Annotated in this window: 55 protein-coding genes (1 of these 55 cut by a window edge); 29 read left to right on the forward strand and 26 right to left on the reverse strand. The window is 59.9% G+C overall.

The annotated features are described in order from the left end of the window. Positions 1–448 precede the first annotated feature (448 nt). The 10 genes from ACKVY0_RS02475 to ACKVY0_RS02520 all read left to right on the forward strand — a co-directional run bounded on the left by ACKVY0_RS02475 (position 449) and on the right by ACKVY0_RS02520 (position 9,013). Positions 449–1,126 (forward strand): DUF1080 domain-containing protein, encoded by a 678-nt coding sequence (locus tag ACKVY0_RS02475; protein WP_409213203.1) that lies wholly within the window; start codon positions 449–451, stop codon positions 1,124–1,126. Positions 1,127–1,639: 513 nt separating this feature from the next. Then, positions 1,640–2,431 (forward strand): dienelactone hydrolase family protein, encoded by a 792-nt coding sequence (locus ACKVY0_RS02480; protein ID WP_409213204.1) that lies wholly within the window; start codon positions 1,640–1,642, stop codon positions 2,429–2,431. A 21-nt stretch (positions 2,432–2,452) separates the two neighbouring features. Further along, complete coding sequence (locus tag ACKVY0_RS02485; protein ID WP_409213205.1) at positions 2,453–3,307, forward strand: hypothetical protein; 855 nt, start codon at positions 2,453–2,455, stop codon at positions 3,305–3,307. A gap of 157 nt (positions 3,308–3,464) precedes the next feature. Further along, complete coding sequence (locus ACKVY0_RS02490; protein ID WP_409213206.1) at positions 3,465–4,316, forward strand: MotA/TolQ/ExbB proton channel family protein; 852 nt, start codon at positions 3,465–3,467, stop codon at positions 4,314–4,316. Further along, complete coding sequence (locus tag ACKVY0_RS02495; RefSeq protein ID WP_409213207.1) at positions 4,313–4,732, forward strand: ExbD/TolR family protein; 420 nt, start codon at positions 4,313–4,315, stop codon at positions 4,730–4,732. The genes ACKVY0_RS02490 and ACKVY0_RS02495 overlap by 4 nt, the downstream gene beginning before the upstream one ends. A gap of 6 nt (positions 4,733–4,738) precedes the next feature. Beyond that, positions 4,739–5,596, forward strand: a complete 858-nt coding sequence (locus ACKVY0_RS02500) for a TonB C-terminal domain-containing protein (RefSeq protein WP_409213208.1) — start codon at positions 4,739–4,741, stop codon at positions 5,594–5,596. Positions 5,597–5,604: 8 nt separating this feature from the next. Next, a complete protein-coding gene (locus ACKVY0_RS02505; RefSeq protein WP_409213209.1) occupies positions 5,605–6,822 on the forward strand; it encodes a hypothetical protein in 1,218 nt (405 codons plus the stop codon). 140 nt (positions 6,823–6,962) lie between these two features. Next, positions 6,963–7,367: an OmpA family protein gene (locus ACKVY0_RS02510; RefSeq protein WP_409213210.1), complete on the forward strand. Its 405-nt coding sequence runs from the start codon at positions 6,963–6,965 to the stop codon at positions 7,365–7,367. A 33-nt stretch (positions 7,368–7,400) separates the two neighbouring features. After that, a complete protein-coding gene (locus ACKVY0_RS02515; RefSeq protein WP_409213211.1) occupies positions 7,401–8,249 on the forward strand; it encodes an SMP-30/gluconolactonase/LRE family protein in 849 nt (282 codons plus the stop codon). Between the two features lie 11 nt (positions 8,250–8,260). Beyond that, positions 8,261–9,013 carry an ABC transporter ATP-binding protein gene (locus tag ACKVY0_RS02520; RefSeq protein WP_409213212.1) on the forward strand — a complete coding sequence of 251 codons (753 nt, stop codon included), beginning with the start codon at positions 8,261–8,263 and terminating at the stop codon, positions 9,011–9,013. Positions 9,014–9,137: 124 nt separating this feature from the next. On the opposite strand, the gene ACKVY0_RS02525 is transcribed toward ACKVY0_RS02520, so the two are convergent. Beyond that, complete coding sequence (locus tag ACKVY0_RS02525; RefSeq protein WP_409213213.1) at positions 9,138–9,758, reverse strand: L,D-transpeptidase; 621 nt, start codon at positions 9,756–9,758, stop codon at positions 9,138–9,140. A gap of 464 nt (positions 9,759–10,222) precedes the next feature. Here ACKVY0_RS02525 and ACKVY0_RS02530 point away from each other — a divergent pair, with 464 nt between their 5' ends. Further along, complete coding sequence (locus ACKVY0_RS02530; protein WP_409213214.1) at positions 10,223–11,680, forward strand: hypothetical protein; 1,458 nt, start codon at positions 10,223–10,225, stop codon at positions 11,678–11,680. Positions 11,681–11,914: 234 nt separating this feature from the next. Here ACKVY0_RS02530 and ACKVY0_RS02535 read toward each other — a convergent pair whose 3' ends face one another. The 6 genes from ACKVY0_RS02535 to ACKVY0_RS02560 all read right to left on the reverse strand — a co-directional run bounded on the left by ACKVY0_RS02535 (position 11,915) and on the right by ACKVY0_RS02560 (position 14,979). Then, entirely contained in the window at positions 11,915–12,601 is a 687-nt protein-coding gene (locus ACKVY0_RS02535) for an NYN domain-containing protein (RefSeq protein ID WP_409213215.1), read from the reverse strand. A 160-nt stretch (positions 12,602–12,761) separates the two neighbouring features. Beyond that, positions 12,762–12,959 (reverse strand): hypothetical protein, encoded by a 198-nt coding sequence (locus ACKVY0_RS02540; protein WP_409213216.1) that lies wholly within the window; start codon positions 12,957–12,959, stop codon positions 12,762–12,764. A gap of 42 nt (positions 12,960–13,001) precedes the next feature. Beyond that, a complete protein-coding gene (locus ACKVY0_RS02545) occupies positions 13,002–13,196 on the reverse strand; it encodes a hypothetical protein (RefSeq protein ID WP_409213217.1) in 195 nt (64 codons plus the stop codon). Positions 13,197–13,265: 69 nt separating this feature from the next. After that, positions 13,266–13,904, reverse strand: a complete 639-nt coding sequence (locus tag ACKVY0_RS02550) for a hypothetical protein (RefSeq protein ID WP_409213218.1) — start codon at positions 13,902–13,904, stop codon at positions 13,266–13,268. A 476-nt stretch (positions 13,905–14,380) separates the two neighbouring features. After that, a complete protein-coding gene (locus ACKVY0_RS02555; RefSeq protein WP_409213219.1) occupies positions 14,381–14,716 on the reverse strand; it encodes a helix-turn-helix domain-containing protein in 336 nt (111 codons plus the stop codon). After that, a complete protein-coding gene (locus ACKVY0_RS02560) occupies positions 14,713–14,979 on the reverse strand; it encodes an addiction module toxin RelE (RefSeq protein ID WP_409213220.1) in 267 nt (88 codons plus the stop codon). The genes ACKVY0_RS02555 and ACKVY0_RS02560 overlap by 4 nt, the downstream gene beginning before the upstream one ends. A gap of 299 nt (positions 14,980–15,278) precedes the next feature. On the opposite strand from ACKVY0_RS02560, the gene ACKVY0_RS02565 reads away from it, so the two are divergent. Then, entirely contained in the window at positions 15,279–16,196 is a 918-nt protein-coding gene (locus tag ACKVY0_RS02565) for a hypothetical protein (protein WP_409213221.1), read from the forward strand. A gap of 106 nt (positions 16,197–16,302) precedes the next feature. After that, positions 16,303–16,854, forward strand: coding sequence for a hypothetical protein (locus ACKVY0_RS02570; protein WP_409213222.1), 552 nt, complete (start codon positions 16,303–16,305; stop codon positions 16,852–16,854). A gap of 94 nt (positions 16,855–16,948) precedes the next feature. Here the strand turns inward: ACKVY0_RS02570 and ACKVY0_RS02575 are convergent, their stop codons facing one another. The 7 genes from ACKVY0_RS02575 to ACKVY0_RS02605 form a co-directional block, all read right to left on the reverse strand. Continuing rightward, positions 16,949–17,560, reverse strand: a complete 612-nt coding sequence (locus ACKVY0_RS02575; RefSeq protein ID WP_409213223.1) for a DUF4145 domain-containing protein — start codon at positions 17,558–17,560, stop codon at positions 16,949–16,951. Between the two features lie 103 nt (positions 17,561–17,663). Beyond that, positions 17,664–18,299: a hypothetical protein gene (locus tag ACKVY0_RS02580; protein WP_409213224.1), complete on the reverse strand. Its 636-nt coding sequence runs from the start codon at positions 18,297–18,299 to the stop codon at positions 17,664–17,666. Between the two features lie 19 nt (positions 18,300–18,318). After that, a complete protein-coding gene (locus ACKVY0_RS02585) occupies positions 18,319–19,332 on the reverse strand; it encodes a hypothetical protein (protein ID WP_409213225.1) in 1,014 nt (337 codons plus the stop codon). Between the two features lie 124 nt (positions 19,333–19,456). Beyond that, a complete protein-coding gene (locus ACKVY0_RS02590; RefSeq protein WP_409213226.1) occupies positions 19,457–19,693 on the reverse strand; it encodes a hypothetical protein in 237 nt (78 codons plus the stop codon). Positions 19,694–19,839: 146 nt separating this feature from the next. Next, complete coding sequence (locus ACKVY0_RS02595) at positions 19,840–20,415, reverse strand: hypothetical protein (RefSeq protein WP_409213227.1); 576 nt, start codon at positions 20,413–20,415, stop codon at positions 19,840–19,842. A 113-nt stretch (positions 20,416–20,528) separates the two neighbouring features. Beyond that, positions 20,529–23,828, reverse strand: coding sequence for a ribonucleoside-diphosphate reductase subunit alpha (locus tag ACKVY0_RS02600; protein ID WP_409213228.1), 3,300 nt, complete (start codon positions 23,826–23,828; stop codon positions 20,529–20,531). Between the two features lie 102 nt (positions 23,829–23,930). Then, positions 23,931–25,013 (reverse strand): ribonucleotide-diphosphate reductase subunit beta, encoded by a 1,083-nt coding sequence (locus ACKVY0_RS02605; protein WP_409213229.1) that lies wholly within the window; start codon positions 25,011–25,013, stop codon positions 23,931–23,933. 367 nt (positions 25,014–25,380) lie between these two features. Here ACKVY0_RS02605 and ACKVY0_RS02610 point away from each other — a divergent pair, with 367 nt between their 5' ends. Then, the gene (locus tag ACKVY0_RS02610) at positions 25,381–26,019 is read left to right on the forward strand and encodes an N-acetylmuramoyl-L-alanine amidase family protein (RefSeq protein WP_409213230.1); all 639 of its coding nucleotides are present in this window, start codon (positions 25,381–25,383) and stop codon (positions 26,017–26,019) included. A gap of 15 nt (positions 26,020–26,034) precedes the next feature. On the opposite strand, the gene ACKVY0_RS02615 is transcribed toward ACKVY0_RS02610, so the two are convergent. Then, complete coding sequence (locus ACKVY0_RS02615) at positions 26,035–27,105, reverse strand: hypothetical protein (protein ID WP_409213231.1); 1,071 nt, start codon at positions 27,103–27,105, stop codon at positions 26,035–26,037. 119 nt (positions 27,106–27,224) lie between these two features. Here ACKVY0_RS02615 and ACKVY0_RS02620 point away from each other — a divergent pair, with 119 nt between their 5' ends. The 4 genes from ACKVY0_RS02620 to ACKVY0_RS02635 are packed head-to-tail and all read left to right on the forward strand — an operon-like array spanning position 27,225 to position 30,477. After that, positions 27,225–28,631 (forward strand): AAA family ATPase, encoded by a 1,407-nt coding sequence (locus tag ACKVY0_RS02620; RefSeq protein WP_409213232.1) that lies wholly within the window; start codon positions 27,225–27,227, stop codon positions 28,629–28,631. 3 nt (positions 28,632–28,634) lie between these two features. Beyond that, complete coding sequence (locus tag ACKVY0_RS02625) at positions 28,635–29,927, forward strand: tetratricopeptide repeat protein (protein ID WP_409213233.1); 1,293 nt, start codon at positions 28,635–28,637, stop codon at positions 29,925–29,927. A 60-nt stretch (positions 29,928–29,987) separates the two neighbouring features. Next, entirely contained in the window at positions 29,988–30,224 is a 237-nt protein-coding gene (locus ACKVY0_RS02630) for a hypothetical protein (RefSeq protein ID WP_409213234.1), read from the forward strand. Further along, complete coding sequence (locus ACKVY0_RS02635) at positions 30,205–30,477, forward strand: hypothetical protein (protein WP_409213235.1); 273 nt, start codon at positions 30,205–30,207, stop codon at positions 30,475–30,477. Before ACKVY0_RS02630 ends, ACKVY0_RS02635 begins: the two co-directional genes overlap by 20 nt. A gap of 1 nt (position 30,478) precedes the next feature. Here ACKVY0_RS02635 and ACKVY0_RS02640 read toward each other — a convergent pair whose 3' ends face one another. Continuing rightward, entirely contained in the window at positions 30,479–33,598 is a 3,120-nt protein-coding gene (locus tag ACKVY0_RS02640) for a c-type cytochrome (protein ID WP_409213236.1), read from the reverse strand. A gap of 134 nt (positions 33,599–33,732) precedes the next feature. Between ACKVY0_RS02640 and ACKVY0_RS02645 the strand changes: the two genes are divergently transcribed. Both ACKVY0_RS02645 and ACKVY0_RS02650 read left to right on the forward strand, forming a co-directional pair. Further along, complete coding sequence (locus ACKVY0_RS02645; protein WP_409213237.1) at positions 33,733–34,899, forward strand: TMEM43 family protein; 1,167 nt, start codon at positions 33,733–33,735, stop codon at positions 34,897–34,899. A gap of 91 nt (positions 34,900–34,990) precedes the next feature. After that, positions 34,991–36,307, forward strand: coding sequence for a protein kinase domain-containing protein (locus ACKVY0_RS02650; protein WP_409213238.1), 1,317 nt, complete (start codon positions 34,991–34,993; stop codon positions 36,305–36,307). Positions 36,308–36,498: 191 nt separating this feature from the next. Here the strand turns inward: ACKVY0_RS02650 and ACKVY0_RS02655 are convergent, their stop codons facing one another. Continuing rightward, positions 36,499–37,530, reverse strand: coding sequence for a Gfo/Idh/MocA family protein (locus tag ACKVY0_RS02655; RefSeq protein WP_409213239.1), 1,032 nt, complete (start codon positions 37,528–37,530; stop codon positions 36,499–36,501). A gap of 45 nt (positions 37,531–37,575) precedes the next feature. Here ACKVY0_RS02655 and ACKVY0_RS02660 point away from each other — a divergent pair, with 45 nt between their 5' ends. After that, positions 37,576–38,163: an MOSC domain-containing protein gene (locus ACKVY0_RS02660; RefSeq protein ID WP_409213240.1), complete on the forward strand. Its 588-nt coding sequence runs from the start codon at positions 37,576–37,578 to the stop codon at positions 38,161–38,163. A 24-nt stretch (positions 38,164–38,187) separates the two neighbouring features. Further along, entirely contained in the window at positions 38,188–38,760 is a 573-nt protein-coding gene (locus ACKVY0_RS02665) for a molybdenum cofactor guanylyltransferase (RefSeq protein ID WP_409213241.1), read from the forward strand. Between the two features lie 165 nt (positions 38,761–38,925). Here ACKVY0_RS02665 and ACKVY0_RS02670 read toward each other — a convergent pair whose 3' ends face one another. Together ACKVY0_RS02670 and ACKVY0_RS02675 are read right to left on the reverse strand one after the other, a co-directional pair. Then, on the reverse strand, positions 38,926–39,651 hold the full coding sequence (locus ACKVY0_RS02670; RefSeq protein WP_409213242.1) for a 16S rRNA (uracil(1498)-N(3))-methyltransferase: 726 nt from the start codon (positions 39,649–39,651) through the stop codon (positions 38,926–38,928). Position 39,652: 1 nt separating this feature from the next. Next, positions 39,653–40,942: an aminopeptidase P N-terminal domain-containing protein gene (locus ACKVY0_RS02675; protein ID WP_409213243.1), complete on the reverse strand. Its 1,290-nt coding sequence runs from the start codon at positions 40,940–40,942 to the stop codon at positions 39,653–39,655. A gap of 71 nt (positions 40,943–41,013) precedes the next feature. Between ACKVY0_RS02675 and ACKVY0_RS02680 the strand changes: the two genes are divergently transcribed. Beyond that, positions 41,014–41,268 carry a UPF0175 family protein gene (locus ACKVY0_RS02680; RefSeq protein ID WP_409213244.1) on the forward strand — a complete coding sequence of 85 codons (255 nt, stop codon included), beginning with the start codon at positions 41,014–41,016 and terminating at the stop codon, positions 41,266–41,268. Next, on the forward strand, positions 41,252–41,743 hold the full coding sequence (locus tag ACKVY0_RS02685; RefSeq protein ID WP_409213245.1) for a DUF3368 domain-containing protein: 492 nt from the start codon (positions 41,252–41,254) through the stop codon (positions 41,741–41,743). The genes ACKVY0_RS02680 and ACKVY0_RS02685 overlap by 17 nt, the downstream gene beginning before the upstream one ends. A 6-nt stretch (positions 41,744–41,749) precedes the next feature. Here the strand turns inward: ACKVY0_RS02685 and ACKVY0_RS02690 are convergent, their stop codons facing one another. The 4 genes from ACKVY0_RS02690 to ACKVY0_RS02705 all read right to left on the reverse strand — a co-directional run bounded on the left by ACKVY0_RS02690 (position 41,750) and on the right by ACKVY0_RS02705 (position 44,739). Continuing rightward, positions 41,750–42,709, reverse strand: coding sequence for a PDZ domain-containing protein (locus tag ACKVY0_RS02690; RefSeq protein WP_409213246.1), 960 nt, complete (start codon positions 42,707–42,709; stop codon positions 41,750–41,752). Between the two features lie 194 nt (positions 42,710–42,903). Beyond that, the gene (locus ACKVY0_RS02695) at positions 42,904–43,893 is read right to left on the reverse strand and encodes a S1C family serine protease (RefSeq protein ID WP_409213247.1); all 990 of its coding nucleotides are present in this window, start codon (positions 43,891–43,893) and stop codon (positions 42,904–42,906) included. 73 nt (positions 43,894–43,966) lie between these two features. Then, positions 43,967–44,536: a hypothetical protein gene (locus tag ACKVY0_RS02700; RefSeq protein ID WP_409213248.1), complete on the reverse strand. Its 570-nt coding sequence runs from the start codon at positions 44,534–44,536 to the stop codon at positions 43,967–43,969. A 53-nt stretch (positions 44,537–44,589) separates the two neighbouring features. Next, positions 44,590–44,739, reverse strand: a complete 150-nt coding sequence (locus ACKVY0_RS02705) for a hypothetical protein (protein ID WP_409213249.1) — start codon at positions 44,737–44,739, stop codon at positions 44,590–44,592. 125 nt (positions 44,740–44,864) lie between these two features. Here ACKVY0_RS02705 and lpdA point away from each other — a divergent pair, with 125 nt between their 5' ends. The 3 genes from lpdA to ACKVY0_RS02720 all read left to right on the forward strand — a co-directional run bounded on the left by lpdA (position 44,865) and on the right by ACKVY0_RS02720 (position 47,458). Further along, positions 44,865–46,241 carry a dihydrolipoyl dehydrogenase gene (gene lpdA, locus ACKVY0_RS02710; protein WP_409213250.1) on the forward strand — a complete coding sequence of 459 codons (1,377 nt, stop codon included), beginning with the start codon at positions 44,865–44,867 and terminating at the stop codon, positions 46,239–46,241. After that, a complete protein-coding gene (locus ACKVY0_RS02715; RefSeq protein WP_409213251.1) occupies positions 46,241–46,624 on the forward strand; it encodes a hypothetical protein in 384 nt (127 codons plus the stop codon). Before lpdA ends, ACKVY0_RS02715 begins: the two co-directional genes overlap by 1 nt. A 360-nt stretch (positions 46,625–46,984) precedes the next feature. Then, positions 46,985–47,458: a hypothetical protein gene (locus tag ACKVY0_RS02720; protein WP_409213252.1), complete on the forward strand. Its 474-nt coding sequence runs from the start codon at positions 46,985–46,987 to the stop codon at positions 47,456–47,458. A gap of 593 nt (positions 47,459–48,051) precedes the next feature. On the opposite strand, the gene abc-f is transcribed toward ACKVY0_RS02720, so the two are convergent. Next, entirely contained in the window at positions 48,052–49,911 is a 1,860-nt protein-coding gene (gene abc-f, locus ACKVY0_RS02725; protein ID WP_409213253.1) for a ribosomal protection-like ABC-F family protein, read from the reverse strand. A 139-nt stretch (positions 49,912–50,050) separates the two neighbouring features. Here abc-f and ACKVY0_RS02730 point away from each other — a divergent pair, with 139 nt between their 5' ends. Beyond that, entirely contained in the window at positions 50,051–50,230 is a 180-nt protein-coding gene (locus ACKVY0_RS02730) for a hypothetical protein (RefSeq protein WP_409213254.1), read from the forward strand. Positions 50,231–50,325: 95 nt separating this feature from the next. Beyond that, positions 50,326–53,565 carry a tetratricopeptide repeat protein gene (locus tag ACKVY0_RS02735; RefSeq protein ID WP_409213255.1) on the forward strand — a complete coding sequence of 1,080 codons (3,240 nt, stop codon included), beginning with the start codon at positions 50,326–50,328 and terminating at the stop codon, positions 53,563–53,565. A gap of 82 nt (positions 53,566–53,647) precedes the next feature. Here ACKVY0_RS02735 and ACKVY0_RS02740 read toward each other — a convergent pair whose 3' ends face one another. Together ACKVY0_RS02740 and ACKVY0_RS02745 are read right to left on the reverse strand one after the other, a co-directional pair. Then, positions 53,648–54,757, reverse strand: coding sequence for a COX15/CtaA family protein (locus ACKVY0_RS02740; RefSeq protein WP_409213256.1), 1,110 nt, complete (start codon positions 54,755–54,757; stop codon positions 53,648–53,650). Between the two features lie 117 nt (positions 54,758–54,874). Further along, on the reverse strand, positions 54,875–55,579 hold the 3' portion of the coding sequence (locus tag ACKVY0_RS02745; RefSeq protein ID WP_409213257.1) for a cytochrome c oxidase subunit II. The gene runs 93 nt beyond the window's last position; the window shows 705 of its 798 coding nt (coding positions 94–798); its start codon lies off the right edge, out of view — the gene reads right to left on this strand; the stop codon is at positions 54,875–54,877.

Below are 55,579 nucleotides of genomic sequence, written 5' to 3' on the forward strand. Positions count from 1 at the left end.
GTGGGGATGCTCGTATGAGGATAGACTCCCGTCAGCGGCGCATGAGCGGTGTTTCTGCTCCGGCGGAGCTTTGGTGGTCTTCGGGGTCTTATGGCCTCACGAGAGCGGCGTCGCCGATGCCAGGTGCTCCTGGCATCTCTGCCGCCGCACTCCGGGACGCTGGCGCGATTCTCGTCCGCCCAGACCTTTTCGATGCCCCCTTGGCTAGACGGGGCTTTTTCGTGCAAAAGAGCGCCGCCGACACGTGGGGAGAGGTCTTTTGCATGCAAAAGAGTGCCGCCGACATGGCGGGAAAAGGCTTTGGCAGGGTGGGGAGAGGGTACGGGATGCGGGGTTGGGGCCCGCTGACCGATAGAGGTTCGGCTGTGGCGGCTGGAAGCAGCGCGCCCAAAGACTGGGGACGATATGAAGGAAAAGAGTGCCTGAATGGACACGTTAGTGATCGCCTATGATCCACCGCCTGCTTCTCTCCGCCGCCGTTCTCTCCCTTACCTCGCTCCTTCATGCCGAGGACGCTTTTGTCCCGCTCTTCGATGGCAAAACACTCGCCGGCTGGGAGCAGCACAGCGGCAAGGCCGAATACCGGGTGCAGGATGGGACGATTGTGGGCAAGACGGTGCCGGACACGGGGAACTCGTTTCTTTGCACGGCGAAGAAGTACTCGAACTTCATCCTGGAGGTCGAGTTCAAGGTCGATCCGTCGATGAACTCGGGCATCCAGTTCCGCAGCAATTACTACACGGAGGAGACGGAGGTGGAGATCGCCGGGAAGAAGAAAAAGTTCCCGGCGGATCGTGTGCATGGCTACCAGTTTGAGATCGACCCGAGTTCGCGGGCCTTCACCGGCGGCGTGTATGATGAAGGCCGTCGCGGCTGGCTGTTTGATTTGAAGAACAACGAGGCGGCGCGCAAGGCCTTCAAACAGGGCGAGTGGAACTTGGCGCGCATCGAGTGCCGGGGCGGCAGCATCAAGACCTTCCTCAATGGTGTGCCGGCGGCGGATTTCACGGATGAGATGACGAAGGAGGGCGTCATCGCCCTTCAGGTGCATGGCATTGGCAAGAATGCTGCGGCGGTGGGCAAGGAAGTGATGTGGAAGAACATCCGCATCCAGGAGCTGAAGTAGCACGAGCGTCCGCGGATGGCAAAGAACAGAGTTCATCCGGGAAGTGGGTGCGCTGGAGTGATATACCTCGCGTCATCAAGATTTGGGAGTTCCGGGCCTTTGGAGTGATGGAGTGATGGAGTTCTGCATTCCAGCACTCCGCAGTAAAGATTCACAAATCATGGTGACGTTGGGTATAGCATCGGCCTGAAGGGCCGCTGGATTCCAGCCCAGGGCGAAAGCCCTGGGAAAACTTGAAGCCATCCAGCTCAAGGACATGGCGCTCTGCAAGAGCGCAGGAGAGCTGCCGCAGCCGTTCCTGCGCTCTTTAAGAGCGCGACCTTCGGTGCATGAGGTCCATTGCGCGCCGACCCAGAGCGGCACTCGCCAAGGCTCCTTTGCTCTGGGCTAGGTTCCTTCGTGCCGTTGGCGCGGTCTGTCGCGTTTGCTTGAGCTATTACGACCGCACGAACTTTCCCGATGAACCAAGAACAGGCTGGCAGCCGGTTTCAGTCTGCTTATGATCCCGCAGCCATGAAACCCAACCGCGCACTGCTTTTCATCTCCGCCTTGTTTCTTTCTGCCAGCCTTGTGAAGGCCGAGATCAAGGAAACCGTCGTCGAATACAAATCAGGCGGTGTGGTATGCGAAGGCCTCCACGTCGTCGATACTGCCAAAACGGGCAAGCTCCCCAGCGTGCTGATCATCCACCAGTGGACCGGTTTGAGCGAGAACGAGAAGATGCGGGCCCGCATGCTGGCCGAACTCGGCTACAACGTCTTCGCCGCTGATGTGTATGGCAAGGGCATCCGCCCGCAGCCACCGGCGGCAGGTCAGGAGGCCGGGAAATACAAAGCGGACCGCAAACTCTACCGTGAGCGCATGCTGTCCGCGCTGGAGGTGCTGAACAAAGATGCGCAGACGGATGTGGCGAAGGTGGCTGCGATTGGCTATTGCTTTGGCGGCACGGGTGTGATCGAACTGGCCCGCAGTGGTGCGGTGCTCAAGGGCGTCGTCAGCTTCCACGGTGGACTCGATTCACCGACACCGGCCGACGGCAAGAACATCAAGGGCAAGGTGCTGGTGCTGCACGGTGCGGATGATCCGTTCGTGCCAGCCAAAGACATCGCGGCCTTTGAGCAGGAGATGAAGGACGCGAAGGTGGACTACAAACTCGTGAGCTATCCCGGCGCGGTGCATGCCTTCACGCAGAAGGCCGCCGGCAATGACAACAGCAAGGGTGCCGCCTACAACGAAGCCGCTGACAAGGCCTCGTGGGATGAGATGAAGGCGTTCTTCACCCGCATCTTCAAGGCCGACGGCTGAACCCTTGTGCCGCTCTTCCTCATGAATCAATTCCTGCTCCTGCAAGCCACCCTGGCCTTCGGGTTACTGTCCGCGGCAGAGGAACCCACGGATTTCATCCGCTTCGTCGAAGAAGAAACGAGCGACAGCCTGCAAACCGCCGTGGTGAGCTACGAATCACCGCAGAAGGTGAAGGTTGATCTCGTCGGGGCCATTCACATCGCGGACAAGGCGTACTTTGATGCGCTGAACATACGTTTCAAAGGCTACGAGGCCGTGTTGTATGAACTGGTCGGCCCCGCCATCGAGGAACGCAACAAACCGGAGGTGATGAAGGAGGCGCAGAAGCTACAATGGGTCGGCCAGCTTCAGGCGATGATGAAGGACGCGCTGAAACTCACCGGCCAGCTCGAAGGCATCGACTACAACGCGAAAAACTTCGTCCACGCCGACATGAACATGTCCCAGTTCACAAAAACGCAGGACCAGAAGCAGGAGAGCTTTCTGACGCTTTACCTCAAGGCCTCACAGGCACAAAAAGCCGCCAACGAGAAGCGCGGTGTCAGCTCCGACGCCGCCGGCATGGTCATGCTGCTCAAGGTTCTCACCATGAAGGACAGCAGCACCGAGTTGAAGCGCATGATCGCCCAGGAGTTCGACAGCGTGGAAGACATCATGGCCGGCATCGAATCCGGTGACGGCACCGTCCTCGTTGGGGAGCGCAACCGCGTCGCCCTCGAAGTCATGGACCAGCAGATCGCCAGCGGGAAGAAACATCTCGCCATCTTCTACGGAGCCGCGCATCTCGCGGACATGGAGCAGCGGCTGCTCAAGAAAGGCTGGAAACGCACGCAGATCAACTGGCTGAAGGCGTGGGATCTGCCGAGGGAGAAGTGAGGTGGGCTTTAGGGCGGAGTGCCGCACCCTTAACCCGCCACTCCTAACTCTTCCCAGCCGAGCATCCCGCCGCCAACGCATAACCGCGCGCAGCGTCTCACTCACGGGTTGACGCCGGACCTTTAACGTCCATTAACTAGCAGCACTCTTTCCCGTCATGCCGCCCATTGAATCCCTTCTCTCGCCCGGCCTGCAGTTTGGCCTGGAACACAGCAACCTGACCTGCTGGGTCATCTGCGGCAGCTTGGCGCTGCTCTCCATCACGAGTTGGGCGGTGATTCTGAGTAAGCACTTCCTGCTCTCCCGCGTCCACCGTGCGAACCTGTCCTTCCTGCGCGAGTATCGCGAGAGCAATCATCCGCTGGAGCTGTTCCAGCAGCGCGAGCATCACGAGTTCTCCCCCTTCTACCACATCTACCATGCCGCCTGCCGTGAGATAGCGTGGTATCTGCTGGGCGAGGATGAACCGGGCGCGACCTTTGCCGCACGGCTGCAAGGCGCGGGCCGCATCACGCCGTCGCAAATGGGCGCGGTGCAGACGGCGATGGAACGCAGCGTGGCAGAGGCGGCATTACGGCTGGAGGCACGCATGAGCTGGGTGGCCACGGCATTGAGCAGTGCGCCGTTTCTCGGTCTGCTGGGCACGGTATGGGGCATCCTTGATGCCTTCAGCACGATGACCGATGCCGCCAACACGGCCGGCCTCGCCGCGCTGGCACCGGGCATCACCACGGCGCTCGTCACCACGGTGCTGGGCCTGCTCGTGGCGATACCGACCATGGTGGGCTATAATTTCCTCGTGAACCGCATCCGCAGCATGGTGGTGCGGCTCGACAACTTCGCCAGCGAACTCAGCGCCGGCTTTGACCGTACTTTTGTGGATCATCGTTTCAGCACCGAAGTCCTGCCGAGCATGAACGCACTCGGCAGCCCGTCGATGCCCGCCTTCACCGGCACGAGTTCCTCTCCCCTGCCCACCACAATGCACGTCGCCCACGCCCGCGCATGAAACGCCATTCGAACCGGCATCAGCTCCGCCTCATCACCGAGATCAGCATCACGCCGTTGCTCGACTTGGTGATGGTGCTGCTGTTCGTGTTCCTGCTGGCCGCCCCCTTGCTCAAAGCGGACAAATCCATGCAGGTCGCCGCGCAGCCGCCGGTCGCAACGCGAACACCTGCGCCAGCAGAAACGATGACGTTGGTGGTGAACCACGACCAGTCGGTCACGCTCAACGCCGCCATGCTCGCGCGGGCCGATCTGCCCGCCTCCTTGAAACTGCTCGCGGAACGCCGTCCAGGCATCGGGATTGAAGTACGCATCCACCGTGATCTGCCGGTGCAGCAGCTCGTGGAAACGATGCAACTGCTCGAAACGGCGGGCATTCAGAAGACCGCCGTCACGACGCATGCCAACGACCCCTGAGCCACGATGAAACGCCGCCGTCCCACCACGCTGGAACCGATCTCGGCTTCGATGATTGTGATCGTTTCACTGCACTTCGCCGCAGCCTTCGGTGCTTGGTGGTGGTGGCAGGACCATGGCGGCAGGCAACGCCATGGTCAGGACACACGACTGACCTGGATGTATCCCAGTGATTTCAAAGCATCCGTTCCACCCGCCGCTGCCGTTCCCAAACCCGTGACCGCAGCACCGAAGACAGCCAAGGCCATGACCGCCGAGCCGAAAAAGACCGCCGAACCTCCCGTGCAGAAGGCCACGCTGGTCGCGGCGCCGCCGCAGCAGCATCAGATGGTACCGGTGCCCAACGAGTCAGGCACACCGCTGTTTGCCCCGGCCACAGCCGTGTCAAAGCCTGCCGCGAACCGCAGCATCACGCTGCGTCGTGCGCCGGAAAAACGCCCCGGCAGCGGCACCTTTGGTACGCCAGCCCCGCCTATCACCAGCCCGACGCTGATGGACATCGCGCGCCTCAACACCATGCGCCAGCCGCCGCTACCACTGCCCGGCGACAAGAGTGCGGTCGTGGAGGAAGAAGTAAATCTGGACGCCGTCGATGAAGCCGTAAACACCGTGTTTCTGGCCGGCTGGACCGCACCGCCCATTGATGCCGTGCCCCCGGCCCAACGCGAAGCGCGGCTCAACATCGCCATCGGCAAGGACGGCACCGTATTGCAGGCCCAGATGAGCAAGTTCTCCGGCTCACATGTCCTGGATCAGTCCATTCTTGAAGCCGCTTCCAAGGTGAAAAAAATTTCCGCAGCCCTGCCTTCAAATTTCGCCAAAGACAGCTACGATCTGGAACTGAACTTCCTCCTGCTGCCCTGACCCCACGCATGAACGCCCGCGCGCTGCTTCTCATTCTGGCCCTCGCTGCCTGCCACGGCACCCGGACCGAGGCTGGCGTCATGGACACCCTGCGCGGTTGGCTCGGCCTGGGCGGCCAAGTTAAAACCGAAGGGCAAAAGAAAACGATGCCGCGCATCCGCATCGGCCCTTTCACCGGCGGCATGGCGGCCAGCGCGCAGGACGCACTGCGCCAGGAACTGCTCGCCTCGCGCGAATTCTTTGTCGCCGGTGCCGATGAGAAGGTCGATTTCATCATCGACGGCACTTCCGTCGGCGGTCGCGTCACCGGCAAGCTGCGCGATGCCAAAGGCAAGGAACTCTTTCAGCGCAGCTACGCCGCACCGGGACTCGATGAAAACCTCAAGGCGCTCACCGACGACGTGATCTACACGATCACGGGCAGGCCCGGCCTCGCCACGAGTCGCATCGTCTTCGTCTGTGACAAAACCGGCAAGCGGCAGATTTACGTCTGCGATGCCGAAGGCGGCGAAGTACATCAGGTCACGCATGACAAATACGGCGCGGTGGCACCCTCGCTCGCGCCCGACTCCTCCATGGTGGCCTTCACCAGCTACCGCAGCGGCTTTCCCATCATTCGTCTGGTCGATCTCAATGTCGGCTGGGAGCGCGGCGTCACTGACACGCCCGGCAGCAGCTTTGGCTCGGCCTTCTCGCCCGATGGCACCCACCTCGCCGCCGTGATGAGTTTCATCGGCAATCCCGAGATTTTTGTCAGCGACCTCAACACCAACACCGCCGCGTGTGTGAGTGATTCCATCGGCGCACCGTCCAGCCCCTCCTGGCATCCCGATGGCAAACAAATCGTCTTCTCCAACGACGATGGCGACGGCCCCAGGCTCTTCATCGTCGAAGTACCGCAGAAAGAAGGCGAAAGCTCGCGGCTGTTCCGCTGGCGCACCGGCTACCACTTCTGCACCGACCCCGAATGGTCGCCCGACGGCCAGCAAATCGCCTTCACCACCCGCAAAGACGGTGAGTGGGCCGTCGCCATCAAGCCCTACCCCAACGGCGGCGCACGCATCCTGCAAGCCGGTGGCGCGCAGCATCCATCGTGGAGTCCGAACGGGCAGTTCATCACCTACGTCCAGCACGGCGGGCTGTTTGTGCAGGATCTCCGCAGCGGCAACCGCCGCGCCCTCCTGCGCGGCTTCGGCCGCATCACCGAACCCCGTTGGATGCGATGAAATTCCCACCACAGGCGCCCAGCGCAAAGGCAGCGCTGCTCGACTCTCGATGCTCGATTCAAGATGCTCGATCCAGCATCCAACGTCTGGCATCCAGCCTCATCCTTTGCCTCCTTCTCACTTCCTGCGGCAGCATTCCCATGCCGTCCTTTCTGCGCAATCCGGCCGCCGAAGCCGTCGTCTATGCCCTCGGGCCACGAGATGGTTTCACTTCCCCTCTGAGCACCGGCCTCAAGCCCGCCTGCCAGGCGCTGGTGTTTGACAACGATTCGTTCCGGCTCACCGAAACCCATGAACGCACCATTCGCAGCGTGGCGCAGGAGCTGGCAGCCGACAAAAAGGGCCGCCTCCTCATCGCCGGGTACGCACCGCCGAATCTGCCGCAGGATCACGCCCGCGCGCTCTCGGATCGCCGTGCCTTGGCCGTGCGGCAGCGCCTCATCGAACTCGGCCTCGAAGCCGCCAACCTGCAGACCGTCGGGTTCGGCAACGACTTCTCCCCCAGCAGCCCGTCATCGGGTGTGGTGGTCATCTACCGACAATAAGCGGCACAAACATTGAACCAAGAACTCTGAACCTTGAACGCTGAACCGATCTCCTCCCACATCTCCATTTGGGGCGAAGGCCCGCTCTGGCATAGCGACCGCCTGCTCTACGTCGATATCGAAGCGCACAAGATCATCGCCTTCACTCCGGGCAGTGGTGAAGAAAAAATCTGGGATGTCGGCCAGCGCGTCGGCACCGTGGTGCCACGTGCGGGCGGCGGACTCCTCTGGGCTGGTGACGACGGCTTCTTCTTCCTCGATGAAGCCACCGGCCTCAGCACCGCCATCACTGATCCTGAGCCGAACCTGCCCGACAACCGCTTCAACGACGGCAAATGCGATCCTGCGGGCCGTCTCTGGGCCGGCACCATCTGCTTGAAGAAACGTGCCGATGCGGCGCTCTACTGCCTGCACAAGGATCTCCGCGTCGAAAAGAAATTCGCCCCTGTCACCAACTCCAACGGCATCATCTGGAGCCGTGACACGCGCACCATGTATTACATCGACACGCCGAGCAAAAAAGTCCGCGCCTTCGACTTCGACAACGCCGCTGGTGTCATCAGCAACGAGCGCGTCCTCTGGGACACCAGCGCCGACCCCTCCTCGCCCGACGGCATGACCATCGACAGCGCTGACCGCCTCTGGATCGCCTTCTGCCACGGTGCCAAAGTCGTCTGCTTCGATCCCGCCACGAAGAAGATCGAGGCGCAGATCGACTTCCCCTGCGTCGAAACCACCGCCTGTGCCTTCGGCGGCCCCGATCTCGGCGATCTCTACGTCACCACCGGCCTCAAGCCCGATGTTGATGAACCGCACGCCGGCCGCCTCTTCGTCTGCCGCCCCGGTGCCACAGGTGTACCCGCGTCTGCCTTCGGCGCGTAATGGAGCGCTGCATGACCACCGGCGCACACAGCCAGCTCGCCGCACGCATGCAGGGCATCTCGAAAAGCTTCGGGGATGGTGGTTCGCGGCTGCAGGTGCTGAAAGGCATCAAACTCGATGTGCGCCAGGGCGACATCACGATGCTCGTCGGGCCATCAGGCTGCGGCAAAACCACACTGATCAGCATCGTCGCCGGCACACTGGCGGCGGATGAAGGCGAGTTGCATGTCTTTGGCCACGATCTGCGCAAGATGAGCACGGCGGCGATCACCAAGTTTCGCGCACATCACATCGGCTTCATCTTCCAGGCCTTCAATTTGATCCCGACACTGACCTGCGCGGAAAATGTGAGCGTGCCATTGCTGATTCAAGGCCTGGCGGCATCGAAGGCAGAAAAACGCGCACGTGAGGTGCTGGCGCAGGTGGGGATGGGCGACTACGTGAAGCGCCGGCCATCCCAGCTCTCCGGCGGGCAGCAGCAGCGCGTCGCCATCGCGCGTGCGCTGGTGCATGAACCGAAACTCATCATCTGCGACGAACCAACCGCAGCGCTCGACGCCAAGAACGGTCATGTGGTCATGGAGCTGTTCGAAAGCGTCGCCCGTGGCAGTGAGCGCGCTGTATTGATCGTGACGCATGACAACCGCATCTTCCATCACGCCAACCGCATCGCCAGCATGGATGATGGCAGGATCATCGAAGTGCATGATGTGGATGCAGAGCATCCGGTGCCACCTGGATTGCTGCACGGTGAGGCGCTGTAAAATGCAGCATAACGGATTCGTCCAGCTCGTCCTCGTCCTCGTCCTCGTCCTCGTTTTCGTCCTCGATCATAGTGCATCGCAAGGTAACTCCCCGTTCGCGCTGCATGCAGGAACGAGAACAAGCTTACGGCACGATCTCCACCGGCGTCCCCACCGCGACCTGCTGGAAGAATTTCTCCGCCATGTGTCCGGGCAGACGAATGCAGCCGTGGGAGGCGGCATAGCCGGGCAGGAAGCCCTGATGCATGCCGACGCCGCCATAGACGCGCATGAAATAAAACATCTTCGCACCCTCGAAGCGTGTGCCCGGCGGACGGGAATCCACCCGGTTGTCGATGTTCTGCCTGATCACATTACCCTGGAAGTCCTCGTAGTCGCCGTAGATGGAGGATTTGTGGCCGATGTCCTTCTCCATGACGTGATAGCTGCCGGGGCGGGTATTGTAGCCTTCGGCACCGGAGGAAATCGGCGACCCGCCGGCCAACTGGCCGCCTTTAAAGAGATACACCCGCTGCTCGCCGAGATTGATCACGATGCTGGGGTTGCCATACATCTGATCGGCATACCAGAAGGAGCCGTCGCCTGGACCAAACAGGCTGGACACACGTCCCCACATACGGCGCGAGGCCTGTGGAATGTCGCTGGTGACCAGTTTGCGCCCGTAGCGAAAGGCATTGGTGCTCGTCGTTTGAACGGTGGTGCAACTGCTCAACAGTACCGCGAGAAGGAGAAAACGTGAAACCATGCGTCACCGTTCTACGCTTCAAGGTTCAAAGTTCAAGGTTCAAAGTTCGAGCACCTTCCAGCTAGCCTCAATGCCGTTAAGCAATAATGGCGCCCCTATTCCCAGGTGCAAATCTGGCCCCTCACCCCGACCCTCTCCCCGGAAAGAAAGCCAAACGCAAAACAAGTCTCTCGCCGGGGAGAGGGAGCCTGACGCTGGCGCACGATATTCAGGTCTCTCTCCCCGCGAGAAACGTGTTGCGCAAACAGGCGCGCTTCGGGGAGAGGTTAGGTGAGGGGCCAGTTCGGCGTTCGTTGCAGGATTGCTTAACGGCATTGTGGCTAGGCGCACCATGATCAAGTCGCTGGACGCACCGCTGCGCATCGAGTGCCGGTAGCACTCCGTGGTCACAAGTCACCTCACGGCGCTATGCTTTCTTCGATTTTGCTTTGCGATGCTGGACGCGGCATGCTGAGATCGGGGCCATGCATTTGCAAATTCAGCAGGAGGGGCCCATTGAACGGGTTTTGTTTGATCAGGCGCACGGGCGGGTGGCGGTCATCTGGCGTGATGTCAGTGAAGGTGAGGAAGTGTGCCATGTGCATGATCTCCACGGACTGCGGCCCCACGCAGTGATCGCTTATCCGAAGGTGGAGCAGATGCGGGCGGGATCGATGATGGGTGGCGTGTTCACAGCTTTCTCAGGGCGGCTGCGAGGCACAAGAGACGACGGCTGGACCTTCCAGGCCGAGGCCATGCAGGTGTTTGACACGGCCACTGGAACTCGACTCTGGATCAGGCCGGTCACGGAGGTGATCACCGCAGTGGGTGATGATGCGGGGCTGCTGCTGCTGAAGGATGGCAAGGTGCAGGCGCAGGTGCGGACACAAACGGGTGAGCCGCTGCCCCTGGCCGAGGCCACAGCGCTCGAAGCGCGATGGCAGGCGGGTGAATTCCGGTCGCGCACCGTCTTTACCGAGATGGGCGGCCTGCTGGAGGGGCAGCCTGAATTCAGCGCCTGCGCCGCCAAGGTGCAGGCCGCAACCGGCATGCAGCCAGTGATGAAGCTCAAGCCCCTGCGGCATGCGGGGCTGGAGCTGATCGATTTTCACGCCAGTCAGGCGCACGACTACCGTGAGTATCTCATCATCCTCGACGAGCAGGGGCACCTGCTCTGGCAGCGCGAGTCGGTGACGATGCGCGGCCGCACCAGCCACCTTGTGAGCCATGATTGGAACCTGACGGAGTTTGCCCTGGAGGACGACTGGCTGGTCTTCATTCCCGATGAGCGCACGCTGGAACTGGTGCAGCTCGTGCCGCCACCGCTCGTGACCGGATGGCACCAGATCCATGAGGTGCCTGCCGTGCAGTCGCTGCTCCGCCCTGGCACGCGGCACTTTCGCGTCGAGTATCTGCCTGAGCAGTTCAATCTGACGGGGCTCACGCTGATCCGTGCGATGGTCAAATGGCTGTTCCTCCTCATCGCCGCGTATGCCGTTGCGGCGCTGGGTTATCACCTCGTTTTAGGTCGGAACCTGGACAGCGGGGAAACGTTCGTGCTGCTCATGATGCTCCTGCTCACCGGCATCCCGTGGTGGTTCGCGCAGCGTTATGAGCGGCGCATGCTCCGCCTCGCCGCAGACATCCAGGCGGACAAACGCCGCCAAGGCATCTTCCTGCGGCCTGACGCCCTGGTGATCCATCGCGGTGGAGACAAGGTGGAGGTCATCGCGCGGCAGGACATCGTGGCGATGGACCGCCGCTACGCCGCGCGCCCCACCGGCCACTACATGCACCTCCGCTACCGCGCTCCGAACGGCCGGCAGCGCTCCGCCTTCCTGCTGCTGCACTACGGTCCTTACTTTGATCAGGACATGGATGGATTTGAGCGGAAGCTCAGGGACTGGCTCGCAGGGAAACCGGGGCAGGCGACCTCTCGCTGACCGCCGTGCTAAAAGAACAAAGTGCCATCGGGCGCGAGTGACGGCACCTCGTTGAGGTTCATGCTCCGGCGGGGTGCGTGGGGGGGCAGGTTTCCAGGAGAGCGCTCGCTGGCGCTTGGCACTTCTGGGCTGCCTGACGAACGTCCCGTTGGGCCGTTGCCTGAGCGCGGCGGGTCGGTCTTGCAGGCAGGGTTGTTGATTTTTCCTCTCTGACGCCGTTTCCCTGAGCGGAACTCATCCGGGAGGATGCGTGGCAGCATCTTTGGGGCGTATGTTCGGGCGCGGCAAAACAGTACGCAGACCATCAATATGCTCGTGAAGGTCGCTGCGGATGGTGGCCCAGATTGGATCGAGAATGAAGTCGATGCCTTCACGGCGCGCCAGTTTGGCGGCGGGAACGAAATCACTGTCGCCTGCGATGAGGATGATTTGGTCTGCCTGTTGTTTGAATGCAATCGAGGCGATGTCGAGGCCGATGCGCATGTCCACGCCCTTCTGCGGCGCGGCGTAGAGGACATCTTCCTCGGCGAGATCAGCCACGGTCGTTTTGGAGAGCAGCAGTTCCTTGAGCTTTTCGGGCCGGGGCGTCCAATGGGCGACGTGCTCGTTCAGGTAGCCGAGCCGCAGGGCCACTTTGCGCAGGCGTTTGAGGGCCGCATGGAATTCGAGACGCCAGACGGCGACGGGAGTCTTGGAAAAATCGACCGCCTTGCCAGTGATCGGGTGGTGGGCTTTTTTGGTCAGTGGCGGGCAGTCGTAGAAGAAGATGCGGTAGAGGTTCCGCCGCTGACCGCTTTGGTTGAGATGTTCGAGGCACATGCGGTGCATGCCCTCAGCTACTTCCTGGGGTGGTTGTTTGCCATGCAGCGCGCGGTAGCGCCGCAGGAAAAAGTCGCCGTCGATGAGGATTGCAGTGGCCATGAGCGTAAAAGAAAAAGCCCCTCGGGCTCGGCTACCCTGGAATGATCGAGGGCGCTTACTGCCGAAGGGCAAATAATCTTCGGAAGATCAGGCGGACCGTCTTCCTGCTGACAGTGAAGCCTTTGATGGAATGCCCGTCAAGCCGACTTCTTGAGGGAGGTTAACGAGCGGTGGCGCGGGTTTTCTTCCGGGCTTTGGCCGGTGGCCGGGTCTTGGAGCTACCGGCACCTGCGGCCATGAAGCGGAGGTTGAGGAGGCTGCCAGCAAAGACGGGGTGCTCGGCCTCGGCAGCCCACATTTCGCGCATGAACTGGGAGGTTTCGCGAACGGGCAGGTTTGCGATGGCTTTCTTGGTCATAAGGGTGACCGACGAAGGCTGCGGTTTCCGTTGTTGTCGCACTCAGGCGGTCACCCTGGCGGACTTGCGTGGCACTGGGGTTCTTCGACGCAGAGGTTTGTTGACGAAAGCGCTGATCCTGTTGCCGAGAACGCCGGGGAAGACGTCGCTGTCGTCCATGCCTTCGGCCAGCATGAGGGCCTTTAGGGAGGCTTTTTCCTCCTGGGTCATCTGTGCAATGGGCTTGTGTGTTCTCATGGTATGATCGTAGTGGATCGGTTGGGCGGCGGCAACTGGAACTTGCCCAGGTGCGACTTGCGTTCCGTTTCAAACTTCGCGCTGAACATGGTGATCTCGTCCTGAGTAATGGCAAACTGATCGTCCACAGGCTGCTTGAGATAGCGCCGGTAGAAAGGTGCCGAGTCTTGAGTCGTCTCGCCCCAGACTCGCTGGCATCCCATGGTTTGCGCGATCATGCAGATGGCCTGGAGCAACTGCAACCCCGACGGATTTCACGTTAACGAGCCTGCTGGCGATGCGCGGATGCACAAAGAGGAAATCGAGCGCGAGGTGATGATGCCAGGTGCGCCGCAGCATCGCGCCGCCGAGGCTGGCGGGAAACCAGTCGGCGGTGATCTTCAAATGGAAGCAGAACTCGCCCTGCGGGTCTGCGGCGATCAGGCGCCGGAGGTCGGCGAGACTGTGAGCGGCGGAATCGGTGTCGCGGTAATGCCGCCAACGTTTCGCCGCGAGCAGGGCGAACTCGCGCGAATCAGCAGCGCGGGTTTGCAGAGTCTCGTCATCGAGCGTCGGCACGCGCCAGCGAGTGGTGGAGATGACATCGGCGTTGTCGGCAAAGTCGAGCGTTGCATCCGCTGGTTCGTCGTCGTGGAAGACGGCGAACGTGATTGGAAAGGCTGGCGTGACTCTGGGCATGCTGGTTTTGGGCTTTCGAGGGACAGACATTTTATTCAATTGGTAAAAGATGGGCGGTAAAAGATCAGAAAACTGTGGTCCCCATTTTTTACCATCCATCTTTTACCAGCGCCGTTATTCGGGAACCATTCAGGTGATGGAACCTCGTTGAGGTTCATGGTCCGGCGGGGTGCGTGGGGGCCAGGTTCCCAAGAGAGCGCTCGCTGGTGCTCGGCATTTCTGGGCTGCCTGACGAACGTCCCGTTGGGCTTTGAATCGCGAAGGGTGCGTCGCCGGATTGATGTGCTCAACGGACGTAGGCCGGATGTGTTCGGCGCATGACGTACCGCCAACACAAGTCGCGTGTTCGCCGAACTATCCGGCTGGCTTGGGAGGAGGCCATGGCGCTGTTGTGCACGCCAAGAGCCGGATAGTTGGGCGTTGTCTGCGAAGAGGACCAAGGCATCCTTTCCGCCCAACACATCCGGCCTACATCAATCCGGCGGCACACCCATCGCGAATGACCCTCAGCTCGCGGCAGCCAGAATCTCCGGCTTTTGGCTGACGAGGCTGAGGAGCTTCAAGGCGGCACCGCTGGGTTTGCGCACACCGTTTTCCCAGGAGATGGCAGTGTTGCGGGGGACGTTGAGCAACGCGGCGAAGGCGGCCTGGCTGACGCCGAGGCGGGTGCGGATGCGTTTGATGTCCGCCGGAGGCAGCGGCTTGAGCTTCGGCGGCACGGCCACCTGGGTGATGCGCACACGCGGCATGGCCTTGCCGGCCTTGGCATGCTTGGCAAAGGCTTTCACGCGCTCGACGAGCGCCTTGGGATCGAACTCGACTTCCTGACGGGTGGTTTTCATGGGTGGTAGCATTCTTTGATGATCTGGACGGCTTCACGCAGGGCTTTTTTGTCAGCGGCGCTGAGCGTGGCCTTGGCTTGTTTGGTGTAGAAGTGAAACAGGACGATGCATCGCGCCTGCGGGAGCCAGAGATAGATCACACGCGCTGATCCACTCTTGCCGCGATGGGCAATGCGGAATCTGGCTTTTCGCAGGCCGCCGGTTCCCTGAATCAAGTCGCCCGCCTCGGGAGACGCGGCGAGTTCATTCTGGAAACGCCTCAATTCCTCGTCGGAGCCCGTTTGCAGGCACTCCTTAGTGACACATAATGACTGGCATATTTTTTCTGATGGGCCGTTGCCTGAGCGCGGCGGATCAGGCTTGAAGGCAGGATGGTTGATTTCTTGCACCCTGCTGTCGTTTCCCGGCACCGGGAACCCTCTGGGTTCTGTCCTTTGGGGTCTTCTGGAATCGCAAGCATGATTTAAAAATAAAACGATGTCTCACGGGTCTGTGGAGGCGCGTTTTATGCTTGCGGTGCTAGCGGTGCTTCTCATAGCATCGGCCCGCAAACCACCTTTTCGTGAATGAACAACAAAGCACTCAGCCGCAGCTCGATTTCATCACAGGCAGATCCAGCTATATCTACAGAGGAGTTGCGTCCATTGCAGAACGGCAGGCTTGTGCTGAGCTCAATCGACAACGGGCGTGTGCAATCAAGGAGAGTGCTAGAGAATATGCACCCAGCGAATCGATTCCGCGCGATGTTTGGGCTGCCTCCTTTGCCAGAAGATCAAAGCTCCTCGAAGTCCCGTTGATCAGCCTGAGTGGGATGGGGTTAAGCGACACGGACGTCGAGGCGATGTGTTCCGTAAAATTAGGCAACGTTGGATTCGGGCGCGAAGCGACTGCCTGGGAGGATGAGCAAGAGGGCGTTGTCTATAAACTGTTCGACCTGAAGATGGATGACAATCTGAAGGGAACCATTGGGTACAAGCTCGTCATGCAGGGCAGGCCTCCCGATGAGGTTGAAATCGTCCAGGTTCCAGCCTCGATAGACGACATCCTTGATAAAATTTGCATTTTGCACGAGGCGGGAGCCTGTCCCACAGAGATTGCAGGACTTACAGACGACGGCAAATACCTTGTGGTGAAGCAACCCAAATGCCTGCCGCTGGGAGATTTTCGAACCGATCAACGTGCTGCAGTCGAGGCAATGAATGCCATTTCTCCCAAAGGGTCTTATCGCGGCAACGAACTGTGGGTTTTTTATGCATGTGAAAAAAGCTGGATACTAGGCGACCTGCATTCAAAAAACATTATGCGCCTGCCCAATGGCGCTCCGACCATCATCGATGCTCTCACTGGCCCTCTCTCGGACTATTACATCACGCTCCATCCAAAGCTGAGCGAAGCCGCGGTTCGTGCCAAAGCCTTGTCTCTGGGTTATCAAGTTGCCCCAGATGACTTGTACCAAAACATCTCGGACGATGAACTGTGACGATCACATGGAGGCTATAGCGGGACAGCAGCTCTGTTCTTACCTTAGCCCGACGGATCAGGCTTGAAGACGGGGTGATTGATTTTTGGCCCTCTGACGCCGTTTCATGGATGACTGGTTTCAGCGCGGGATTCACCCGCTGCACCAGCGCCTGTTCTCTTGCTGGCTGCCAAAACCATCCGATCAAAACCAATCTGTCCCGGATCATTTCGAAACTGTCCGCGAGCAGATGGCCAATGATCGGGATCAGTTGGGAAATGTCCCCGATCAGTTCTGGTTTGATCGCGATCAAAAGCGACATGCCCCGGACATTTCAGAAATGACCGGGATCAAAGGCCGTTTGTCCTGGATCATTTGCCAAATGATCGGGATCAAAGGCAAACGGCCCCCGGACAAACGGGAAATGATCGCGGGCAAATCCGGTTTGCAGCGGGTTTCCGGGCCGTGTGCCCTGGGTGATGGAGACGGCAGGCGGAACGGCGTGCAATGGCCGGACTCAAGATCCGCTTCGGGTGACGGAACCTCGTTGAGGTTCATGCTCCGGCGGGGTGCGTGGGGGCCAGGTTCCCAGGAGAGCGCTCGCTGGCGCTCGGCACTCCTGGGCTGCCTGACGAACGTCCCGTTGGGCCTTTGCTTGAGCGCGGCGGATCAGGCTTGAAGGCAGGGTTGTTGATTTGTTGCAGCCTGACGTCGTTTCCCCGAGCCGTTGCCTGCATCCATTTTGTTCGCCTTTGTTCTGGGATGATGGTGTGTCATTTGGTCTTCGAAGCATTACGGGCGGCCAACCTCTGCTGAGCGAGCGCTGGAGTCACGAACAAAACATGTAGAAACTGTTCCGCGAGTTTCAGGCAGTCTTCAGCCTCCTCATCAGTGACCGAATCGGACCCAGGATGGGCACCGTCATTCCCGATGAACCTAATAACTGTGGCCCAGTCTTCAATGTCCTTCGTAATGTGTCCTGCGGAGGTCAGCGCAGCGATCTGATCGACAAGTCGCTTCTTTGGGTCGCCGCCCTTCTCAACGCAGGCCCTCTGAATACATCTCCGTGCCATGACTGCCGTAGCTTGATAGCACTCGTTCGTGAAACAAACCTTAGCTTCATCCAGATCGTCTGCCAAGCTCTCTGGGATAAGAGGATCAGTCGGGCTTGGCTGTGGCGATGGATAAACTGTAGACCCGTTCTCGTGAATCAAAACTGGCATCTGACAACTATTGCAGATGCCGATCCACCATTGATGCCCGTGGACGTCGGCGATAGCTGGAACTGTTACGGTGCTTCCATAACTTCCTTCCCTCTGATGTCCCCCCATCCGAGGTGCAGTGTGTTTGTGGCAGTGGGGGCAATAGATCGAGCAATCCATCATCGTGGCGTAAAGTGGCGATTGACGCCGTTAGTTGGGCGAACGACCCTAAGCTCAGTGACGCACGGAGCGGTTCGCTGCAGCGCATGGTTAGCCGCTTGGTTCATCAGTTGAAGAGCGCCAGTAGAGCCGGAATCTGCCCGGACAAACCAGATGCAATCATGTTGCCGGCAACGCCTTCGAGAATTGTGCGGAGGCTGGTGAGCGACTCCTTCAAGATTCCCGGTTTGGGTTTGGTTGAGGCAAGCTGAGCTTCGACGGTGGAAATATCGGAGGTAGCTTCTTGAAGCGCGTCGCCTGACAGACCGAGGTTGGACAATTGCGGCTTCAGTTGAGTGATGAACTCCTGAATCGCTTTTAGGTCGGCGGCCTGGAGCGTGAGACTCTGCGTGCTGTGCGAAGTGCCCTGCTGAATCTGCGAACCATACATCTGCTGGACGTTCAGGATGTTGACGACAGGCGGAAAATGCTCGGTCGGCTTTTGCGGCTGAGAGAGAGCGGCCTCTACCTCGACAACGCCTTGATGGGTAATTGTGGTTTCGCCCGCAAGTCCAAGTCGCTTCACCAACCCTTCGCCTCGTAGGTACTCATCAATGCGCATCGTCTCGTCGCCTGAGAAACCCAAAGTCTCTCCGAGGACATACGGCGTCTGAATGTATGCGCTGCTGCTGCCGCCAGTCGCCTCATAGAGAGCTTTGAGATATTGGAAGCGTTTCAGTTTTAGTTCTTCGAGCGGGTTCATAGGGAATGTGCGAAAGCGGCTAACGCTTCGGATCAGGCGACGGCGAGCGCAAGACGTTGCTGGCACGACAGATAGCCTTCGAGCCGTTGCCTGCATCCGTTTTGTTCGCCTCTTGATACTTGTTCTTGTTCTCCGCCCACCACTTTATGGCATTATCGACAGTAGTCTGGAAGAAGAACTCTGTGAGTCCGTGCTCACCCTGATACTCGGGAAGTCGTTGATCAGGTGCGAACGATCCTTGACCAGGTCTGACTGGCTTCACCCCAACAAATGCTCCAATGTGCATTGCGAGGAAATATCCAGTTCCCGACCTCTTGTCGTCAATTTTTTCGAGAAGCTGGAAGACGTGGTTCAAATACTTGGCGCGATTCGCTGGTGTCAATCTGTCTGAATTCCGAACGGGTGTGGCAAAGCGGAAGGTTTCGCCGATTGCAAGAGGGCTGGTTTCCGCTGAAGTCAGTTCAATCGCCAAATCAAGATAGGCGTTGGGATCACCATATTGATAGAGGATCGGAACAATCGCCCTTCGCAACGCAGCATCTTCATGTTGATCCTGAGCGATGGCAGAGAGCCGCCGAATGGTGTCCTCCATGGGAGGCAAGCTACCGTCGTTAGTGGCCGGATAACTCCCCCAGTGAAGACGCGTCGCAATCTCGCCAAGCGCAATCCTTCTTCCGGCTCCGATCTCATCGTCTTCGACGACCTGCATCAGAACCTCGAATATTCTTCCGCGCGGTTCCTTCCGCACGGCGTAATCGGTGTGAAAACGCCAAGCCTGTGAAAGTGTCAACGCCATGCTATGCGTCCACGGCTCTGCTAATTTTTCATTTGGAATGTAACTTTGGAGGATTGAATTTTCTCCGGCACGCTTTGCGAGCTCATGCGCAATATCTGAAAACTCGCTGCCCACGTAGTGATCGTAAGTCTTCTTCAGTTCGGCAGAATCGACAGTATCCTCATTCATGCGAAGGACATTCTGCCCGAAAGAAGAAAGTGTCGTCAAAATGATCAAAACTGTGAAGAAGCACTTCATCTTGTTGGCGAACGCTTCGGATCAGGCGACGGCGAGCGGGAGGCGTCGATGACACGACAGATGCCATACGAGCCGTTGCCTGCATCCGTTTTGTTCGGCCTGTTTGTTGCGAGTCGCATCGCTGTCACTGGCGGCTCTTCAAAATACCGATCACTCCAAGAGCCAAAAGCCCGGCACCAATCAGTCCGATAACCACAAACCCAAGGGTAAGCTGGCCTGATGTAGCTCCAGTGGCCATGCCAAATATCTGAAGCTGTGAGCCTGGCGCTGCATGGGCAAATGTGTTCTGGTAGGTAGTGTATGACAGGATGATCAGCGCGAGGCCGCAAATGATCCGAATGATGGATGAAATGGAGTTCATGGGCGAGTGGCTATGAGAGTTGAGTGTGGTAATTTATGGTTATAGGGAAAGGCTTCGCACTTGGCCGAACGTTTGAGTGGTGGCACCGGCGAGATCAAGCTCCGATTCAACTAGAGACGTTATCGCCGGTTGCCACCCACGACTTGTTATCTGTCGGTTAAGCTCGTGGATTGAATAAGCTTATGGAGTCCAGTCTTGCATAATTCGATCGTATGATCACGCCTCAGCGGCGTGTAGTAGCGATCTCCTCGGGCAAGGATGAGAAAGTCATTTTGTCGTTTCACAACGACCATTGCCGCAATCTGTCCAATGGATCCTTGAACGACATCGACAACTGCTCTTGTCGCATTCTTACCGAAGACTGTCGTGCTCTTGCGTTCAATCACGTTAACCTGCACGCCCTGGAATCCTGGTCTCCTATTCCATTCATCGAACGCTTGATCTGCGGTTTGCGCGGACGGAGAAGAGAATGGGGTAACAAAGTAAACATAGCCATCAAACGCGGGTTCGGTCGGTCGCAACGTCACTCCTCCGCTGGTCGGGATATTCTGGGTCGGGTAAAGGCCTCCCGCAGGTGCCCGCACCGAGAACCGGTCGCCTATTACAACTCCTCCCTCCGGCAGCGCCTTTGACCGACGATGAGTGATGTCTGCCGCTTCAAAGAACAAGGAACATCCGGTAAGGCAAACGAGCGCAAGTAGATTAAGGAGGATCGATTTCATTTTCTGTCAGATAACGTTGTTTAGTCACACTAAACTGTGGACGAATCAGATTCGCCCACAGTTTCCTCACTCATTTGTGAGAAAAGATTGCGTGGAGTCAGCCTGCGCTGCCGTTACTGACACGCCTCGCACGTCCCACCATTCCGCATGGCGTCGATGGAGCAGGCTTGGATTTGTTCTTCGGTGTATTCGCGTTTGGCGGCAGCGGCGGCGCTGACGGTGCCGGCGATGACGCTGCTGCGCATTTCCTTCTGCACTTCGACGTCGGCTTTCTCGATGTTGGAGGCGCTGCGGGTGCGGAGGTAGTAGGTGGTTTTGAGGCCTTTCTTCCACGCGCCGCGATACATGTGGGACATGATGCGCATGTCGCTGTCACCGCAGAACAAGTTGAGGGACTGGGACTGGTCGATCCACTTCTGGCGGCGGGCAGCGGCGTCGATGAGCCAGCTCCAGTCGATGCTGAAGGCGGTGGCGTAGCGGCGCTTGAGGTCCACGGGGATTTCTTCGATGCCTTCGATCTCGCCGTCCATGTACTTGAGCTTGTTCTGGATGTCGGTGGTCCACAGGCCGCGCTTTTTGAGGTCGCGGATGATGTAGGGATTGAGCAGCATGAAGTCGCCGGAGAGATTGGACTTCACGAGCATGTTGCTCATGAGGGGCTCGATGCAGGGGCTGCTGCCCATGATGTTGGAGATGGTGGCGGTGGGGGCGATGGCGATGACGTTGCTGTTGCGCATGCCGTGCTTGGCGATCTTGGCGCGGAGGCCGCTCCAGTCCATCTTGCCGCCGCGTGGGACATCGATCTCCATGCCGCGTTCTTTGGCGAGGAGATCGACGGTGTCCTGCGGGAGGAGGCCGCGATCCCATTTGCTGCCTTTGTAGGTGGAGTAGGTGCCTTTTTCGGCAGCGAGGTCGCTGCTGGCGTCATAGGCGTAGTAGGCGACGGCTTCCATGAACTCGTCGTTGAACTCGACGGCCTCCTTCGAGGCGAAGGGGATGCCTTTGCGATAGAGCGCGTACTGCAGGCCCATGACGCCGAGGCCGATGGGGCGGTGGCGGGTGTTGGAAGTGCGGGCGGCTTCGGTGGGGTAGAAGTTGATGTCGATGACGTTGTCGAGCATGCGCACGGCGGTGCGGATGGTCTCGCGCAGCTTGGCGTGATCGAGGGCACCGGCGTCGTCGAGGTGGTTGTCGATGAGGACGGAGCCGAGGTTGCAGACGGCGGTTTCATCGGCGGAGGTGTTCAACGTGATCTCGGTGCAGAGATTGGAGCTGTGGATGACGCCGACGTGGTCCTGCGGGCTGCGGACGTTGCAAGGATCTTTGAAGGTGATCCACGGATGGCCGGTTTCGAAGATGGACTTGAGCATCTTCTTCCAGAGGTCGAGCGCTTCGACTTCCTTGCCGAAGATTTTGCCGGCCTTGGCCCTGGCCTCGTATTCGACGTAGCGTTTTTCAAAGGCGCTGCCGTAGAGGTCGTGGAGGTCGGGAACTTCGTTGGCGCGGAACAGGGTCCAGCCTTCGCGGGCCTCCATGCGCTTCATGAAGAGATCGGGAATCCAGTTGGCGGTGTTGAGGTCGTGAGTGCGGCGGCGTTCGTCGCCGGTGTTCACGCGGAGCTGGAGGAAGTCCTCGATGTCGTTGTGCCAGACTTCAAGGTAGGCGCAGCCGGAGCCGCGACGTTTGCCACCTTGATTGACGGCGATGAGCTGGTCGTTGTGCAGCTTGAGGAAGGGGATGACGCCCTGGCTTTCGCCGTTGGTGCCTTTGATGTAGCCGCCGGTGCCGCGCACGCTGGTCCAGGAGCCGCCGAGGCCGCCGGCCCACTTGGAGAGGAAGGCGTTTTCCGCGATGCCGCGAATCATGATGGACTCGATGCTGTCGTCCACCTTGTAGAGATAGCAGGAGGAGAGCTGGGAGTGGTGCGTGCCGCTGTTGAAGAGCGTGGGCGTGCTGGAGCAGAAGCGGCGGCCTTTGTAGAGCTTGTAGAGGGCGATGATTTTCTCCTCGGGGTTCTCTTCACGAATGCAGAGGCCCATGGCGACGCGCATCCAGAAGAGCTGCGGTGCTTCGAGGCGCTTGCTGGGCTTGATCTTCTTATCGACGATCAAATAGCGGTCGTAGAGCGTCTGGATGCCGAGGAAGTCGAAGTCCATGTCGGCGGCCGGATCGAGAGCGTCGGCAAGCTTGTCGAGGTCGAACTCAAGGAGGCGAGGGCTGATGCGGTCGATCTCGACGCCACGGGCGAGATTGCGGCGGAAGGCGCGGCGATGGAAGTCGCGCAGGGACTCGATGCCGTCGCGAACGATGTCCCAGCCGAGCACTTCTTCATAGATGTAGCTGAGGCGGATGCGTGCGGCGAACTTGGCGAAGTCGGCGTCCTTCTGCATCAAGGTCTTGGCATTGAGGATCACGGTCTGACGCAGATCGTCGAGCGTGATGTCGGAGTTCAAGGAGCGGCGCAGCTCCATCTCGATCTCATTGCGGCTGATGCAGAGGTCGAGGCCGAGGATGGCGAAGTCGATGCGCTTCTTCAGATCCGCACCGTCCCAGAGGAAGGTTTCGGTGGGGCTGGCTTTGACGACGAGGAGCGCCTGCTGCTGCTCGCTGTCCTGCTCGTTAGTGACGGCGGCGATTTCCTGCTCGGTCTCGCGCATGTTCGAGCGCAGCGCCCGATACTGAATGTAGGAGCGGGCGACTTTGAAGAAGCCCTGCTTCATGAGTTCTTCCTCGACGAGGTTCTGCACGTCCTCGATGTGCATGAACTGCTTGTTTTCCTCAGCCGCAGCACGGCTGACGGACTCGGCGACCTGCACGGCGGGCGTGGAGTCGAGTTCCATGGAGAGGAAGGCCTTGCGCACGGCGATCTCGATCTTGTTGTGGTTCCACGGCACGAGTTGGCCGCTGCGGCGGATCACTTTGGTTGAGACGATGAGCGGGTGCGGCAGGTTGTTGTCCGCTACGCTGTCATACTCGGTGCGCTTGCGGCGTTCGGCGAGACTGCGTGCCACGTCATGCGCATTGTGCCGCACCAGCGCCCGCTCGATGCAGTGATAAATGTCTTTCCCGCTCAGGCTGCCGGCTCCCTCGGCAAGCTGGGCAGTGCGCTGCTGGATTTCATCGGCCACGGCACGTGAGATGGTCTGCACGAGCTGCTGGTTCTGCTCATTGTAGATGTCGCCCTCCTTCTGGCGTGCCATGAACAGGTCCGCCAAAGCGCTGCCCACGGTGTCGGCGATCTCGCCCACGTCGAAGTCGCGCTCATTGCCGCCAACTTTCACCTTGATGGCGGAAGCAGCGGAATCCGCAGCACCGACGGTCAACGCACTCCATTCGAAGCGCGGCTTTTGGTCTTTGGGGGTATGGGCGACTCTCTTGAGGGCTTTGTCTTCGTGGAGCAGACTGGTGATCATGGCGGGAGCAGGTTTGAGTTTAATTAGGAGCAGCGAGGTATTTGAAATGATAAGAAACCTCCGCCGGATCACTCCAGCGAAAATTGTGGGAGCGGGGAGCAGTTACAGGTCGTCGTCGTCGCAGACGGCAAGAGCGGACGACTTCTGGTAGTCCGTGACCTTGCCTTCAAAGAAGTTCTGCTCTTTCCGCACGTCCATCATCTCCGCCAGCCATGGCAGCGGATTGGTGACACCGGGGCTGAGCACAGGCAGGCCGCAGTCGGCGAGACGACGGTCGGCAATGAAATCGATGTAGCGCTCGAATTCCTCGGCGCTGAGGCCGACGGCATTCACGGGCAGGCAGTCGCGGATGAATTCTTTCTCCAGCGAAACGGCCTCGCGCATGGTGTTGACGAGATCTTCGCGGAACTCGGTGGTCCACAGCGCGGGATTCTCTTCGACGAGGTCCATGAACAGATTGCGGAACACTTCGATGTGGTTCGACTCGTCACGCAGCGTGTAGCGGAACATCTGGCCGATGCCGGGGAACTTGTTCTGGCGGTAGAGCGCCAAAATCATGCCGAACAGGCCATAGAATTGCGTGCCTTCCATGCACTGGCCGAAGACGAAGATGTTCTTCGCCAGGAGCTGCTGATTTTCCAGCTTCGTGAGATCAAGGTCACGGCGCAGGTTGTTCGAGTGCTTGGTGACGAATTCGTTCTTCCGCACAATCGTCGGGATCTGCTCAAACATCGCCTCGCACTCATGCGGATTGATGCCGAGGGAGGAAATCATGTACAGCAGCGAGTCCGCGTGGATGTTCTCCTCATGCGCATGACGGCCCAGCACCAGCTTCAATTCCGGCGCGGTCACCAGTTCACGCACGACGTGCTGCACGTTGTCACCCACGATGCCCTCGGCAGCGCTGAAATAGCCGATGCCCATCATGATGATCCAGCGCTCGTTCTGCGAAATTTCGTTGGAGCGCCACTGTTCCACATCCTTCTGCATCTGGATGTCCTCTGGCTCCCAGTGGTTCGCCTTCATCTTGCGATACAGCTCATAGGCCCACTGAAATTTGAGCGGGAGCAGGTTAAAACACATGCTCTTGCGGCCATTGATGACCTTCTTGGCGGCGAAGGCTGCTTCTGCTTTGTCTTGATCGAGTGGGAACTCGCGGTTGCCGATCTTGTAGGTCTTTTCCATGACGATTTCGTTGCAGAGTGAAGGGTGATTTGTCGAGTTTACGGGGAAGCGGGAGAGAAGTCAGCCAGCACTATAAATACCATATACTGTGGGTGCCGAGGTGGATCATGCACAAGATATGGTGTTCTGGCGAGATTTTTTTCCCAGCCATTGTGCTGAAAAGCGTTTCTCATCGCAGTTTCAAGGGTTCCACGCCGAAAAAATTTTCCACGCGTCAAAATCCCGGCCCTGACGACCGAAAGTGAGAATCTTTGCAACGCCGACACAGCTCATTGAAAACCAATGCTGAGGCGAAAAAAGGGCAAAATCCCGGCTGCTCTTTCATCCTGCGGCCTGATCTTGTCACGGTATCTGCTTTCCCCCATTTATGAATTTCCCACAAATCGTCCGCGGCGTGCTCGTCGCCTCCCTGCTCAGTTCCTGTGCGGTCATGGTGCCGCAGCGCACTCCGCCCGGAGTCACGGTCGATCTGGTGCCGCGAGGCCGATACTCACGCACCTATTCCCGGTCGATGTCGCCGCAGTACGTCACCATTCACGCCACGGAAAACCGCTCGCGTGGCGGCAATGCCTATGCGCATGCCCAGATGCTCAAAACCGGTGCTCTCAAAGGCCGTCACAACGCCATCGGCTATGTCGGCTGGCATTTCACCGTGGATGACCACTCGATCTACCAGAGCCTACCCACCAACGAACGCGGCGAACACGCTGATTATGACGGCCAGGGCAATCGCAGCTCCATCGGCATCGAAATGTGCGAAAATCGCGGCAATGACCGTGCCCGCACCATCGACAAGACCGCCCGCCTCACCGCCTGGCTCATGAAACAGCACGGCATTCCCATCTCTCACATCGTCCCGCACATGCACTGGCGCATGATTCGTCACGACGACCACCGCGACCTTGGCCACAAGCTCTGCCCCCATTTTCTCCTCGATCGCGGCAGGCTCGGCGCGAAATGGCAGGCCTTCATTGCCAAAGTGGAGTCGTATCGGCGGCAGATGTAGTGTCGTGAAACTTCGCTACTTCTCCTTGGTGGTAGGAGGCTCAGCGAACCACCTCATCGCTGCTAGCACATGCGCTTTGTTCACTTCATGGCCACCGTCGAAGGCCTCGACTTTCACGGCATCGAATCCGCTGCGCTTGAGGGACTTGGCGACTTCCGCCGTCGGTATAGGGCCCGCGATCTTGTCCTCCTTGCCGGAGCTGAGGAAGACTTTGGCGGCAGTGAACTGTTTTTTCGGTGGCTTGATTTCGTCGATAGCCATGGTGGCCATATCCGCATTGCAGCCGCCCATGAACATGCCAAGCACTTGGCGTCCGCCTTCGCAAAACCAGCCACCCAACCAGCCGGAGTATTTCGCGCCGCCGGAAAAGCCGCCGGTGGCGATAGGCCAGGTCTTTGAGTTCGGCCAGGCCGCCGCCATCGCCTCCAGCCCCGCTTCAGCCAAACCGCATCGATTGAAGGGCAGCCCAGGTGTCAGATTACCGGGACAATCCGCAGCCAGCACCACCCAGCCGAGATCTTTGGCCGCGTCGATGAAGCTGCCCATCGACTTCACGCTGGAAGGAAACTTGCCTTTGTCTCGACCACTGTCCGTCACACTCACGATCATGATCGGCCAGGACTTTGCCGGATCAAAATTGGCGGGTACAAACAGCCCCACCGCCGCCTTGGTCATGTCGATGTCCGAGTAGCTGTCTTTGGCGCTGCCGATGCGCTTCTTGAGCTTTGCCAGCAGTGTTTCAGACAGTGGCGCTTCAAACTCCGCCTTCACACCAGGTTTGATCGTTACACCCGCGATCTTGAGTTCGCCAAGAGTCGTCGTCGCTACTGAAACAGCCGCCGCAGGTGCTGGAGTCATCTTCTGCTTGATCCATTCCCGATCTTCCGCCGCAAGCCGCTCCAGTGGCAGCGGAAAATCCTTCCCGCCGACCTTCAGGGTCACCGACTTATCATCCGCAGTCACAAACTCAGCTTGGATCACCCGGCCCGTTACATCCTTCCATGAACGCGACTCCGATAACTGCGCCCGCAGCAACGTGCTGAGACTAAGTACAAGTGAAGCGACAAGCAGGATTGGCAGTTTCATCAGGCAGAGGTGGGCGAAATCACAATTGAGGCAAGAAGAATTCCAACCGGGTGTGTTTTAACTCGTCCAGAGTAGAAAAAGTCTTGCGGCGTGATCGTGAAGACGCTGGAGTCGCGCACATGGCTCAAAATCTCGACGCGCTTCGCCTCGCCCTGCAACATTCGCCCGACAACGCCCCGCTGCTGGTGCTCTTTGCAGACGGTTGCCTGGATGAAGGACTCGTCGAGGAAGCGGAGCAGACTTTCCAGCGCGTGCTGCAAAACGATCCCGCGCATGCCGACGCACGACTTGGCCTTGCCCATGTCGCGTTGCTGCAGGGCAAGACCTCGCAAGCCGCCGTGCGTGCCGAACAAATCATCGCCGACACGCCCGCCTGCGCCGCCGCCTTCATCCTCCTCGCACGCATTCACATCACCGAGGGCGATCTGCCCAAAGCGAAGGCCATGTATGACCAAGGCATCGCGCTGAATCGCTCGCTGGCCGATCCCGGCATCGAAAAAGACCTCCACGGCGTCAAACCGTCCGAAGACGACGGCGCAGGCCGCAAACGTGCCGCCATCACCTCCGGCGGCAGCTACATGGAGTCTGCGAAAGACAAAGAGGATGACGATGACGGTCATCCGCGTGGTGGGGCGGCGTTTGATCTCGGTTTGGCGGAGATGGAGAAACCCAAGCTCAATTTCGCCGGCGTCGGCGGCATGGAGGCGCTCAAAGAGGAGATCCGCATGAAGATCATCTACCCGTTGCAGCACGCGGAGTTGTTCAAGGCCTACGACAAAAAAGTCGGCGGCGGCGTCTTGCTCTATGGCCCGCCGGGCTGTGGCAAGACGCTCATCAGCAAAGCCACCGCGGGTGAGATCAAAGCCAACTTCATCGCCATCGGCCTGCATCAGATCATCGACATGTGGATCGGGAACTCCGAGAAAAACATGCACGAGGTCTTCGAACTCGCCCGCCGCAATGCCCCGAGCATTTTGTTTTTCGATGAGATCGACGCTCTCGCCGCCGACCGCCGCGATCTGCGGCAAAGCGCCGGCCGCAACATCATCAACTCCTTCCTCATGGAGATGGACGGCTCGGAGTCCGACAACGACGGCGTGCTCATTCTCGGCGCCACCAATGCGCCGTGGCACATCGACTCCGCGTTTCGTCGCCCCGGCCGTTTCGACCGCACGCTGTTCGTTCCGCCGCCGGATGAAGGCGGCCGCGCTGCCATCATTGAGGTCATGGCGCAGAAGAAACCCATCGCCGAGCTTGATCCTCGTGCCCTGGCGAAGAAGACCGACGGCTTCTCCGGCGCTGACCTGAAGGCGGTCTTCGATCTGGCAACCGAGGAGGTGTTGAACCAGGCGATGAAGACCGGCAAAGTCATCCCGCTCACCACGAAAGATCTCATCAAAGCCGCAGGCCGTCATCAAGCCACCACGAAGGCCTGGTTCGAGAGCGCCAAGAATTACGCGATGTATTCAAACCAAAGCGGCTTCTACGACGACGTGCTGAAGCATCTTGGCCTCATGAAGCGCTGAAATATGTCCGACGCTCTTCATCCCACGCCCGACGCCGCCTTCGCCCGTGGTCAGTTGCTGCAAAGCCAGCACCGCCTGCCAGATGCCGTCGCGTGTTACAAGCAGGCGCTCGAACTCGACGCGCATCACACGCCCAGCTTCATCATGCTCGCGCTGTGCTGGATGCAGGATGATGACACCGCACCCAAATCCATCGACGCCGCGCGCCGCGCCGTGGCCCTCGAACCCGAAAACGCCTTCGCCCGCAGCGTTTTCGCGCTCGCCTTGAATGCGAACGCCAAAGACGGCCAGACCGGAGCGATCAAAGAAGCGCTCCAGCAAGCCGAGGAAGCCGTCGGTCTCGATCCTGACAGCGATTTCAGCCATGCCGTGCTCTCACGCCTGCATCTGCGGCTGCGCGATTATCCCAAAGCTGAAGCAGCCGCCCGTGCTGCGCTAGCACTCGACACCGAGAACACCATGGCCGCCGAAGTCCTCTCCGCCGCCCTGCTGCTGCAAAAAAAGGACGGTGATAACAAACACCTCATCAACTACCAGCTCCAGCGCAACGCCGAGGACGACAGCGCCCACACCAGCGCCGGCTGGCAGGCCGTGATGGAAGGCGATCACAAAAAGGCCAACGAGCACTTCATGGAGGCCCTGCGGCTCAATCCCATGAACGAAGCGGCGCGCATGGGACTCATCGAGTCCTTCCGTGCGCGTTCGTGGGTTTATCGCACCAACATCCGCTTCTGCCACTGGATGAACCAGTTCACCGAAGGCCGGCAAAACGTCATCATGATCGGCGGTTTCATCGGTTACAAGGTGCTCAGCGGCTACCTCAAGACCGTCGCGCCCTTCTGGGCCAATGTCGTCATCGGCGCATGGCTCGTCTTCGCTTTGTGGTCGCATCTCGCCCGTGGTTTCAGCACTTTCTTCGTCGCCATGGACCGCTTCGCCCGCCAGGCGCTCAAGCCGCGCGAGTACTGGGAAGGCGTCGTCGTCGGCTGGCTCATTTTCCTGTCCCTCACGGCCTTGGTGCTCGGCTATGTCTATGGTGAGGCCAGTTCAGGATTCGTCGCCCTCACCTGCATTCTCGCCGCTGTCGCCAACGCCGCCGCCTTCACCAACGACCACCACCTCGGCCGCCATGTGTACAACATCGCCGCCTCCATCTCCGGCCTCGGTGCGGTGTATTCAGGCATCGCCATCTTCGCGCATCTCGATCTGCCCTACGCCGACCTCGCCGGCCTCGGCGCTCTCATCATCGGCATCGTCATCACCTGGCTGCGACCGTTTCGCGTGCTGTATGCGTAGCGCCAGCCCGCTTTGAAAAGCCTGTTGTTGGAATAGGCACGGACATTGTATCTTAAAGCCGTGAGCGCCCGCGATCTACTCCTGCAAGTCAAAGCCCTGCCCCCCGCAGAGCAGCGCCGCTTCATAGAGGCGATGGCTGATTTCAAAACGGACATCCAGGCCACGCCTGCCCGCCTCCGTGCGCCTGATTTTGATTCTTACTGGGGGCGGCTGCGCTCCCTTGGCATGCCGGCATGGACTGCGGAGCAGGCAGCGGGCCTTGATCGCTGGCTTGCGGGTGAAGAAGACGCCGCATGATTCTTTACGCGGACACCAACTGCTTTACCCGACTCTAGAGTTCGTGCGTCCGGCGCAGGTGCCCTATTCGCGCTTGAAGGAGCGGTTTGAGGAGCTGGCGCTGCGCCACACTGCAAAGCATGGCTTCCGCACTTATGATCTGCTGCACGTCGTATCCGCGCAGTTGCTGGGATGCGACACGTTTTGGAGTTTCGACCTCAAGGCACGCGATCTTGCCGTTTTGGAAGGCTTGCGGGTTCCTGCTCTCGCCTGAGTCACTTCTTCATTAGATACGCAAAGAAGTCCTTCAAGTCGGCATCGCTCATGCCGGTGGTGAGGCCTTCGGGCATCAGGGAGATCGGTGACGCCTCCATCTTCTCGATGTCGGCCTGCTTCACGGGAGTCTTGTTGTTGGCGATGTCCTTGATGACGATGCCGCTGGCATCCTGCGCGTCCATGAGGCCGGTGAGGAGCTGGCCGCTCTTGGTTTTCACGATGTAGGCGCCGAAGCCTTCGCGGATTTCCATGCTGGGGTTGAAGATGTTGTCGAGCCAGAAGTCCACGTTGCTGCGGTCGTAGCCGGTGAGGTCGGGGCTGATCTTCCCACCTTCGCCAAAGAGCGTGTGGCAGATGGCGCAGCGTCCGGCGAACTGCAGCTTGCCTTTGTCGGCATCGCCGAGACCGGTTTTGAGCACGGCCTTGATGCGTTCGGCTTCTTTTTTCTTCGCTTCGGTCGGACCGGTGACGAGGAGGCCTTTCCAGTGCTTGTCGATAGCGGCGTCGATGTCCGCGTCTTTGTACAGGCTGAGTTGGCGCACGATGTCGATGGTGAAGTGCTTCACGGGCACCTTCCAGTCGTTGACGAAGCTCACTAGAATCTGCGCCCATTCTTTGCGACCGGCCATGACGCGCAGTGCATCTTCACGCAGCGCCTTGTCACCGGCGATCTGGCCTTCCCAGCCGAGCAGCAACGCTTCGGGGATGCGTTTGTCGTCAAACTTGGCCGCTGCCTGGAGGATGCCGCGTTTGAGGCTGGCAGGGTTCGTGGCCTTCAAAATATTCACCATCGGCATCACGGCGTCTTGTTTGCCGAGTTCGGCCAAGGTCTTCGCGATGGCAATGCGCGCGGTGTTGCTAGCCTTTTTGTCATCGAGCAACTTCAAGGCGTCTTTAAGCGCTTCCTTGCTGCCGCTGCGCAACGCAAGCGTGAGATCACCGCCGCTTTGCTTCGCCATGTAATCGTTGAGGGCCTTGGTGAGCGACTCCGGCAGTTTCGGCATCTCCGCGCCTTCAAACGCCGACGCGATGCCCGCGATGAACTTGCCGCGCAGCGTGTCGTCGTTCGTCAACGCGAGCAGATCGGCGCAGGACTGGAAGTTTTCTTCGCCACCGGCCAGCGCATAACGCTTGGCGAGTTTTTCGGCGAGGTGGTCGCGGAAGAGGGCTGTCTTGAGGAAGGCGGCATCGGACTTGAGGAAGGCAAAGACGGCTTCGCGTTCTTTCTCGGCCTTCGATTCGAGCGCCCACCATGCGAGCAGCGGGAGATGGCCGCTAGGATCGTAGCCATCTTCGCCAGAAGATGGATTGGGGGACGTGCGGTCCAAGCTCTGGCGAGCTTGGCTACGCGCTTCGGCGCTCCACAAGAGCGGCAAAGCGCTCGTGGCTGGCAATTTCTTCGCGGTAGCGAGGATTTGGGCGCGGACTTCAGGGTGCGACTCATTGCGTAGGAGGCTAAGCGACATCACGCTTAACCATGACGGGCCAAGCTCTCCTGACATCTTCACTGCCCATCGACGCACGTACGGGTCTTTGCTGTTGAACGCCTTCGCCAATGCGCCGTGAGCTTCGGCTCTAACCTCTTGGTTTTCGTGGTTGAACGCCTCATCCAACATAGCTAGTCCCCAAAGTGCCTCCAGCGCTTGCGGACCATCGAGCATTTGAGACAGCTTGGGCGCTACGTCTGCTTGGCGTTTCCAGGCAATCTCCAGCACCGCCTGCTTCCGGAACCACTCGTTCGGATGACTCAAGTAGCCTAACAACTCCTCGCCACTCGCCTTGCTCAAATCAAACGCCTTCAACTTCGGCGCACCACTTGCAGGACGCACGCGGTAGATGCGGCCGCTGGTTTTGTGCCAGTCATCGACGGGGCTGACGTGGCTGAGGCGGGTGTCATACCAGTCGGCCATGTAGAAGCCGCCATCGGGGCCGACGCCGGCCCAGACGGGGCGGAACCAGCGGTCGGTGGTGGTGATGAGCTGCTCTTCGTCCTTCGTTCGGAAGGTGGAGCCGTCGGCGATGCGCTCACTGACATAGACGAGGTTTTGCAGCGCATTGGGCGCGATGATGCGGCCTTCGTAGGCGCTGCCGAGCAGTCCGCCTTCATAGACGGTGAAAGCTTGCGGGAAGCGTTTGTTGTCGCCCTCGTGCTTCATGTGCTCGAACCAGCCAAAGGCATAGGGATTGGTGAGCGGGCCGTGTTTGCCCCAACCTTTGATGCCGTAGCTGCCCTGCTCGTAGTGCATGCCGCGGCTCGCGCCGTTGGTGCCGGAAAAAATGCGACCCTTGCTGTCGATGTCGAGACTGAAGGTGTTGCCGCCGCCTTCGGCGTAGATTTCGAAGGTCTTCTTCTTCGGATGATAGCGCCAGATGCACTGGCCTTCCCATTTCACGTTTTTGGTGTTCGCGCTGCTGACGTTGCCGGTGGTGGTGCTGCCGTTGGCGCCATAGAGCCAGCCGTCCATACCCCATTGCAGGTTTGTGGCGACGCTGTGCGTGTCTTCGAGGCCGAAGCCGCTGAGTTCGACCTCGGGATCGCCATCGGGCAACGCATCGCCATTCGCATCGGGATAGCTGAGCAAATACGGCGGATTCAGCACCCAGATACGGTTCATGCCGTGCAGCGCGGCGCTGGCGATGTTCAGGCCGGTGATGACATCGGTGTGCTTGTCGAAAAAGCCGTCGCCATCGGTGTCTTCGAAGACGGTGATCTTGTCCGCGCCTTTTTCGCCACGCGGCGGCGGCAGCGGCACTTTGTCGAACTTCGCGCGGAGATGCTGGTCGTAGCTGATGATCTTCAATCCGGCCGGGAACTGGTATTGGCGATACTGCGTGACCCACATGCGGCCTTTCGAGTCCCAGCTCGCATAAAGTGGCTGCTCGACGACAGGCTCGGAGGCCATGAGGTCGATAGCGACATCGCTGCGCGTCTTGAATTTCTTCACCGCATCCTTTGCAGCCGTGGGCGGTGTGTCATCGCGCATCACGCCGCGTCCGGGGCGTGTCTCCATGATCTTTTTGACGGCTTCATTGCCGGCGATGTCGTCCGCTTTGGGATTGGGTTCGGCCGCGAAGGCGGAACTGCCGAGCACGAGGAGGAGAAAGCGGCGCGTTGTCATGGTGGAAGAAACAAACCTGCGCAACGAGGCCGTTTCTTGCTTCCTTGTCACGGGTTCCAGTATTTTCGTGCGGACGAAAAGATTGACACTCATGCCGGTTTCCGCTTCAACATCCCCAGCAACCCACGCACACCATGGCTGACTCCTACACTGAAACGACATCTCAAGGCTGGTTCAGCCGCATCGGCGAATCGATCAAAGGCATCCTGTTCGGCATCGTCATCATTCCCGTGACGATTGTGCTGCTCTGGTGGAATGAAGGTCGCGCTGTCACCACCGCGAACAGCCTCAAGGAAGGCGCTGCCGCCGTCGTGAACGTGGGCTCTGACAAGGTCGATGCCGCGAACGAGAAGAAACTCGTCCACCTGACCGGTGATGCGAAGGCCGCCGAGCCGGTGGTCGATCCTGATTACGGCATCAGCGCCCCGGCATTGCGCTTGGTGCGCAGCGAAGAGATTTATCAGTGGGTGGAAAACCAGAAGTCGGAGACCAAGCAAAAAGTCGGCGGCGGCGAAGAAACCACGACGACCTACACCTATGAGAAGAAGTGGGTGGACGAGCCGGTGAAGTCTTCCGAGTTCAAAAAGCCCGACGGTCACACCAATGAAGGCGAGTTGATCGCCGGGAATAAGAACATCAGCGCCGAGAACGTCACTTTGGGCGCTTTCAAGGTGCCGGAAAGCTTTGTGAGCCACATGGGCAGCCCGACCAAGCATGCCGTCACTGATGCCGATCTCGCCAAACTGCCTGCCGATCTCAAAGCGGGCACGCAAATCCAGTCAGGCGCATTCTACTTCGGCGCCAAACCCGACGCTCCGACGGTTGGCGATGTGCGCGTGTCGTTTGAGATCGTGAAGCCCGGCGTCTTCAGCCTCATGGCGGCCCAGCTCGGCGATACCTTTGAGCCCTATCAAACCAAGGCCGGTGACGCGATCGACTTCATCGAAGCAGGCACCGTGAGCGCCGAAACGATGTTCAAGAACGCCGCCAGCGCGAACACCATCATTACCTGGCTGCTGCGCTTCCTGGGCTTCCTGTTCATGGCCTTTGGCTTCATGGCCATCATGAAGCCGCTCAGCGTGCTGGGCAGTGTGATTCCCTTCATCGGCAACATCATCGGTATGGGCACCGGCCTGATTTCGTTTGTTCTCGCCGGGACGATTTCACTCGTCGTGATCGCCATCGCGTGGATCGTTGTGCGCCCGCTGCTGGGCATTGCGATTCTGGTGCTCGCTGTCGGCAGCTTCATCTACACGCGCAAGCTCGCAGCAGCCAGCAAGCCTGCCGCTGCGGCGGCTTGAGCTGCCCGTTTGAGCCGCACCGCCGGTCTGAATGCAAACTAATGCTCGCGGTGGTTGCTCCCACCGCCGGGTGTGTCACAGTACCCGACTGATGCGTCTCACCAGCAGCTCCAGCTCCAGCACCGCCACTCCCGTCGTGACCCGTTCCGCGCCGCCCACCGCGCCGGAGCTTTCCGCCATGATGCCGTTTGGCCGCTACTCGGTGCAGACACTCGTCGGCATCGGCGGCATGGGCACGGTGTATCGCGGCACGCAGCTCAGCCTGGGGCGGCCCGTCGCCGTCAAAATCCTGCGCGTGAGCGATGGTTACGACTTTGCCTTTGAAGACCGCTTCCGCCGCGAGGCACGTGCCATGGCGGCGCTCAATCACCCGAACATTGTCGCCATCTACGACTACGGCCATCTCGGTGCGGAGTTCCTGTTCTTCGTCATGGAGTTCGTCGATGGCACCGACCTCGGCGAAATCATGACGCAGGGGCGCATGACGCCCGAACTCGCGCTGCAACTGCTGCCGCAGATCTGCGTCGGACTCGAATACGCGCACTCCAAGGGCATCGTGCATCGCGACATCAAGCCCGCGAACATCATGCTCACGCGCCAGGGCGAGGTGAAGATCACCGACTTCGGTCTCGCCAAGGATGTCATGCGCGCCGCGTCGATGGCCACCGAGACGCACATGGTCATGGGCACGCCGGAATACGCCGCCCCCGAGCAGTTCAACGCGCACCGCGAAGTCGATCACCGTGCCGACATCTATGCGCTGGGCGTGCTGATGTATCAGATGCTCACCGGCGTGCTGCCGCGTGGCTCCTGGCAGCCGCCATCAGCCTTGCGGCCAGGACTTGAGCCGCGTCTCGACGGCGTCATCGTCCGCGCCTTGATGCCGGACCGGCAGCATCGCTATCAATCCGTCGGCGACATGCGTCGCGACATCGAGGCTGCGCTGCTGCCGCCTGTGGTGCCGGTGCAAACGCCCAGCAAGCCGTTTCATGCCGCCGCCGCGCCTCTGCCGTCCGTGCGCATCCTGCTGCTGGAAGACGACTCCATGGTGCGCGACCTCCTGCGGCGTGCATTGGAAAAAGCCCGCTTCGAAGTCATCGAAACCGCCGACGGCAAGGACACGCTGCGCCTTTATCAGGAAGCGATGCAGCAGGGCCGCCCGTATGATCTCGTCATCCTCGACCTCACCATCCCCGATGGCATGTGTGGCCGTGAAACCATGCTGCACCTGCGCCGCCTCGACCCGCAGATCCTCGCCATCGTCTCCTCCGGCTATCGCGATGATGCGGTGATGAAGGACTGCGCCGCCTACGGTTTCGCTGCGGCCTTGCCAAAGCCGTATCAAGTCGAAGGCCTGCTGCAAATCGTGAACGGCGCACTCGCCGTGGGCCGCAGACGCGCTGCGTGATGTCAGTCCGTGGGATGGGTGTGGCGACAGCCCGCCCGTCTTCGAGCGTGGGGCAGATACTGTGGCGTACGAACGTCCTCGAAGTCGGGCGGTTTGACGCAGGGGTATTCAGGTGATGGAGTGCACACCGCGCGCCAAACACACCCAACCTACAAAAGATGACCTCCCGCGATCCGAGAGCATGTCCGTTTTTACATCACCCGCACCGCAGCCTGGGCCTCCATCGCCTGCCACACGGCATGCACCACGCGCATGTAGTTCATGCCTTCGTTGAAATCGGGCTTCGGTCTCGGCGCGGCGGGATCACGCACGGCGGCGATGAAATCGCGCTCCACCGTCCAGCTTCGCTGCATCGCGGTGGGAATCGACACGGACTCCAGTTTGCCGCCGCGTTTGCCGAGCTGGAGATCGTCGGTGTTGAAATCATAGCTCAGCGTGCCCTCGGAGCCGAAGATCCACAGCTTGTCCGTCGGCGCATGCGCGGCCACGCCGCTGAAGAGCAGCGTCGCTTCGATGCCGCTGCGAAATTTCGCCATCACATTCACGAAATCGGGAATATCGACCTCCACGCCCGCACGTTCGGGAATCACCACGTTCCCGCGTGCCTCGACTTCGACGATGTGGCCGAGCCAGCGCTGTAGTACCTCGGTGTAGATGCCCAGCGTGAGTATTTGGATGCCGCTCAGCTCGGACTGCTGCCGCCAGTGAGCGGGGTTCGAAGCATCAAGCCATGCGTCGTTGAAACTGTGCAGCAGCGCCTGATGCGGCGTGCCGATGGCGCCTTCCGCGAGCAGTTGCTTCACGAGTTCACCGCCCTTCATGCCCTGCGGAGCGGGGCAGATCGCCGTGACGAGCTCAGGATAACGAATCGCCGCCTCCCACATCTGATTTGCCTCCGGTAGCGATGCCGCCATGCGAGCCTGGGTAAAGACATGCTTCCCATGCTGGAGCGCGTAGCACGTCATCTCCGCATGCATGTAGGGATGCGTGCCGATCCACACGACATCGACATCAGGAGATGAAGCCAGCTCTTCCCAGCGCTCCACGGCTTGCGCTTCCGGTGCAAACTCGCGGCAGAAGGTTTCGGCGCTGGCCAGCGAGCGATTGGTCACCTGCGTGATCTGCACGTTCGGAATGGCCCGCAGACCGGGCATGTGGCGTGTTTTGACGATGCCACCGGCACCGATGATGCCGATGCGGATGGGTTGCTGAGTTGAAGTCATAGGCGTATGAATCGTGACACGTTTGCGCCAACATCCAAGCCCTGCATGCAAATCCTGCACATCTACATTTCACCGGAGCACAATTTCTTCGGCCACCACGGCCAGCCTGCGGGTGAGGCGCCGGTAATCGAGGTGTCGGAAGCCGAATGCGTGGCCGGCAAAGGACTCGTGGGTGATCGCTTCTTCGGCTGGAAGGAAGACTACAAGGGCCAGGTCACCTTTTTCGAGCACGAGCAGTACGAGTGCCTCTGTGAAAAGTTCAGCGTCATGGGCGTGCCGCCTTCTGCTTTCCGCCGCAACATCATCACCAAGGGCGTGGACCTCAACACGCTCATCGGCGTCGAGTTCGAGGTGCAGGGCGTCCGCTTCCTCGGTGCCCAGGAATGCAGCCCATGCCACTGGATGAACCAGGCCTTTGCCGAAGGCGCGGAAGCAGCGCTCAAAGATCATGGCGGCCTGCGCGCGAAGATTTTGAGCGACGGCATCCTGCGCAGCGCGGGTGCCGGAGCGCGAGTTTCCAACTCGCCTGACTTTCCCCTGCCCGCATCGCTTCGCGAGGCGATGCGGGCGGGTGCCGCGTCACCCGTCGCCCAAAGTGGCGAGTGGTCTGCGACACACTCGCGCTCCAGCTAGCGCCGTCTTTTTGTCCACGCGGTCATGACACCTTTTTCAGCAGCTCTTCTCGCCGGTGGTCGTTCCACCCGGATGAAACAGGACAAAGCCCTGCTCCATTGGCATGGGCAGGACCTATGGCAGGCGCAGTTGCACAAGCTGCAATCCATCGGCGCTTCACGCGTGCTGCTTTCTTGCCGCCGCGAGCAACCGCTCTTTCCTGGTGAGGCCGTGGAGATTATTCATGACCCCGAAGGCATCGATAACGGCCCGCTGGGTGCCATCACCCGTTGCTTGGAACGCGTGCAGATGCCGCTGCTCGTCCTCGCCGTCGATATGCCATGGATGACCGCCGCGTTTCTGCGCGCGCATCTCATTCCGTCCGCAGAACCCGTGCGCGGCCAGTTCTACCGCGGCCCGCATGGCGATGAAGTCCTCGCCGGTCTCTACGTCCCCGGCATGCTGCCCCTCATGCAGACCGCGCTGCGTGAAAAGCATCTCGCCTTGCAACCGATCATCGAAACATGCGTCCATTCAGATTTGGCTACCACTCAGATGCTGAGTGACGAGCAAATGCCCTTTTTCCACAATGTGAATACGCCGCATGATTTGAAGTAGCGTGGGTGCCAAGAAACCGCGCCAGCGTCCTGGAGTGCGCCGGACCTCCGGCGCTTTCGAACGTCCCTCTGCCTGCGCAAAGCTCCAGAGGGCTGGAGCACTCCTAAACGCTGCCGCGTCACATGAATGCCCGGCGGCTGCGTGAGCTTTCTGTGTAGAGCAGTGTTAACGCAACTCGTGCCCCAGAATCGCGAGCGTCGCGATGGCTGCAGTCTCAGCACGCAAGACCAGCGGGCCGAGCGTGATCGGCACAAAGCTCGCTGCGAAGGCTTGGGCTTCCTCTTCCGCGGTGAAATCACCTTCAGGGCCGATCAAGACGGCGATACTGTTTGGTTTCGATGACGGCATCGCATGTTTGAGCGTGCGGCTGTGTTCGCTGAGCGCGGGGATGAGTTTGAAGTCGGCGGCGAGCTTCAAACTGGCCGCAAAACTCACCGGAACCTTCAATTCGGGCAGAAATGGCGTGTGGCATTGCTTGGCGCTCTCGATCATGTGCCTGCGCCATTTGGCGAGCTTCTTTTCCGTCTGCGCGGCATCGAGATGGATGACGGTGCGCTCGGTGATGATGGGCTGAATGCTCGCAGCACCGAGTTCGACGGCTTTTTCGAGCAACCACTCGAAGGGCTCGGCTTTGATGAGCGCCGGGAGGAGATGAATCGCGGTCTGAAACGGCTTTGTGAGCGTTTCGGTGGTGATTTTGGCCTGCACTTCCGCTTTGGAGACGTGCGTGATCTCGCAGACGGCTACGCGGCCTGCACCATCGAATATTTCAATCGTGTCGCCGGGCTGCTTGCGCATGACGCGGCTGCAATGCTGCGCTTCATTGCCGGTGAGCATGAGATGAGGCTCGCGCCAATCGTTAGCGGGCAGATGGAAGCGTGGCAGCGACATGTCAGCGTTTCATCAGCGCCTCGATCTCCTCAGCCTCAATCGGGATATGGGCCATGAGGTCGATGTTTTCGTGTTCGCCGATGAAGATGTTGTTTTCGAGGCGGACGCCGAGTTTTTCTTCACGGATGTAGATGCCGGGCTCGACGGTGAAGACCATGCCGGGCTGCACGGGCTTCCACATGTGGCCGACATCGTGGACGTCGATCCCGAGCGGATGCGAGGTGCCGTGCGGGAAGTATTTTTTATACGCGGGCTTGTCGGGATCCTGCTTGGCGATGTCTTCTTGCGTGATCAAGCCGAGGCCGAGGAGTTCTTCCTGCATGAGCAGGCCGACCTGTTCCTGGTATTCGCGGATGATGACGCCAGGGCGCAGCATCCGGCAGCACTGTTTGAAGACGCGGAGGACGGCGTCATAGACCTGGCGCTGGCGTGTCGTGAATTTGCCGTTCACGGGGATGGTGCGCGTGAGGTCGGCGTTGTAGTTGCCGTAGTTGGCGGCCACATCGAGCAGCAGCAACTCGCCATCCTGACACTGGCAGTGATTCGTGATGTAGTGGAGCACGCAGGCATTGCCGCCGGTGGCAATGATGGGCGTGTACGCAAAGCCGCGACCACGCTGGCGGATGAACTCATGCGAAAGCTCGGCCTCGATCTCGAACTCATGCACGCCGGGCTGCACGAACTTCAGCAGGCGATCAAAACCATCGCCGGTGATGCGGATGGCTTCGTTGAGCGCCGTGATTTCATGCGGGCTCTTGATGACACGCAGCTCGTGCATGAGCTGCGCGAGGCGGCGGTAGTCGTGCAGCGGGTATTCCTGTTTGCAGCGGTGCGTGAAGCGTGTCTCACGTGTTTCGGTGGGAATGGTGGCGCGAGGATGCTCGTTCGAGTTTAAATAAACGTGATCTGCCTGGCACATGACGGCCCGGAACTGCGTCTCGAAGTCGGTGAGCCAATGCACGCGCTGGATGCCGCTGCGCTCCGTGGCCTGCTCTTTGGAAAGTTTTTCACCTTCCCACACGGCGATGGTCTCATTGGTTTCGCGCACAAAGAGCATCTCGCGCTGTTTGGGATCGGCGGCATCGGGATAGAGCACGAGGATTGTCTCCTCCTGATCGACGCCGCTGAGGTAAAACAGATCGCTGTTCTGGATGAAGGGCAGGGAGCCGTCTGCATTCGTTGGCAGCACGTCGTTGGCATTGAGGATCACGACGGACTGCGGCGGCAGCTTGGCGTAGAGGTGCTGGCGGTTGGAGATGAACAGTTCGGCGGGGAGTGGCTGGTAGCGCATGCCGGATATGGAGCGCAGGCGGGGAGAAAGGCAAATCTTGATGCGGAGGCAAGAAAGGGTAAACTGCGAGCATGAGCGTGACTCTGAATATTCCTGACGACGTAGTGGCGTCGCTGCCAGTGCCTGAACCTGAACGGCAGGGCTACCTGCTGAAGGAGATGGCCTGCATGCTCTATGCACGTGGCTTGATCAGCCTGGGCCGTGCGGCGGAAATGCTGGGGATGAGCAAGTTTGACTTCGGTTTGGAAGTGGGCAGCCGAGGAATCGCACGCCACTATTCAGAAGCCGATCTCGAAGCTGATCTTGCCTATGCTGGTGGTCAGTAATACCTCGCCGGTTTCCAATCTGGCCGTCATCGGCCAACTGGCACTTCTTCGCGATCAATTTGGGACGATCATCATCCCCGATGAGGTCGAAGTAGAGTTGAGTCGGTTACGACATCCACCTGCACAGCGTGAAATCGCGCAAGCTTTTGCTGATGGATGGTTGATCTCGATGGCCGTCCCAGCGCAGGCGCCTTCCCCTCTGCTATTGGACAAGCTGGATCAGGGTGAACGTGCAGCGATCCGACTGGCGCTGGAGTTGAAGGCAAACCGTCTGCTGATTGATGAAGCGGATGGCCGCTCGGTGGCGACATCACTCGGGGTTTCCATTACAGGCGTCGTGGGAGTTCTAATCGAAGCTAAAAAGCGCGGGCAGCTTGCCAGCTTGAAAGCCGAGCTTCATCGGTTGCGGCGTGAAGCGCGTTTTTTCATCAACCCGCTGTTAGAATCTCGTGCGCTGGCCGCTGCGGGCGAATGAGTGCGCTTACTCCGCCAGCACCGCCTTCGGCGGATGGCGATCTGCCTTGATCCACTGCTGCGCCTCGGTCCAAAAAGCTTCGACGGGCAGAGCAAACGTGGTGACGCGATCGACGCGGGCGATGTTGATGCCGACGACCTTGCCTTCGAGCGTGGCGACAGGGCCGCCCATGTCGGTGGGGAGGAGCGGGATGTCGTGCTGGAGGACTTCGGGGAAGTTGTCGGTGCGCAGGGAGATGCCGCCGTTGGCGAAGTCCTCGCCCTCCCAGTTTTGCAGCACCTTGGTGCGGCTGGCGAGACGGACTCGGCAGGTTTCTTCCTTGTCTTTGCGCAGGTAGCGAACCTCGACGACTTCGCCGGGCTGGCGCTTGTTGACGATGTCATGCACCTGCCGGAACTGCGCGACGGTTTCGCTGGCGATGGCGAGGAGGACGTCGTTCTCCTGCAAGCCGGCGGCTTCGGCGGGGCTTTCGCTGGCGATGCCGATGATGCGCACGCCTTTGTCTCCCAGCGCCGGTTTTTCTGCCATGCGGATGCCCAGTGCAGCGCCGGTGCCGGGAATGCGGCGGATGCGGGCGCTGACCGTGCCGATGCGCGGCTCTTTGCCTGTCTCGGCAACGCTGCAGAGCCACTGGCCCATCGTGAGAGGTCGTGCCGCACCGAAAGAAACCGCCCGCAGGCCGGTGACGCCGACGGCTTGGGCGAGAACGAGGTCGAGGCTGGTCTCGCGATGAATCTCACGCAGATCGGTGATGCGCCCGTCGCAGAACTTGATGCGTGCTTTGCCGAGATCGGGTACCTCGCTGGCTTTGATCAGAACATAGCCGTCCTCACCGACGATGGTGGCGGCACAGATCGCACGGCCGAGCAGGCTCTCGATGCGTGCGGCGCAGGCGGTAGTGAGCGGTTTGAGTTTTTCGACGGCTGCGAGGGTGTGTTTGCCGTTCGTGCGCTGATCCGGCGGCAACGTGGGGCGTGGGGATTCGGCTTGGAGAGAGGTGGAAAAAAGGCTCAACAGCAAACTGGCACCAACGAGGATGCGGCCACGTTTTGGAGTGCTCCAGCCCTCTGGAGCTTTTCGCAGGCCAACAACTGCTCGAAAGCGCCGGAGGGCCGGCGCACTCCAGGACGCTGTCGCGGCTCTTGTTTGCTCGGGGTGCGTCACTGCCCTTCCTCCTGTGGTTTCTGGGCGAGTTTGACGGGCACGATGCGCTCTTTGCCGTTGTTGCGGAGTTTGAGCAGGATGGTGTCGCCAGCAGCCCGGGCACGCACGGTGGCGGTGAATTGCGGTTGGTCGGTCATGGCATTGCCGTTGAGGCCAATGATGACATCACCGGCATGGATGCCGGCTATTTGCGCGGGCGAGCCGTCGATGACATCGGCCACTTCGAGTTCCGCATCGTCGCTCATGCGCGTGGCGACGCCAAGATAGCCGCCGGCACCGATGCCCCACGTTTTGATGACCTGTGATTTCTGCATGGCTTCCCACGAGCGCAGGAAAGGAGCCATGGAGACATGGACGTTTTGATCGCGGTTCTCCCAAATCTGGCTGTGGATGCCGATGACCTCGCCTTGGAAATTGAACAACGGGCCGCCGGAGTCGCCGCCCATCAGCACGCAGTCGGTGTGCAGGCTGTTGGCGGTTTGTTTGACGATCTTGCCCACGCGCAGCACCGGGCCGCGTGATTTGTCGTAGCCGCCGGGATGGCCAAGCGCGAAGCACCACTCGCCGGGCTGCGCTTTGACGACCTCGCGGCTGAGATGGACGAAGGGCCACGGTTTGTCACGTTTTTTGAGCTGTGCCAGCGCGGCGTCGGTGGTCTTGTCCATGCCGAGCGATTTGGCCGTGGTCACGCTGCCGTCTTCCAAAATGATCCGCATGTCCTTGCCGGGGCCGTTGGGGACGTGCGCGGCGGTGAGCAGCAGGCCCTCGGGCGAAATGATCACGCCACTGGCCGTGCCGCCACCGGTCTGAATGGCGACGAGTGCCGGGCGCACCTGTGGCAGGAGTTTCTGCACGGCGCTTTGCACCTTGAGGAGCGCGGCGATGTCGGTCTTTGGTGCTTTCTCCGCGTTCTGACGTTGCTCTGCTGCACGAAGCTGCCCGACGAGCAGAATCGAGGTGAGGAGAAGGCAGAATGACGTGTGCATTTGAATCAACGAGGAACCAACGGCCCAACAGCATGAAAGTTGCCAGACGTGGGCGTTCTATTCAAGATAAGTCTCACTCATCGTCGGCGGGCTGCCACAGCCGCGTGGCCGCAGGCAGCAGCGCTGATGAACCGGGCGGCACCAGGGCAATGACGAGGTCCACGGGGATGATCACGCCGTCGAGATCACGGCGGAAATTCCGCGCATGAGCATCGGTCACGAGAATCCCGTCTCGCTGGCGATACCACGTCACGCCATGCACCTCGGGATTGATGATGTGCGCGTCATCCACGCGCACGAAGCCGTGTGCGGTGAAGAAATCCTCGGCATCCTCCAGCGTGGCAGGCAGATTTTCATCTTCGGGAATGAACGGCTGCTCCACCGCCATCTGCGGATCACGGTCAGTGCCGGTGACTTTGCCGAGGTAATGCGTGCGCATCCCGAAGACATCCGTCATCACGGCCCAGCGGCGCAGATACTCGGAGGGCAGCGCCGCACGCATCATCAGGCGTGTTTTGTTTTGGAACGTGCGCGGATCGAGCAGCTTGGTTTCATCCATGATGCGCCCGTAAAAGCCGGGCAGCGTGTGCTTGACGACCTTGCCGAGGCCTTCCGAGCCAAAGATGGCATGCTCCCCACCCACCCCGATGACATCGAATGGTGGCGGTGGGGAGTCTGCTTCGGCTTGCAGTCGCGTCAGCTCACCTTCGCGGGCGGCGTGGAGCGGCTGCTGTGAATGCCGGCCAAAATGGATTTGCGCATCTGCTCCCGCGAGACGCGTGGCTGATTGGAGCAGATCGCGAACAACTTTTTTGGGTCCGTGATGATGATGGCTTTCGGTTTCATGGTGGTGGAAATTACGTTCTGCCACTCCTCCGGTCAATCTGGCATGCGAAGGGGGAATCTGCGGTTGAATACGGGGCTTGGCTGCGCTTCTCTCGACCCTCACACCCCCAAAAAACATTTCTCTCATGAACTACGATCTCATCGTCATCGGCGGCGGGCCTGCGGGCTACGTCGGAGCCATTCGCGCAGCGCAACTCGGTAAAAAAGTGGCCTGCGTCGAAAATGACCGCGCTGGTGGCACCTGCCTGAACTGGGGCTGCATTCCGACGAAGGCGCTGCTGAAAAACGCTGAGCTGTACCACACTCTCACGCACCGCGCGGAGGAGTTTGGTCTCAAGATCGGCAGCATCGAGTATGACTGGTCCAAAGTGATCGGCCGCAGCCGTGGCGTGAGCGACAAGCTCAACAAGGGCATCGAATTCCTCTTCAAGAAGAACAAGGTCGATTACCTCCGTGGCACCGCCAGCATCCCCGCCGCCGGTAAAGTCGAAGTCACCGCTGCCGACGGCAAAAAAGAGACGTATGACGCCGCGAACATCCTCATCGCCACCGGCGCCAAGACACGCGACATGCCCGGCTTTCCCTTCAACGGTACCACGGTCATCGGCAGCAAAGAAGCCATGATGTTAGAGAAGCAGCCGAAGAGCATCATCGTCATCGGCGCAGGTGCCATCGGCATTGAGTTCGCCTACTTCTTCAACGCCTACGGCACGAAGGTCACCGTGGTTGAAATGCTGCCCGACGTTTTGCCCGTGGAAGACACCGAAGTCAGCAAGACCCTCGAAAAAAGCCTCATCAAGTCCGGCATCCGCATCCTGACCAACACCAAGGTCACCAAGACCAGCGAGGACGGCAAAGGCGTCAAAATCACCGTCGAAGGTGCTGCCAATGAAACGCTTGAGGCCGACGTTTGCCTCGTCGCCATCGGCGTGAAGCCCGTGCTGCCCGGCGGCATCGAGATCAAGCTCACCGACCGCGGCTGGCTGCAAACCGACGAGCGCTATCAAACCTCCGTCAAAGGCATCTACGCCGCTGGCGACATCATCGGGCCACCGTGGCTCGCGCATGTCGCCAGCTACGAGGCGGTGCAGTGCGTCGAAGGTCTCTTCACCAAGCACAAGCCCAAGAAAGTCGGCGTCTTCCCCGGTTGCACCTACTGCCACCCGCAAGTCGCCAGCATTGGCCTCACCGAGCGCGCCGCGAAGGAAAAGGGCCTCAAATTCAAGATCGGCAAGTTCCCCTACGCCGCCAGCGGCAAGGCCCTCGCCGCCGGAGAGCCCGAAGGCTTCGTCAAGATCCTCTACGGCGAACCGCACGGCGAAATCATCGGCGCACACATCATCGGCAGCGAAAGCACCGAGATGATTGCCGAGATCGGCCTCGCCATGAATCTCGAAGCCACCTGGGACGAAATCGAAGCCACCATCCACGCCCATCCGACGCAGTCCGAGATGGTCAAGGAGGCCACCGAAGTCGCCAAGGGGCATCCGATTCATGTGTGATGAAGTTTCTCGCTTGGTTGGTATTCTCCCTCGCTGCGTTGTGTTCCTGCACGACGCAGCATTCCTACCCCAAGGCCGTTTACGGTGACCCGGTTCCAAGCTCCATCGCTGTGACCGTGGGTGGCGGCTTTTTGTTTCGAGGTACCTATCATCTCCCGAAAGGGACTCGGCTCGGGTTGTTGTTAGATGTCGCCAAAGTCTTGCCGTCTGCCAAGGATTTGCGATCAGATGGGGCGGTGATGCAGATGGTTCCATGCAGCGTCCGCTCTGCGAGTGGCAAGTACAAAGCCAACGCAGACTTCGACAAAATAACGAAGCCAGAATTTCGCGATTTTGTGCTTCGGGATGGTGATGAAGTAGCCTTCTTCGCATGGAATTTCTGAGCAGCCAAACTCGGCTGCTCAAGACCAATAACGGTCTTGCGTCATGCAGCCCAGGGTTGCGCGAAGCGCTACCCTGGGAATCGCGATGAAACCCGCGCGCGATTCAGTGTGAACCCCAATGGGGTTCCGTCCGTCCTCGCAGGGCGGTGGACGCTCGGGTGACGGAACCGCGTTGCGGTTCGATGCGGCCCGGGTTTGGATGGACCAACTCTCCCAGGGGAGCACTCGCCGAGGCTCGGCACCCCTGGGCTGCATGACGGAAGCCCGTTGGGCTTCATGAAGAGGGTAATCTGCCAGCGTTGCGGAATGCAGCGTTGCGGAATGCTTGACGCCTGAGGATGAAACTCTCAGGATGCGGGCATGGCATCAAATCATCAGCTTTTGGAGGCGCTTGCGAGGTTGGAGGCACAGTTGCTGGCTGACTTTGAGGCGGTGCGGCGGATTCGGGTGCTACTGACGGGGAATCCGGCGGCGGGTGCGCTGGCGGCCTTGCTGCCGGTGGCGGGCAGCCCAGCAGCGCCGCCGGTGACTCCCGAGGCACCCATCTTGGCAGAGCAGGCAGCGCCAGCGCCGACTAATCCCCAGAAGGAGATCAAAGATGTGCGGGTGGCGGTGCGGGAGGTGGTGGCGGGGCTGACGGGAGCGTTTGGCATCGGGGAGGTGAAGAAGCAGTTGCGCGTGCAGCATTACCGCCGGTTTGCCGACGGCTCGATCCGGATGGCGCTCAAACGCATGGAGCAGGCCGGCGATCTGGCGTTGGCCTCCCAAGGCAGCGGACGAGCAGGCAACAAATACACAACGACAACGAAAACTCAGCCGGCTTCGGCTGAATAATGCCTTTAAAAGGCTTAATTGCGCCTTTATGGCCACGATTGGCCGATAAATAGCCTCAACTTGCGCATTATTCGCTCCGACTTATGCATTTTTCATCCCGACGCGTGCAGTCCGTGCCTTGACGAAATGATTCCGCGCCTTGACGAAAGCGTTCTTCGCCTGAAGCATTCATTCCGTCGGGCCACTGAATGCTTTCTTCGCCCCGAAGAATCAATTCGTCGGCAGGATGAATGCATTTTTCGTAGCGCATAATGCTCTCCTTGCCACACGGAATCGTCAAGCGGAGGCGCAGAATGCGCATGTAGGGGCACGGAATGCACGAGAAAGGGCACATATCGGCGAAGAGCATGGACCACGCGCTCACGTCCAACCGCATCACCCTTCCGTCCCCCCGCAGATACGCATCCCTCACACACCGATCAGCAAAAACCTGCGCTGGATGAGGAGTTGGTGCATCACGAAGAGAAGATTGGGCCTGCTTCTTGACGAGCCTAGCAGCCGGAAGTGTCGTTGCACCGCACCGAGCAGGAAATCGGCGCTTTCGATGCAAGCGCCTCTATCCCTGACCTCGCGGTCGATTTGATTTGAGCGTCTCAAGCAGTTGCTGCTGCATTGAGCTTCTCCAGCTCCTCCGCCGCCTTCTCCCATTCGCTGGTGAATTTGGGGATCTTGGTCTCGACGGCTTCGAGTTCGGCGCTGAGGACGCGGAACTGGGCGGCGTCGGCATAGGTCGCTTCTTCTTGGAGGAGATTGACGATCTCGTGCCTGCGCTTGTCGAGCGTGGCGAGTTCCTGCTCGATTTTGAAAATGCGCAGGTCGAGTTCTTTCTTGGCTTTGCTGAAAGCATTGCGGGCATCGGCTTCGGCACGGCGCTGCTGCTTGCTTTTGGCCGGTTCACGCACGGTGGGAGCGGTCCAGGTGGTTGGCTGGGCGTTGTGCAGCGTGGCGGTCAAGGCCTCGCGGGCGGAGCCGGACTTGGTTTTGTCGAGGTAGTATTGATAATCCCCGGCGTAAGGCGTGATGACGCCGGCGCTGACGTGCAGGACTTGCTTGGCCATCTGGCGGATGAAGTGAACGTCATGGCTGATGAAGACGAGCGTGCCTTCGTATTGCTCCAACGCGCCGATGAGGGCGTCGATGCTGCCCATGTCGAGATGCGTCGTCGGCTCGTCCATGAGGAGGAAGTTCGGCGGATCGAGCAGCAGGCGCACGAGCACGAGACGGCTCTTTTCACCACCGCTGAGCACGCCGACGGGCTTGAAGACATCGTCGCCGTGAAACAGGAACGAGCCGAGCAGAGTGCGGCACATGTTTTCGCCAGGACGGCTGGGCAGGTCCATGGCGGACTGCAGCACGGTGTGGCGCATGTTGAGCACATCGCCGCGATACTGGGCGAAGTAGCCGAGTTTGACGTTGTGGCCGAGTTCGCAGGCTCCGGCCTGCGGCGTGAGGGCACCGGCGAGCAGTTTGAGCAGCGTGGATTTACCGGCGCCGTTCGGGCCGACGAGCACGGTGCGCTCGCCACGTTCCATTTCGAGATTGAGGCTGCTGTAAACGGGCTGCGTGCCATAGGCGAAATCAACGTCCTTCACGCGGATGACACGCTGACCGCTGCGAATCGGCTGTGGGAAGCGAAACTTGACCGTTTTGGCATCGGCGACGGGCGCTTCGACTTTTTCGATGCGGTCGATCATCTTGGCCTTGTCCTGCGCACGGGAGGCGAAGTTGGCCTTGGCTTTGAACTTGTCCACCCAGGCCTGCATCTTGGCGAGTTCGCGCTGCTGGTTATCGTAAGCGCCCTGCAACTGCTCGGCACGCGCGGCTTTCTCGCGCAGGTAGTTGTCGTAGTTGCCGACGTAACGGGTGATCTTGCTGTGGGCGATCTCGAGGATGCTGTCGGTGAGCGCGTTCAGGAACTCACGGTCATGCGAGATCATGAGGATGGCGCCCGGATAGCCCTGGAGATAATTCTGGAACCAGATGAGCGATTCGAGGTCGAGATGGTTCGTCGGTTCATCGAGCAGCAGCAGATCCGGCTCCTGCACGAGCAGTCGCGCCAAATGCGCGCGCATCACCCAGCCGCCGCTGAGCGTGCGGGCGTTGCGCTCGAAGTCGGATTCACGAAACGCCAGGCCGCTGAGGATGCGTTTGGCCTTCGGCTCCACTTCCCAGCGGTGATCCTCGTCCACATGACCGGTCGCCAACTCCAGCACCGTCACATCCTCAATCGGCGCACTCTCCTGCGGCAGGAAGCCGAAGCTGATGCCGCGCTCCATGACCACCTGACCATCATCCGGCGTGGTATCCTGAAGCAGGAGCGAAAACAACGTCGATTTGCCGGCGCCGTTCGGGCCGATCAGGCCGATTTTCTCGCCACGGTTGATGTGAAACGACACCTGGCTGAACAAGGTGCGACCGGCGTAGGTTTTACTGACATTGGAAACGGAGAGCATGGGGAAAGGGGCGCGCACAGTGCCCCTGATTCGTGCCATGTCGAGCGTGCAGGCGCGGTGACGGTGGCTAGACGACAAGCCGGCGAAGATTGTGCTGCGGTTCGACGCCTACTGCACCTATCATCGGCTCGGCACGTTCGTGATCGGCTCTGACCTCGAAGACAAGGTCCACACCGTGAAGATCGAGATTCACCCCGAGCAGCCGGACAAGGCGGCGACCCTGGCGAAAAACGGTAACAAGATCGACAAGCCCGAGCGTTTCAATGGAACGGCCTGTTATCCCGGTGCGTGCCTGCTGGTGGGCGATGTCGTGAAGTAAAGCTGGATTGAGGGAGGTTTGAATCCTGATTCAGCACCTCAATTGCGGGGGCAGCCAGATGATTCTGAAAATCATAGAATGGCTGCCACTCTCGTATGACCAACGAACCCGCCCGCATCGAGCAACTCTTCAATGCAGCGCTCCAACGTGCCAACCATATTGAGCGCCATGTCTTTCTCAGCGGAGCCTGTGGGAACGACACGGCGCTGTGGAACGAAGTTTGGGACCGGCTGCGCAGCCGTCCTGAAACGCGGGGCAGATCACACAAATCCCGAGTGATCAAGGTGTCAAAATCTCCTCCTCATGCCGCTGCTCCTGAAAAGCCGGGCGACATGCTTGGCCCCTACCGGCTGCTGCAGATCACCCATGAAAACACCTGCGGCGTGAGGTGGATAGCGGAGCGAAACCAGAGCGTGGCGGAGTTTGTGGCGATCAAAGTCGTGGCGGCGGCACCGGCCAATGATTTTTTGATTCGCTACGAGGCGCAGAAGCACGCGCTGGCGCTGCTGGACCACCCCAGCATCGCCAAACCACAAGCCTGCGGCATGACGCCGGGCGGCAATCCGTATCTGGTCACGGAACTGATCCATGGGGAACCGATCACGCAGTTCTGTGACGACCAAAAGCTGCCGCTGCTGCTGCGTGTCCGGCTGTTCCTGCAAGTCTGCGACGCCATCCAGCATGCGCATCAAAAAGGCGTGGTGCATGGCGATCTCAAGCCCAGCAACCTGCTGGTGATGTGGGGCGACGACGGCCAGCCGTTGCTCAAGATCACCGACTTCGGCATCGTGAAGGCATTGAACCACACGCTCGTCACTCCCAGCGGGTGGCTGCGCACGCCTGCCGCCTACTTGTCCCCGGAACATGTTGGCACGGGCGGCATTGATGCTCGCAGCGACATCTATGCCCTGGGCATGCTGCTTTACGAATTGCTCACGGGCCGGCTGCCGTTTGCGACACCGAGGGAAACGGCAGAGCATCTGGAAGACATCAAACGGCTGGTGTGCGAAGCGCCCAAACCGAAGCCGTCGGACTGCTTGCGCACGCTGCCCAAAGCACAGCTTACCGGGATCGCCCTGAGCCGTCAGGTGGAGAACGCGCAGATCGTCGCGCTGATGGAAGAGCACTTCGACGGGATCGTGATGCGAGCCTTGGAAAAGAATCCGTTGGAGCGCTATACGACGGCCAGCGCGCTGGCGAACGACTTCCAACGCTACCTGACGGAAGCGGCAGCGATGGAAGAGCCGCCACGCATGCAGGGTTCGACCGTGGGCAACTTCGTCAGCGAACACCGGAGCCTATTCGCATTGGCAGCGGTGCTGGTGCTGACACTGACCGTCGGGATGATGTGCGCTGGCTGGCTGTTGCTGCAAAGGAAGCAGGATGAGACCAGGGTGGCGGCCAAGAAGAAGCTCGAGTCGCATTCCATGACGGCACAGTTTCTCCAGGAAATGTTTGGCGCACTGACACCGGAAAAAGTGAAGGGTCACGACACCACGTTGCTGAAAAACATGCTGGATGAGGCCGCCGAACACCTGGACACGCTGGCGGAAAACCCGGAGGCTGGTGCGCGGACGCAGGAAACGATCGGGCTGACGTATCTGGCACTGTCGCAGCCAGTCGATGCACAAAAGCAACTGCAAGGAGCGCTGGACAAGCGAAAACTCGCGCTCGGTGGCGAGCATCGTGACACGCTGCGCTCCATGAAAGATCTGGCGACCACTTTGAAGGAACAAGGCCGGTATGCGGACGCGGAAGGCATGCTTCGCCATACACTGAATGCCCAGCAACGTGCGTTAGGCCCGGAGCATCTCGACACGTTTGTCACGATCACCGTGCTGGCGGCAGTGTGTGACGCGCAGGAGAAGCATCTGGAGGCCGAGACTTTGTTTCTGAACCTCTGGCAGGTGCAGAAGCGCGTACTCGGCCCAGATCATCTCGAAACACTGGCGACCCTGAGCAATCTGGCGACGTCATACACAGGCCAGGGCAGGTTTGCCGAAGCGATGAAGCTGCGTGGCGAGCATTTGGAAGCGATGCAGCGGGTGCAGGGCAAACGCGGTCCGCAAACGCTGGTGTCCATGACCATCAACGCCGAGGCCTGCGAGGCGGGCGGCATGCCCTCGGAGGCGGAGAAGCTATATTTCGGTGCGCTGGAGATCATGAAACAGACGCTCGGCATGGAGCATCCTGACACACTGGCGCAACTGGACCGGACGGCGCTGGTGCTGGGCCGCCGTGGACGGCATGAGGAAGCTTTGAAACTGCATCGCCAAAGTCTGGCGGCCAAACAGCAGGTGTTCGGGGTCCAGCACCCGCAAACACTGCTCTCGATGAAATGTGTGGCGGATGAGTATGAGGCCCAAGGTAACCGGGCCGAGGCGGAAACGAGCCAACTGCAGGTGTTGGAGATCTTGAAAGCCGCCTTCCCTCCCGAACATCCTGAAATCCTCTTCCAGATGGACAACGTCGCAGATGTCTATGACCACCACGACAAGCATGCGGCGGCCGTGGCTTTGCGTCAGCACACCTTGGAGGTGAGGCAGCGCACGTTGGGCAGCAGTCATCCGCAAACGCTCCACTCCATGCAGATGTTGGCGAAAGCGTATGACGCGGATGGCAAGCCGGCCGAGGCGGAGACGCTGCAACTGCAAACCTTGGATGCCATGAAGACCGCGTACGGCGCAGGCGATCCTGATGTTCTTGCCCAAATGCGTGTCGTGGCACTCATGCACGACCGTCATGGCAAGCATGCGGAGGCCGAAAGCATGTACCTGCAAATGCTGCAAATTCAGCAACGCGCACTCGGAATCGAACACGCCGACACGCTCGGGACCATGACCGGTCTAGCGGGGACGTATCATCAGCAGGGCAAAGTCGAAGAGGCGGAAAAAGTGTACCAGCAGGTGCTGGAGATTCAGCGCAAGCACAGCACTGCCGATCCGGCCGCCCTTGCGGATGCCGCAGCAAATCTGGGGTGTTTCTGGCTGCAGGCCGGAAAATTTGCCGAAGCCGAAGTCGTCCTGCGTGAATCTCTTGAGCTGCGAATCACGCACAGCGCGGATCACTGGCTGCGTTTCAGTGCCGAGAGCATGCTGGGCGGTGCTTTGCTGGGCAAGCAGGCATTCGCCGAGGCCGGAACATTGTTACGCTCCGGTTACGCGGGCTTGAACGAACGCATGAGCACCATTCCTGAGGACGCCCGACATTATCTTCGCGAGGCTCTCGAACGTCTCGCCCAATACACCGAAATCACCGGCGGCGTGGCCCAGGCAGCCGCATGGAAGCAACAGCTCGCGGCGTTCGATCAACCCCGGCAGGGCGGCGGCCAGTGAGCCTCCGACATCCTTACCGCAGGGAAAACTCAGTGATCCAGTTCTGCTCTGCGGCCGTCCAGCCTCTGCGGTTCAATCCAAATTAACCGCAGAGTCTGGACGATCGCAGAGGCTCATTGACGTTCCCATCGACTGCCGATTCAGAGCGGCAGAATCCGTCACCCCAGAAGGTGGCGACAAGCAGGCTGCTGAGAGCGATGAGCGCGAGGCCGTTGAGAACGTGGAAGTTGGTGACCCAGAAGCTTTTGCCAGTGAGGATGACGAAGATGCCGAGGGCGACCTGGAGCGTGGGCATGAACATGAGCAGTGTGGGGACAACGCGCATCTGCGGCAGTGTGGCAAGCCAATGACGTGAGCGCACAGCGACGAAGATGATGAGCAAAGCGACGGTAAAGCCCCAAAATTTGTGGGCGAAGAGCAGAAACACATCGGGCGGCGAGAACGGCGGCAGCCACTGGCCCTTGGTGGTCAAAATATCGCTGGCAGCGAGATGCGTGCGCTGCGTGTGCCGCAAGGTGGCACCGAGCACGAGCTGGCCGAAGACGCAGAGGAACAGGGCGAGCGTCCAGAAGCGCGCTTTGGCAAGTTCTTTGACGCTGAGAACGACCCGACCTTCGGTCCAAGTCCGTGATGAGGCGAAGGCGATGAAGACGAGCAGGCAATAGAAGAGCTGGCCGAGTGTGCCATGGGTAATGCCCAGCGGATCGGACATTTTGAGCACGCGCAGGCCACCGAGTGATGCTTGGAACACCACGAGCAGCAGCGCGAGCGTGGTCAGGCCACGCAACAAGGGCCAGCGCTGGCTGTACCATTTCAAGATGAGCCAGGCGAAGCCGAGGAAGGCGATGAACGCGGCGGTGTTGAGTGATCCGAGGTAGATCAGCACCAGAAAGCCGATGGAGCAGAGGAGGATGCCGACGCCTTCAACCAGACCCGGTTTGAACTTGGCAAACTGCCAGTAGTACATGCCGAGGACGAGGAAACCGATGGTGGTGGCGAGCCAGCGATGGCCGTGTTCAAGCAGCAGCGCAGGCACTTTGTACCAGCCTTCAGGATTGATCCTGCCGTAGCACAGCGGCCAGTCGGGAACGGCAAGACCGACATCCTCCGTGGTCACCGCAGCGCCCCACCAGATGAGCACGATGCCGACGGCGAGCGTGAGCAGCGAGTAGCGGTGGAACGCGCGGTTCATGGGGGTGAGGGCGCTGAGTGTAGTGGGGAATAAGTGCTCAGTTCTCAGTGCTCAGTGCTCAGTAACTTGGCACTGAGCACTGTGCACTTGGGTGCGCCGGCCGATTTTGCGGTCGAACTACTTCGCGGCAGGCGCAGCAGCAGCGTCCGTGATCTTCTTGAGCGCGGCGGCGGACTGCTCTTTGGCCCAGTCGTCGTATTCCTTGGCTTCAACGACTTCGATGTTGGCCTTCATCTGAGCATGGCCCGGACCGCAAAGCTGACCGCAGATGACGTCCCAGGTGCCGGTCTTGGTGGGTTTGAACCACATGTGGCTCTTGGTGCCGGGAATGGCGTCCTGCGCGGCACGCATGGAAACAATGGCGAGATTGTGGATCACGTCCTTGGTGGCGACATCGACGATGACGGGGCGGCCCACGGGAAGCTTCATCGTGCCGGGATTGACGAAGTCGTCCTTGCCGTTGGGATCGTGCAGATCTTTGCCGGTGGTGTTGGTGGCACCATCGACATAGCTGAGGTGCCAGGTGCTGAGCATCATGTCAGCTCCCGGATACTGGAAGTTCCAGAGGAATTTTTCGCCCAGCGCACGCATGCGGATGGTGTCGGGGGAGGTGGGATATTCATCGGCCTGACGGGCCCAAAGTGGAAAAGCGAAGCCGAGGAGCAGGATGGCCTCGACGATAGCGACGCCGATTTCGATGTGGGTCGTGGCATGGCCGCGGAAGCCATGGTAGTCGGCCTGCTTCGATTTGGTGTTACGGAAGCGCCAGAAGGCGATGACCAAGTAGGCGCTCCAGCCGATGAACAGCACGAGCATGAACCA

Origin of the sequence: Prosthecobacter sp. (assembly GCF_046154365.1) — a bacterium.
Taxonomy (GTDB): domain Bacteria; phylum Verrucomicrobiota; class Verrucomicrobiia; order Verrucomicrobiales; family Verrucomicrobiaceae; genus Prosthecobacter.

Excerpts from the sequence above, each read along its gene's own strand:
- ACKVY0_RS02475 (WP_409213203.1), top strand. The coding sequence starts at position 449 with ATGATCCACCGCCTGCTTCTCTCCGCCGCCGTTCTCTCCCTTACCTCG.
- ACKVY0_RS02480 (WP_409213204.1), top strand. The coding sequence starts at position 1,640 with ATGAAACCCAACCGCGCACTGCTTTTCATCTCCGCCTTGTTTCTTTCT.
- ACKVY0_RS02485 (WP_409213205.1), top strand. The coding sequence starts at position 2,453 with ATGAATCAATTCCTGCTCCTGCAAGCCACCCTGGCCTTCGGGTTACTG.
- ACKVY0_RS02490 (WP_409213206.1), top strand. The coding sequence starts at position 3,465 with ATGCCGCCCATTGAATCCCTTCTCTCGCCCGGCCTGCAGTTTGGCCTG.
- ACKVY0_RS02495 (WP_409213207.1), top strand. The coding sequence starts at position 4,313 with ATGAAACGCCATTCGAACCGGCATCAGCTCCGCCTCATCACCGAGATC.
- ACKVY0_RS02500 (WP_409213208.1), top strand. The coding sequence starts at position 4,739 with ATGAAACGCCGCCGTCCCACCACGCTGGAACCGATCTCGGCTTCGATG.
- ACKVY0_RS02505 (WP_409213209.1), top strand. The coding sequence starts at position 5,605 with ATGAACGCCCGCGCGCTGCTTCTCATTCTGGCCCTCGCTGCCTGCCAC.
- ACKVY0_RS02510 (WP_409213210.1), top strand. The coding sequence starts at position 6,963 with ATGCCGTCCTTTCTGCGCAATCCGGCCGCCGAAGCCGTCGTCTATGCC.
- ACKVY0_RS02520 (WP_409213212.1), top strand. The coding sequence starts at position 8,261 with ATGACCACCGGCGCACACAGCCAGCTCGCCGCACGCATGCAGGGCATC.
- ACKVY0_RS02525 (WP_409213213.1), bottom strand. The coding sequence starts at position 9,758 with ATGGTTTCACGTTTTCTCCTTCTCGCGGTACTGTTGAGCAGTTGCACC.
- ACKVY0_RS02530 (WP_409213214.1), top strand. The coding sequence starts at position 10,223 with ATGCATTTGCAAATTCAGCAGGAGGGGCCCATTGAACGGGTTTTGTTT.
- ACKVY0_RS02535 (WP_409213215.1), bottom strand. The coding sequence starts at position 12,601 with ATGGCCACTGCAATCCTCATCGACGGCGACTTTTTCCTGCGGCGCTAC.
- ACKVY0_RS02540 (WP_409213216.1), bottom strand. The coding sequence starts at position 12,959 with ATGACCAAGAAAGCCATCGCAAACCTGCCCGTTCGCGAAACCTCCCAG.
- ACKVY0_RS02545 (WP_409213217.1), bottom strand. The coding sequence starts at position 13,196 with ATGAGAACACACAAGCCCATTGCACAGATGACCCAGGAGGAAAAAGCC.
- ACKVY0_RS02550 (WP_409213218.1), bottom strand. The coding sequence starts at position 13,904 with ATGTCTGTCCCTCGAAAGCCCAAAACCAGCATGCCCAGAGTCACGCCA.
- ACKVY0_RS02555 (WP_409213219.1), bottom strand. The coding sequence starts at position 14,716 with ATGAAAACCACCCGTCAGGAAGTCGAGTTCGATCCCAAGGCGCTCGTC.
- ACKVY0_RS02570 (WP_409213222.1), top strand. The coding sequence starts at position 16,303 with ATGGATGACTGGTTTCAGCGCGGGATTCACCCGCTGCACCAGCGCCTG.
- ACKVY0_RS02575 (WP_409213223.1), bottom strand. The coding sequence starts at position 17,560 with ATGATGGATTGCTCGATCTATTGCCCCCACTGCCACAAACACACTGCA.
- ACKVY0_RS02580 (WP_409213224.1), bottom strand. The coding sequence starts at position 18,299 with ATGAACCCGCTCGAAGAACTAAAACTGAAACGCTTCCAATATCTCAAA.
- ACKVY0_RS02585 (WP_409213225.1), bottom strand. The coding sequence starts at position 19,332 with ATGAAGTGCTTCTTCACAGTTTTGATCATTTTGACGACACTTTCTTCT.
- ACKVY0_RS02590 (WP_409213226.1), bottom strand. The coding sequence starts at position 19,693 with ATGAACTCCATTTCATCCATCATTCGGATCATTTGCGGCCTCGCGCTG.
- ACKVY0_RS02595 (WP_409213227.1), bottom strand. The coding sequence starts at position 20,415 with ATGAAATCGATCCTCCTTAATCTACTTGCGCTCGTTTGCCTTACCGGA.
- ACKVY0_RS02600 (WP_409213228.1), bottom strand. The coding sequence starts at position 23,828 with ATGATCACCAGTCTGCTCCACGAAGACAAAGCCCTCAAGAGAGTCGCC.
- ACKVY0_RS02605 (WP_409213229.1), bottom strand. The coding sequence starts at position 25,013 with ATGGAAAAGACCTACAAGATCGGCAACCGCGAGTTCCCACTCGATCAA.
- ACKVY0_RS02610 (WP_409213230.1), top strand. The coding sequence starts at position 25,381 with ATGAATTTCCCACAAATCGTCCGCGGCGTGCTCGTCGCCTCCCTGCTC.
- ACKVY0_RS02615 (WP_409213231.1), bottom strand. The coding sequence starts at position 27,105 with ATGAAACTGCCAATCCTGCTTGTCGCTTCACTTGTACTTAGTCTCAGC.
- ACKVY0_RS02620 (WP_409213232.1), top strand. The coding sequence starts at position 27,225 with ATGGCTCAAAATCTCGACGCGCTTCGCCTCGCCCTGCAACATTCGCCC.
- ACKVY0_RS02625 (WP_409213233.1), top strand. The coding sequence starts at position 28,635 with ATGTCCGACGCTCTTCATCCCACGCCCGACGCCGCCTTCGCCCGTGGT.
- ACKVY0_RS02640 (WP_409213236.1), bottom strand. The coding sequence starts at position 33,598 with ATGACAACGCGCCGCTTTCTCCTCCTCGTGCTCGGCAGTTCCGCCTTC.
- ACKVY0_RS02645 (WP_409213237.1), top strand. The coding sequence starts at position 33,733 with ATGGCTGACTCCTACACTGAAACGACATCTCAAGGCTGGTTCAGCCGC.
- ACKVY0_RS02650 (WP_409213238.1), top strand. The coding sequence starts at position 34,991 with ATGCGTCTCACCAGCAGCTCCAGCTCCAGCACCGCCACTCCCGTCGTG.
- ACKVY0_RS02655 (WP_409213239.1), bottom strand. The coding sequence starts at position 37,530 with ATGACTTCAACTCAGCAACCCATCCGCATCGGCATCATCGGTGCCGGT.
- ACKVY0_RS02660 (WP_409213240.1), top strand. The coding sequence starts at position 37,576 with ATGCAAATCCTGCACATCTACATTTCACCGGAGCACAATTTCTTCGGC.
- ACKVY0_RS02665 (WP_409213241.1), top strand. The coding sequence starts at position 38,188 with ATGACACCTTTTTCAGCAGCTCTTCTCGCCGGTGGTCGTTCCACCCGG.
- ACKVY0_RS02670 (WP_409213242.1), bottom strand. The coding sequence starts at position 39,651 with ATGTCGCTGCCACGCTTCCATCTGCCCGCTAACGATTGGCGCGAGCCT.
- ACKVY0_RS02675 (WP_409213243.1), bottom strand. The coding sequence starts at position 40,942 with ATGCGCTACCAGCCACTCCCCGCCGAACTGTTCATCTCCAACCGCCAG.
- ACKVY0_RS02680 (WP_409213244.1), top strand. The coding sequence starts at position 41,014 with ATGAGCGTGACTCTGAATATTCCTGACGACGTAGTGGCGTCGCTGCCA.
- ACKVY0_RS02685 (WP_409213245.1), top strand. The coding sequence starts at position 41,252 with ATGCTGGTGGTCAGTAATACCTCGCCGGTTTCCAATCTGGCCGTCATC.
- ACKVY0_RS02695 (WP_409213247.1), bottom strand. The coding sequence starts at position 43,893 with ATGCACACGTCATTCTGCCTTCTCCTCACCTCGATTCTGCTCGTCGGG.
- ACKVY0_RS02705 (WP_409213249.1), bottom strand. The coding sequence starts at position 44,739 with ATGAAACCGAAAGCCATCATCATCACGGACCCAAAAAAGTTGTTCGCG.
- lpdA (WP_409213250.1), top strand. The coding sequence starts at position 44,865 with ATGAACTACGATCTCATCGTCATCGGCGGCGGGCCTGCGGGCTACGTC.
- ACKVY0_RS02715 (WP_409213251.1), top strand. The coding sequence starts at position 46,241 with ATGAAGTTTCTCGCTTGGTTGGTATTCTCCCTCGCTGCGTTGTGTTCC.
- ACKVY0_RS02720 (WP_409213252.1), top strand. The coding sequence starts at position 46,985 with ATGGCATCAAATCATCAGCTTTTGGAGGCGCTTGCGAGGTTGGAGGCA.
- abc-f (WP_409213253.1), bottom strand. The coding sequence starts at position 49,911 with ATGCTCTCCGTTTCCAATGTCAGTAAAACCTACGCCGGTCGCACCTTG.
- ACKVY0_RS02735 (WP_409213255.1), top strand. The coding sequence starts at position 50,326 with ATGACCAACGAACCCGCCCGCATCGAGCAACTCTTCAATGCAGCGCTC.
- ACKVY0_RS02740 (WP_409213256.1), bottom strand. The coding sequence starts at position 54,757 with ATGAACCGCGCGTTCCACCGCTACTCGCTGCTCACGCTCGCCGTCGGC.